The sequence below is a fragment of the Xanthomonas hortorum pv. cynarae genome (assembly GCF_002939985.1).
Taxonomy (GTDB): Bacteria; Pseudomonadota; Gammaproteobacteria; order Xanthomonadales; family Xanthomonadaceae; genus Xanthomonas; species Xanthomonas hortorum_D.
On the sequence record NZ_MDFM01000001.1, the window covers coordinates 220893 to 277887 of the forward strand.

The window sequence follows — 56995 nt, forward strand, 5'->3', positions numbered from 1 at the left end:
AGCGTGGCGGCATTGACGGTCTACGACATGTGCAAGGCGTTGTCGCATGCAATGAGCATCGGCCCAACCAGGCTGGTGTCCAAACGCGGCGGCAAGCGCGATATCGGAGCAACGCGATGAGCGCGACAGTGACGGTGCTGTATTTCGCCAGCTTGCGTGAAGCGGCGGGCGTTGCAAGCGAGCAGGTGCACTCGGATGCGCAGGATTTGCGCGCGTTCTATGCCGAACTCGATACGCGCCATGGCCTGCGCTGGACGCCGACGCAGCTGCGCGTCGCGGTGGATGGCGCGTTCGCACGCTGGGAGGACGAGGTGCGCGACGGCAGTGAAATCGTGTTTATTCCGCCAGTGTCGGGAGGTTGAGTGTGAGCGAGCAGACAACCGCCATCTTTGCGCTTTCTGACGTGCCGTTATCGATCAACAGCTTGCGTGCCGCGCTGGAGCATCCGCATGCCGGCGCATTTGCCAGTTTCGAGGGCTGGGTGCGCAACCATAACGAAGGCCGCGGCGTGGCCGGGCTGCGCTATGAAGCCTATGCCGCACTCGCGCAGGCCGAAGGCCAACGCGTGCTCGACAAAGCGATGAGCCGCTTTGCCATCGTCAACGCGCATTGCGTGCACCGCGTGGGCGAGCTGCGTATCGGCGATATGGCGGTGTGGGTGGGCGTCAGCGCAGCGCATCGCGGGGCCGCATTCGATGCCTGCCGCTTCATCATCGACGAGGTCAAGGCACGCGTGCCGATCTGGAAGCACGAGCATTACCTTGAGGGCGATGCAGGTTGGCTGCATCCGGAAGCGCAGACGCAATGACAGCGTTGCTGCCGCTTTGCGAATACGCACACAACCACCGCCACATGGGCAGCCTGTTCTCTGATTAGGGTGGTGTCCCCGCCGGTTGACCTCGGCGCCCGCGTCAATCGATACCGTTGCTGCCTTCCGGCCCTGGCGGGATTTTCGATCTAGCGTCGCGAGGGACCGACGGGGCCACCATAAGACGTGGGCCACTGGCGTGGCCCTGGATCCAGGCAATCGCGTTGCAGGATCATAAAACTGGCGGAGAGAGGGGGATTCGAACCCCCGAAGCGCGGTTTAGACGCTTACACACTTTCCAGGCGTGCTCCTTCAACCACTCGGACACCTCTCCGTACCTGCCGCCCGACTGGGTCGGCGGCAGGAGCGGGATTCTAGCCGTCGCGGGCGCGGTTAACAAGGCGAACGATCTCCGCGGTCGGCAGCATGCCGCCTTTGCAGCTCCTCAGGTTAAGCAAACACGCTTGCCGGGTGACCTCGGTCAGCGGGGACGGCGGGGTACCACTGCTGAACGATCAATCTGGCGCGCCATGGCACAATATCGGTTCAGAGGAAGCTGGTTGCCCGATGTCTTATCTTGTTCTCGCCCGCAAGTGGCGCCCGAAGCGTTTTGCCGAACTCGTTGGCCAGGAACATGTGGTCCGCGCGCTCAGTAACGCGCTCGACAGTGGGCGCGTGCACCACGCGTTTCTGTTCACCGGCACTCGCGGCGTGGGCAAGACCACCATCGCGCGCATCTTCGCCAAGTCGCTCAATTGCGAGACCGGCACCAGTGCCGATCCGTGTGGCACGTGCCCGGCCTGCCTGGATATCGATGCCGGCCGCTATATCGACCTGCTGGAAATCGACGCCGCCTCTAACACCGGTGTGGACGATGTGCGCGAGGTGATCGAGAACGCGCAGTACATGCCCTCGCGCGGCAAGTTCAAGGTCTATCTGATCGACGAAGTGCACATGCTCTCCAAGGCGGCGTTCAACGCGCTGCTCAAAACCCTGGAAGAGCCGCCGGAGCACGTGAAGTTTCTGCTGGCCACCACCGACCCGCAGAAGTTGCCGGTGACGGTGCTGTCGCGCTGCCTGCAGTTCAATCTCAAGCGGCTGGACGAGGATCAGATCCAGGGCCAGATGACCCGGATTCTGGCCGCCGAGCAGATCGAATCGGATCCATCGGCGATCGTGCAGCTGTCCAAGGCCGCCGACGGCTCGCTGCGCGATGGCCTGTCGCTGCTCGATCAGGCCATCGCCTATGCCGGCGGCGCGCTGCGCGAGGACGTGGTGCGCACCATGCTTGGCACGGTCGACCGCACCCAGGTTGGCGCGATGCTGCAGTCGCTGGCCGATGGCGATGGTGCGCGCCTGTTGCAGGTGGTTGCGGCATTGGCTGAATTTTCGCCCGACTGGAGCGGCGTGCTGGAGGCCTTGGCCGAGGCCTTGCACCGGATCCAGGTGCAGCAGTTGGTGCCGTCGGTGGCGTTTGTCGGCGATGGCATCGACCCAACCGCGTATGCCGCGCAGCTGCGGCCGGAAGTGGTGCAGCTGTGGTACCAGATGGCGCTCAACGGGCGTCGCGATCTGTATCTGGCGCCGAGCCCGCGCGCCGGTTTCGAGATGGCGGTGTTGCGCATGCTCGCCTTCCGTCCTGCGGCGGCGGTGCCGGCTGGTGGCGCTGACGATGGACGCGGCGCTGGCGCCGGTAGCGGTGCGCATTCGGCAGCAGCTGACGGTCAGATTGCTGCACCGGTCGCGGCGGTGCCTGCTGCAGTCGCGAAGCAGGCAGCGGCCAAGCATGCCGAGGTGATTGAAGCGACGCCGGCTCCCGTTGCGGCGGACGTGACGCGTCCGGCGCCAACGGCTCCCGCAGTCGCAGTGGTCGCTACAGCGCCTGCACCGGTTGTCGTCCTGACTGCTCCAGCGGCCTCTTCCGATGCTTCGCCGTCAGCCACCCCCGCGCGCAACGACGACACGCCGCCCTGGGCGATGGACGATGCGCCCGTGCGTGCGACATCCGCGCCCGTCTCCGCGTCGCCCGCTGTGTACGCGCCGGAAGCCGCAATGGCAGCCCCGGCAGCAGTTGTGGCGCCACAACCTGTCGCGGTTGCGCCCGAAGCTGCAGTTGCGCCTCCGGTAGCTACTGTGGCACCGGCGCTCGCCGCGGATGCAGCGCCGGCTGTGGCGACCCCCTCCGCAACTGCTGTATCCGCAGCATCGCCAACATCCGATCCGTCCGTCCTGCTCGACGACGGCCAGATTGCCGACGCCGAGCAATGGCTGGAGCTGGTCACCCGCAGCGGCTTGAACGGCCCCTCGCGCCAGCTCGCGGCCAATGCCGCCTTCGTCAGTCATCGCGAGGGCGTGCTGCGTCTGGCGCTGGCGCCGGGCTTTGAATATCTGAACTCCGAACGCTCTATCGCCAACCTTGCGCAAGCGCTCGCGCCCGAGTTGGGAAACACGCCGCGCATCGTCATCGAAACCGGCAGCGCCGATGTCGAGACCCTGCACGAGCGGGCCAATCGCCAGAAAGGCGAGCGCCAGAGCGCGGCCGAAACCGCCTTCATGAACGACCCGAATGTGCAGCAGCTGATTCAGCAGCAAGGCGCGCGGGTGGTCCCCGATTCCATCCGCCCTTACGACGAGTAACGACACATGCGTGGGAACATTGCCCAATTGATGCAGCAGGCGCAGAAGATGCAGGAAAACCTGCAGCGCGCCCAGGAAGAACTGGCCAAGCTGGAAGTCACCGGCACTGCCGGCGGCGGCATGGTCAGCGTGACGCTGACCGGTGCCAAGGAGTGTCGCAAGGTGCGTATCGATCCGAGCATCCTCTCCGACCAGGAGATGGCCGAGGATCTGATCGCCGCCGCCTTCAACGATGCCTCCAACAAGATCGACGCCGAATCCAAGGACCGGATGGGCTCGGCCACCGCCGGCATGCAGTTGCCGCCGGGCATGAAGCTGCCGTTCTAAGGATCAGGGATTGGGCATTCGGGATTGGAGATTGGCAAAAGCGAGATTGCTTTTGCCTTTGCGCATCCCGAATCCCCACTCCCGAATCCCGGCCACCCAATGTCCTCATCCCTTCTCGAACAACTGATCGAGGCCTTCCGGGTGTTGCCGGGTGTTGGCCAGAAATCGGCGCAGCGCATGGCCTACCACGTGCTCGAGCGCGAGCGCGAGGGTGGGCGTCGCTTGGCCACGACGTTGGCCAATGCGGTGGAGAAGGTCGGGCATTGCGCGCAGTGCCGCGACTTCACCGAGTCGGAGATCTGCGCGATCTGTGCCAGCGCCAGTCGCGACCGACAACAGCTGTGCGTGGTCGAATCGCCGGCCGACCGCCTGGCGATCGAGCACGCCACCGGGTATCGCGGGCTGTACTTCATTCTGCAGGGGCGCTTGTCGCCGCTGGATGGCATCGGCCCGCGCGAGCTGGGGCTGGACCGGCTCGGCGAGCGTCTGGCCGCCGGTGAAGTCACCGAAATGATCATCGCCACCAATGCCACGGTCGAAGGCGAGGCGACCGCGCATTACCTGGCGCAACTGGCGCGGCAGCATGCGGTGCGCCCGAGCCGACTCGCGCAAGGCATGCCGCTGGGCGGCGAGCTGGAATACGTGGATCGCGGCACCCTGTCGCACGCCTTCGGCACCCGCAGCGAGGTGCTTTGAGAGCTGGGATTGGGGAGTCGGGATTGGGGATTCGCAAAAGCAAAACACCACAAGCGCGCGGTAAGCTCTTGCCAATCCCAAATGACCAATCCCCAATCTCCTTCCATGACCGACACCATCTTCGGCAAGATCATTCGTCGCGAAATCCCGGCCAACATCGTCTACGAAGACGACGAGGTGCTGGGCTTTCAGGACATCGCACCGCAAGCGCCGGTGCATGTGCTTTTCATTCCCAAGCAGCACGCCATTCCAACCCTGGACGATGTACCGCCAGAGCAGGCGTTGCTGGTCGGCAAGCTCGCACTTGCTGCGGCGTCGTACGCGCGCGAACAGGGACTGGCGCAGGATGGCTATCGCATCGTGATGAACTGCCGTGAGCATGCAGGCCAGACGGTGTTCCATATCCATCTGCATCTGCTGGCCGGCGCGCCGTTGGGGCGTTTCGGTACGCCTTGATGCGTTGTTCGATCAAGCGCCGCCTGAGCGCATAACGCGTCTGATGCGAGTCGCCAAATCGCACAAACAAAAACGCCGCTCCCTGCGAGCGGCGTTCTTGTGTGACAACTATTTTAGCGATCAATTACCACCAACCGCGGCCACCCCAGCCCCAGCCGCCGCCCCAGCGCGGGCCCCACGGATCGCCCCACGGGCCATACGGGTACGCCGGCACCACGTCGACTTCGCGCAAGACGGGCCACAGGTAGACCACGTCGGCATTCACCTTGGGCAGCTTGTAGTCGTACTCGCCGATCTTGGTGGTTTCATAGCCTTCGATCTTGCCGATGAAGGTCACTTCGCGGCCCGGCTCGAACACGGCCGGATCGTAGAAGCCCGAACGGCAGGCCAGGAAGCGGCCATCGCTGGCATCCACGGCGTTGCGGTCCGGGCGCCCGCTGGCATTGAGCGGGCGCGAGATCAGCTCGAAGCAGGTCTGGCCCTGGCTCGGTGTGGTCTGGATGATCTTGCCGCCCCAACGCACGGACGTACCGACCTGGGCGCTCGCAGTGGAATCGCTCGGGCTGACCGTAGGAAACTGGCCCTGCAGCGGCTTGGGCGCAGTCGCGCAGGCTGCGAGCCCGAGCACAGCGACAATGGGAAGAAGAAAGCGGGTACTCATGAGGAAGCTCCGGTTCGCGGGCGATGCTGCAGCAGATCTTTAAGGAGTGAGGCGCTGTCCGAATCAGCGCCAGCGTATCGCGCGGCAGCGAAACGTTGGCTGAGCGGCAACAATGCCGTATTCGGATGTGAACGGGCGACACGTTGCGCCCAGGCGATGGCCGGTTCGTAGGGTTCGCGTGCGAGGCCAAGCTTGGTATAGCGGCGGCCGAGCCGATGCCAGGCACGCAGCAGCGGGTCGCGCTCACGCTCGCCGCGCGCCAGCAACCAGCCCATCCAGGCCAGTGCGCTGACGGCGAAGATGCCGAAGATGGCGGCCAACTGGGAGGTATCCAGGCGATCGATGCCAAACGGCTGCAACAGGCGTTGCTGGCGGTCGGCATCGAAGGACAGCACCAGGTCGTTCCAGCCGCGGCGCAGCAGATCGCTGACCTGGGCAAGGCTTTCCCAGGCACCGAGCTGGGCGAAGTTGTTGCCTGCACCGGTTTGTACGCGATCTTCGAGCGTGTCGTAGATGCGTTCCGGCGCCACTGCGGCGGTGGGGTCCACGCGAACCCAGCCGCGCCCCGTCAGCCAGACTTCGGTCCAGGCATGCGCATCCATGCGCCGCACCACCCAGTAATTGCCGAAGCCGTTGTAGGTGCCGCCGGCATAGCCGGTGACCACCCGCGCCGGAATGCCGGCCGCGCGCATCAGCACCACGAATGATGAGCTGAAGTGCTCGCAGAAACCGGCTTTCTGCTGAAACAGGAACTCGTCGACGCTGTTGCGCCCGAGCAGCGGCGTATCCAGCGTGTAGGCGAATTCGCGGGTGATCCACTGCAGCGCGCGCTGCACCACGGCATCGTCGTTGCTGCCGGCTTCCGCGCGCCATTGCCTTGCCAGTGTGAGCGTGCGTGGATTGAAACCGGGTGGCAGGGCGAGGGCGCGCTTGCGCAGCTGGTCGGGCAGGTCGGTGTCGAAGCGTGCCGGTGGCGCCGATTGCAGCTCCCAACGCGTCAACGCGCTCAGTGGCCGCTGCGCAAACAGTTCGTAGTCGGGCGACAGCTCGGCATTGGCCACCGCTTGCGTGGGCAGGTCCAGCGACACCAGTTGGCGACGGTCGGTGGGCTCGTAGTCCAGGCGGTAGCGGTAGGTCTGCGGCCCGGCAGTGACCGATGCGGGTTGGCCGCGACCGGTCCAGCGCGCGCGCTGCCAGGTGCGGCCGTCGAAGTCCCACATCACCGGCCCGCGCCAATAGCGTTGCTCTGGCGGCGGTGCCTTGCCGGTGAACTGCACGCGCAAGGCTGGGCTGTCGTCGGCCATCAGGTCGATCCATTCGCCCGGCGACATGTTGTCCGACAGGCCGGGTCGCGACAGCGCGCGCTCGGGCACGCCCCACAGCGGCGAACTCAGCCGCGGCAGCAACCAGAACGTGGCCAGCGCCAGCGGCACCCCGATGGCGACCAGCTTGCCGATGCTGCGCAATTGCAGGCGCAGGGCCGGCGTGCCGGTGCGGTGCTCCTCGTCGGCCAGCCGCTGCATGCTCAAGAGCGCGCTGACCACCGCGAGCAGCGCCAGGCCCATCGTCGCCGGCCCCTGGTCGAGCAGAAACGCGGCAAACGGGGCGAACAACGCAAAACCCAGCAAGCTGCGGGCATCGCGCAAGGTGCGCAGTTCGGAGGCCTTGATCGCCAGCATCGACGCCAGCACCGCGCAGCCGGTGTCGCGGCCGAAGCGCATGCCGATCTGCCAATACACCGCCGCCAGCATCGCGACCACCAGCAACAGCCGCACCGGTGCCATCAAGGTGCCGCGCCAGCTCAGTACGACGACCAGCACGGCGGCCACGGCAATGGTGCCGGCGAGCAACCCCGGTAGCTGCAACAGCAACGGCGCCAGTGCCAGCCAACTGGTGGCCAGCACCCAGCCGCGGCTGGGCTGGGTGATCGGGAGGGACGGCTCAGTCATGAGGAAGCAAGGCCAGGGCGCGCAGGCACAGGTGATGGTGCGAAGGCCCTTGTGCAGGCCCCAGCGGCGGCTGGCCCGGCAGCAGCAACCGGTAGCGTCGCCCGTCGCGCTCGGCCAGGTTGATCCAGCGGGCAAGCCGCGCAATGCGGCGTTCGTAGGGCAGCGCGTTGAGCGTGCGCCAGTCCAGCGTGACTTCGATGCCCAGGGGTTGCTCGTATTCGCGCACCAGCAGGCTGTCGCGGCGCGCGGAGTGCTTCCAGGAGATCGTGCGTGGCGCATCGCCTGCGCGATAGGGGCGCAGCTGGTGCAACTCCTCGCCTTGCGCGTGGAGGCGGGTCTGGTTGGGCGAACCGGCGCCTTCGGGCAATGACGGCCCCTGGTCTTCGGGCTTGGGATAGGCCAGTAACGGGGTTTCCGGCCACACCCACGACCAGGCGCGCACCAGCCCCAGCGGCTGGGTGCTGGACAGGCGGATGCGTTCGATGTCCTGCCAGCCGCGGCGTTCGGTGGGCACCAGTAAGTCGACATCGGCCATGTCGTGCTCGATCAACGAGCAAAAGCCGCTGCTTTCCAGATGGTCCAGACGCAATCCGCGACGCACGCGGGTATCGCGACGCGCCAGTGATACGCGCATGCGTAATGGCTCGCCTGCGATCACCGGCTCGGCCGACACCGCCTCGATGCGCAGCGCCGACAATTGCAGGTGCGCCATGATGCTGCTGGCAATCCCGGCGGTGGCCAGCAGCAAGGCCAGCAGCAGGGCGGGGTTGTTGTTGTAGTTCAACGCACCCAGCAGCATTGCCAGCAGCAAGGCGGTGACGAACAGCCCGAAACGTGTGGGCAGCACGTAGATGCGCCGCCGATCCAGCACGATCGGCAAGGCCTCCGCGCCCCGCGGACGCGCCAGCAGGCTGAGGCGGCGGCCGATGCCGCGCAAGTGCGCACGCACGTTGGTCAGTCCACCGGCACGCTGTGCAGCAGCGCCTTGGCCAGTGCCGGCCCGGACGACGATTCGGCCTCCGGCACCAGCCGATGCCCGGCCACGGCCACGAACAGCGCCTGCACATCTTCCGGCAGCACATGCTCGCGCCCTAGCAGCAGCGCGTAGGCCTTGGCCGCGCGCAGCAGCGCGATACCGGCACGCGGCGACAGACCGACGCGCACGCCGGCATGCTGGCGGCTGCGCAGCAGCAAGGCCTGCACATAGCCGATCAGCGCATCGCTGGTATGGATCTGGCTGACCACCGCGCGCAGCGCGACCACGTCGCTATCGCTGAGTTGCGGCACCGCCTGGGCGATCAATTCACGCCGGTCCACGCCCGACAGCAGCGCGCGTTCGGCATCGGCGCTGGGATAGCCCAGGCTGAGCCTTAGCAGGAAACGGTCCAGTTGCGAATCCGGCAGCGGGAAGGTGCCGGACAGATCGACCGGGTTCTGCGTGGCGATCACGAAGAAGGGTTCGGGCAACGCATGCGTGACGCCGTCAAGCGTGACCTGCTGTTCGGCCATGGCTTCGAGCAGCGAGCTTTGCGTGCGTGGCGGCGCGCGATTGATTTCGTCGGCCAGCAGCACGTTGGTGAACACCGGGCCGGGATGGAACTGGAACTGGCGCGAGGCGGCGTCGTACACCGACACGCCCAGCACGTCTGCCGGCAGCAGGTCGGAGGTGAACTGCACGCGCTGGAAGCCCAGCCCCAGGCTGGAGGCCATCGCGTGGGCGAGGGTGGTCTTGCCCAGGCCGGGCAGATCCTCGATCAGCAAATGCCCGCCGGACAGCAGCGCCACGAATGCCAAACGCACTTCCTGCGCCTTGCCCAGCAATAGCGAATTGACCTGGTCTTGTGCGCGCCGCAGCGATTGGCGCAGCGCATCGGTTAGCATTTCCGTGGAACGCAGCGGTGTCGACATCACAATTCCGTAGGTGGAAGAAGAGTGCACAGGGCAATGCAAGGGGACCAACGCGCACATCGCACTTTCGTGATCCTGTGGACACTGGCGACAGCCGTCAAGCTGTTGATTGCCGCGCGGCTGCCGCTGTTCGTGGACGAGGCGTTCTATTGGCAGGAAGGCCAGCATCTGGCTGCCGCATATTCGGATCTGCCCGGCATGACGGCCTGGCTGGCGCGGCTGGGTGCGGAAGTCGGCGGACATCATCTGCTGGCCTTGCGTCTGCCGTTTCTGGCCATCGCCGCGCTGCTGCCGTGGCTGATCGCGCATATCGCCACGCGCTGGTTCGGCTCCACGCTGGGCTGGCAGGCCGGCAGCCTGACCTTGCTGATGCCACTCTCGGCCACGCTCGGCATCCTGGCGGTGCCGGACGTGCCGATGGCGCTGGCGGCGGTGCTGTGCATGGATGCCGGCGCGCGGCTGCTGCGCGAAGTCGATGCGACCAGCGCGCTCGAGCTCGCCATCGGTTTGGTGATCGGTGCGCTCAGCCACTACCGCTTTATCGGCGTGATCGGGGTGGGCTGCATCGCGTTGCTGTGCATTCCGCAGGGGCGCGCGGTCATGCGCGACCCACGTATCTGGATGGCGCTGACCGTGGGCGCGATGAGCTGGCTGCCGCTGTTGTTCTGGAATACCGACCATGACGAGGCCGGGCTGCGCTTCCAGTTGGTCGACCGGCATCCATGGCGCTTCCAGATCACCGGGCTGTGGTTCTTGCTCATACAGGCGGTGCTGGTGACCCCGCTGCTGGCCTGGGCGATGGTCAAGGTCGGGCTGGCTGGCACGCGTGCCGGCGGCGGCTCGCGGGCGCAATGGCGGTATTTCGGCTTGCTGGGCGGCATTTCGACTGTGGCGATCTTCGTGCTCGGTTTCTTCAGCGACGCCGAGCGGATCAGCTTCCATTGGCCGCTGCCGGGCTATCTGGCCTTGCTGGTGGCGGTGCCGGTGATCCTGATGCGCTGGCCGCATGCGCTGCGTCGCGCCGCATGGGTGATCGCCTTGCTCGGCACGTTGGGCGCATACGGCTATTACCTGGCGGTGTCGGTGCCGTCGATTCGCGCGCATGCGGCTGGTGAAAAATACTATCCACGCAATTTCGCGGGATGGAACCATCTGGCGGGCGCGGTTAAGGTCAAACTTGCGCAGATGCCGCCTGGCACGCGGGTGCTGGCGGAAAACTTCAAGGTCGGCGCCGAGCTCGGTTTCCAGTTGCACGATGCCAACGTGGAAGTGCTGCGCGCGGACTTGAACGACAAGCACGGACGCAGCGCGCAATTGCTACAGTGGGGATTGCTCAGTGACGGCACGCGTGCCGGACCGCGGCTGCTGGTGCTCTCGCCCAGCGATCAGCGCTATCGCGACCTGCTGAAGCGTTACCACGCCATCTGCGACATGGTCGGGCCGTTGCCGCCGCCCACGGTGGTGTCTACCGACCATGGCTATCAACGCTTTCTGTTGTTCGCACTGCCCGCACAACGTCAGCCCGGCCCGTGCATCGCTCCGGCGATGGCCTGGATCGATACGCCGTTGCCCGATGTAAGCGTGTCCGGGCAGGTGCAAGTGCGCGGCTGGGCATTCAAGGATGGCGTCGGCCTGTCGGATGTAGAACTGCTGCTCGACGGCCGCCCGGCCGCGCAGGCCGACTACGGCACGCCGCTCGACGTGCGCCCGTACTGGAAGATCTCCACCGACCCGCAACACCCCAACGTCGGCTTCACCGCCACGCTCGATACCCACGCGGTGCCGCCCGGCACGCATTGGCTGGGGCTGCGCCTGCACGGCCACGATGGCAGCGTCGAGGATTGGTGGGAGCAGCCGCTCACTGTAACGAATGATGCTGGGTTGTAACGTTCGAGCGCCGAGTAGAGCAGTCTGTTCGAGTCACAACACTGCTCAAGCAGCTTTCTGCGTGGTCCAACGGCCGGTCATAGTCGACAAGGAAAAAAGGAAAAGCAATTGCAGCGCAAATATAAGGATTTACCCGGCGATTCCGGCGACCGCCGTCGGGCAGACAGGGCTTGGAGCAAGCTGCCGGAGGTGCTGCTGGTTGGTGCCAAGTGGTCCTATCTTGCAATCGGTATGTTGGCGATGGTTACGCTGTCGCCCAAGGTGCTCTATGCCGATCCATGGCGATTCGCGAAAAATCTCCTGGGCCAGCCTTGGCCGCGGAATGTACTTGCGGTGGATAACGGACATCGTGAGGTCCTGCCCAATCTGCTGCGTCTGGCAGAGCTCAGATGGTTCGATGGCAATCAATGGCTGCAGATCTGGGTAGGTATTGCGCTGGCATTGCTGACAGTGTGGATGTTGCTGCGTCTGGTGCGTACCGAGCGTCTGAGTTCTTTGGCGCAGGCTGCCGCTGGGCTGGTTTGTGCGACGAGTATTTTCTGGCTGGGAAACGAGCGGGCATTGGTGCATGCAAACGAGTCGGTGCATGTCTATCTGATCACCGCGTTTCTGGTCGCCGGTTGTTGGTTGCTTGGTCATGGCAGCGGTTGGTGGCGCGCCGTACTGGCGGCACTCTGCGGGTTCGCAGCGACCTTCTGTTTTGGTGCGGGCATAGCTACGTTCGTTGCTTTGCTGGTGATGTTGTTGCTGCGTAGGGCGTCATGGGCCCAATGGTGCATTGTGCTATCGGGCTTTTCTGTATCTCTACTGCTGGTCCTGGGCTTTGGTGATGCGCACACACAGGGCGCGCGCATCATCGCGCCACTTTCGCAGTTGGATATTGTGCTGCGTTGGCTATCTGCGCCGTTTATTTATGCCTGCCTTCCACTGGTTGACGTAAACGTTGCAGCAAAATTGCCAGTGGAATCCTTGCGGGCAGTTGCAGTTGCAATTTCCAATGCATACACCGCGCTATTCGGCCCGGTCATGATCTCGGCCTGGCCGCACAGATTGATAGGGGGATTGGGTGTGGGTGGTTTGATGGGCATTACCTACTCACTCTGGCGTCGGCGGGCGGAATCGGTTGCAGAGCTGACAGCGATCTCGATTGCCTGGTTTGCGCTCGCCATCGGAGCGGCAATCGCTTTGGCGCGCGCCATCTATTTCCAGTCTTTTCCCGAGCAATTGCTGGCTGGGCGCTATCTGCCTTGGTCGGTCCTGTTCTGGAGCGGTCTGTTGTTGCGGTCGTTCGTTCGGTATGGACATTTTCACCCGCGCCGTGTCGCAGTGGCGGGCTTGGTGCTGGCATGTTGCTTGGTGCCAAGCACGCTATGGATGGCGCTCCTTGCGCAGCGCATGCAGACCGCGGCCAACATGACGGCAACCGCGGCAGCGGCAGGAGTGATTGATGCGGATGCCGTCTACGGAGAGACCGTTCTCACGGAAGTTGCCGATGCACTGCCTTTACTGAGGGCAGAAGATACGTCCATCTTTGCATGGCCGGAAACACGTTATCTGGATGGCACGCAGGTCGCTGCCGATCCAGTTGCGATCGCAGATGTTGCTGCAACGCCGGTCCGTAATCTTCTGAATGATGCGCCAGCGATTCGATTTGATTTCAAGGCAGAGACGTCGGCGTCGCGTCTGGTCCTGATGTGCGACAAAACCCCTCTGGGAGTGGCGACGCGCGTGGGACGCGGGCCGCAGTGGGTTGGTTGGTCGGCACGAACTGCTGCTCCATCCTGTCTTCGGGCTCTTCAGGTGAGAGGCAGTGCCTGGTTTTAGGTTTGCCTTCGCGCCTGGCATGTCTCGCGGTTGAGTTAGTTTTTAGCACTCACTGGATGGCAGAGGAGGTCTTGTCGCCTCCCTGCGATCGTTGCCGGTCACTCAAGGCAGTTCAAACCCCGCCTGCCGCAACAGCCGCGCCAGCGCGATCAGCGGCAGGCCGACCAGTGCGGTGGGGTCTTCCGAGCGGATGGCGTCGAACAGACTGATGCCCAGGCCTTCGCACTTGAAGCTGCCGGCGCAATCCAGCGCTGGCTCGGCGGCGAGGTAGCGCTCGATCTCGGCGGGCGCCAACGGGCGTAGCTGTACTTCGGTCAGGTCCAGCGCGTGCAGGCTGCGCACGGGGCCGACCAGGCTCACGGCGGTGTGGAAGCGCACCACGCGGCCGGACATTGCAGTCAGCTGCGCGCGCGCCTGGTCCAGCGTTCCCGGCTTGCCCAGGGCCTGGCCGTCCAGGTCGGCCACCTGATCCGAGCCGATCACCCAGGCATCCGGGGCGTGCGCCGCTACCGCTGCCGCTTTCTCGGCGGCAAGACGGCTGGCCAGAGCGCCGGGGGTTTCTCCGGGCTGCGCCTGCTCGTCCACCTCCGGGCGGGCGGTGTTGAAATCCAGTTGCAGGCGGCCGAGCAGCTCACGCCGGTAGACGGAAGTTGAGGCAAGGATCAGGCGTGGCATCATGGCGTGCTGTGAGGGGACGGGCAGGGGAGTCTGCCAGCCACCGCGCAGCATGTGTGAATGGGCGCATTTGACACGGAACCTGCGGGTCTTTAACATTCTGCGGCTTATGTCCGCGAACGTACCCGAAATGCTGGATGCTTGGCGGATGGTCGCAGCGCGCAGGCGCTTCGATGGCCGCATCCCGCTCTCTGCGATGACCCGTCTGCAAGGAAGCCTTGTCGATACCGAGGGCGAATGTGTCTATTCGCTTGAATTCGACCAGGACAATCTGTTGAAGGTCGCTTATGTCGAACTCAGTATCGATGTCGAGCTGCCGCTGGCGTGCCAGCGCACCCTGCAACGGTTTCTGTATCCGGTGCAAATCAGACAGCGTCTTGGTTTGATCCGTGACGAGGCCGACGAAGCTGCATTGCCGGCCGAATACGAAGCGCTGCTGGTGCCTGAAGATGGCATGCTGCGGGCGGTGGATCTGGTCGAGGACGAGCTGGTGTTGTCGGTACCGGTGGTGCCAATGGCCCCGGGAAGCGAAGCCGTCGAGGCCGAGTGGGTGCCGACCCAGGAAGAGCAAGACAAGGCCAGTCCGTTCGCGGCACTGGCAGCGTTGAAGAAACAGTAACCGCCGCTGTTAAGGGCGGAAAGACAGGTCGACGCGGGCGTAGAGCGTCCTGTTCGACTCGACAGACAAGTTATCGAACTTAAGTTGGAGCAATCCCATGGCTGTGCAGAAATCCCGAGTTACCCCGTCCCGTCGCGGCCAGCGTCGTTCGCACGATGCCCTGACCGCCAAGCAGCTGTCGACCGATCCGACCAGCGGCGAGATCCATCTGCGCCACCACATCACCGCTGACGGTTACTACCGCGGCAAGAAGGTGATTGCGACCAAGTCGTCGGCCGTCCAAGAAGATTGATCCGTGGCGCCCGCCGCACTCAGCGGCCGGGCGACCCTCGATTCTTCCGGAGCCGTCGGTCACCGCGGCTCTTGCACTAGGAAACAGCATGAGCAAGCGGATCTATTCCAGAATCGCGGGCACGGGTAGCTATTTGCCCGAAAAGGTGTTGACCAACGACGATATGTCCAAGATCGTCGACACCAGCGATGAATGGATCTTCTCGCGCACTGGTATCCGTGAGCGTCATATCGTTGCCGACGACCAGACCACCAGCGATCTGGCGTATTTCGCCTCGCTGAAGGCGATGGAAGCGGCCGGCGTCAGCGCCGACGAGATCGACCTGATCGTGGTTGGCACCACCACTCCCGACCTGATCTTCCCGTCCACTGCCTGCCTGTTGCAGGCGCGGCTGGGCAATGTCGGTTGCGGCGCGTTCGACGTCAACGCGGCCTGTTCGGGTTTCGTCTATGCGCTCAGCGTCGGCGACAAGTTCATCCGCAGCGGCGCCGCCAAGACCGTGCTGGTGGTCGGTGCAGAAACGCTTACCCGTATCGTCGACTGGACTGATCGCACCACCTGCGTGCTGTTCGGCGATGGTGCTGGCGCGGTGGTGCTCAAGGCCGACGAAGAAACCGGCATCCTCAGCACCCATCTGCACGCCGATGGCAGCAAGAAAGAGCTGTTGTGGGATCCGGTCGGCGTGTCGGTCGGTTTCGGCGAAGGCAAGAACGGCGGCGGCGTGTTGCTGATGAAGGGCAGCGAGGTCTTCAAGTACGCGGTCAAGGCACTGGACTCGGTGGTCGACGAGACGCTGGCGGCCAATGGCCTGGGCAAGGGCGACCTGGATTGGCTGATCCCGCACCAGGCCAACATGCGCATCATCGAAGCCACCGCCAAGCGCTTGGAGCTGCCGATGGATCAGGTGGTGGTCACCGTGGATCGCCACGGCAACACCTCCTCGGCCTCGGTGCCGTTGGCGCTGGACGAAGCAGTTCGCTCCGGCCGCGTGCAGCGTGGTCAATTGCTGCTGCTGGAAGCGTTCGGTGGTGGATTTACCTGGGGCTCGGCGCTGCTGCGCTACTGAGCCACCACAGGCATCGCCGCGTCCGCCGGCGATGCCTGACAGCGTCAGGGACGGACCCGTTATGGCAGAACCCATCGTCATCGCCGGACAGCGCTTCTGGCTGAAGCAATACCGTCGCGGCAACCGCGCGGTCTCGCTCGGAGCACTCAATTTTGTCGCCCGCCGCTGGGGCCTGGACGCCTTGCGTCCGCCGCCGCACCGTGGCGGCGATGCCGCACGCGATCTGGAAGCGCGCCGGCTCGGCGAACTGCAGGCGCAAGCGGTCAATGTGCCGCGTGTGGTCGGTTGCGGGCAGGCGGCCCTGGTGCTCAGCGACAACGGCCGCTCCTTTGCCAGCTGCCTGCGCGAGGCCGATGCGCCCGAACGCGACCACCTGATTGCGCTGGCGGTGGCCGCCATTGCCGACGCCCATCGCGATGGTGCGTATTTCGGCCAACCGCTTCCGCGCAACATGACCTTCGACGGGCAGGCGGTCGGCTTCATCGATTTCGAAGAGGACCCGCTGGAAGTGATGGACCTGGCGCAGGCCCAGGCGCGCGACTGGCTGGTGTTTGGCTACGGCGTAGCCAAGTACTACCGCGGCCGCCGCGAGGTACTGCAGCGGCTGATGACGGGCGCTTTCGATGCGGCCGGCCCGGCCGTGGCGGCGCATGCGCATGTGGTGACCGGACGATTGCAGCGGTTTGCGCAGCTCAGCGGTCGCCTGGGGCGCTCTGCCGGGGCATTGGCGCGCGCCATCCTGGCCATCCACGCGGCGACCTCCCTGGCCGTGGTGCTGGTGCTGGTGATGTGCGTGGACTGGCTCGCCGATGGCGAAATGGACCTGCTCAACGCCTTGCTGTAAGTGTGCCGGCGGTCGCGCTGGCCGGGTCTTGCATACGCGGCAGTACAGACGCCAGGGCGATTTCGCACGTATTATCCCGGCTCGATTTTTGTAGGCAGCAACGCGTGACCGAATCCACTCTCGCCTTCGTGTTCCCCGGCCAGGGCTCGCAGTCCTTAGGGATGCTGGCCGACCTGTCCGAGCTGCATCCGCAGATTCGCGAAACCTTCGCCGAAGCCTCCGAAGGCGCTGGCGTCGACCTGTGGGCGCTGTCGCAGGGCGGCCCGGAAGAGATGCTCAACCGCACCGAATACACCCAGCCGGCCTTGCTGGCCGCGGGCGTGGCGGTGTGGCGGTTGTGGAACGCGCAGCGCGGGCAACGCCCCGCGGTGTTGGCTGGCCACAGCCTGGGTGAATACACCGCATTGGTCGCGGCCGGTGCCTTGTCGCTGCACGACGGTGCGCACTTGGTACGGCTGCGCGGCCAGTTCATGCAGGCCGCCGCGCCGGCCGGTGTCGGGGCGATGGCCGCAGTGCTGGGCGCCGAAGATGCGCTGGTGCTGGAGGTCTGTGCCGAGGCGGCGGGCAGCCAGGTGGTGGTGCCGGCCAACTTCAATTCGCCGGGTCAGATCGTCATCGGTGGCGATGCGGCCGCAGTGGATCGCGCGCTGGCCTTGCTGGCCGAGCGCGGCGTACGCAAGGCGGTCAAGCTGGCGGTGAGCGTGCCTTCGCACACCCCGTTGATGCGCGATGCGGCCAACCAGCTCAGCGAGGCGATGGCCGGCCTGAGCTGGCATGCCCCGCAGATTGCGGTGGTGCAGAACGTGGATGCACGCGTGCACGACGGCAGCGAGGCGATTCGCAGGGCCTTGGCCGAGCAGCTGTATCTGCCGGTGCAGTGGACCGGCTGCGTGCAGGCGCTGGCTGCGCAGGGCGTCACCCGGATCGCCGAATGCGGCCCGGGCAAGGTGCTGAGCGGGCTGATCAAGCGTATCGACAAGAGCCTGGATGCGCGTCCTCTGGCCACGCCTGCCGATTACGCTGGCGCGCTTGAGGCGTGGACGCACTGATCCTCCGACGCATACGCCGGTGTCATGCCGGCCTCCCTCAGCGTTCGCAATCACGGTTGCGACGTCCCCATTCGAGGAAAAGAATTCATGAGCAAGCCACTGCAGGGTGAGATCGCCCTGGTCACCGGCGCCAGTCGCGGGATCGGCGCGGCCATTGCCGACACGCTGGCCGCCCAGGGCGCCACCGTCATCGGCACTGCCACTTCGGCGTCCGGCGCTGCGGCGATCGGCGCGCGTCTGGCTGACCACGGCGGTCATGGCCGCGAACTCGATGTCACCGACGCAGCTGCGGTCGATGGCCTGATCGATGCGATCGGCAAGGAGTTCGGGGCGATCTCGATTCTGGTCAACAATGCCGGGATCACCCGCGACAACCTGTTGATGCGGATGAAGGAAGACGACTGGCAGGCGATCATCGATACCAATCTGACCAGCGTGTTCCGCACCTCTAAGGCGGTGATGCGCGGCATGATGAAGGCGCGCAAGGGTCGCATCGTCAACATCGCCTCGGTGGTGGGTGTGACCGGCAATCCCGGGCAGACCAACTATGCCGCCGCCAAGGCCGGCATCATCGCGTTCTCCAAGTCGCTGGCCAAGGAAATCGGCTCGCGCGGGGTCACCGTGAATGTGGTGGCGCCCGGCTTCATCGATACCGACATGACCAAGGCGCTGCCGGACGAGGCCAAGACCGCCTTGCTGCAGCAGATCGCGCTTGGCCACCTGGGACAGCCGGAGGACATCGCCAACGCGGTGGCATTCCTGGCCGGCCCGAGTGCCCGTTACATCACCGGTGAGACCCTGCACGTCAACGGCGGCATGTACATGCCGTGAGCGTGCGGCGCCGGGAGGCGCTAAGTGGCTGATCGGCCGAGAGTTGTGATGCAATGCAACGCTCGGTCGCTTCCACTACACTATCCAACGCGGCCATCGCAGCGGCGATGGCTTTTTTTTCGTACCACCACTACTCCATCCGGAGCGATATCCCAAATGAGCACCATCGAAGAACGCGTCAAGAAAATCGTCGTCGAACAACTCGGCGTCAAGGAAGAGGAAGTCACCACCAGCGCATCGTTCGTCGATGACCTGGGTGCCGACTCGCTGGACACCGTCGAGCTGGTGATGGCGCTGGAAGAAGAGTTCGAGTGCGAGATCCCGGACGAAGAGGCTGAAAAGATCACCTCGGTCCAGCAGGCGATCGACTACGTGAAGGCTCACGTCAAGAGCTGATGCGTTGTTCCTGACGGCGGCAGCGTGCGTCATGCCGCTGCTGCGTCAGACATTCCATGGGGCCGCTGATGTGGCCCTGTGTTTTTCAGCGTTAATCGCAAACCGCAAGCACCGTCTGTTGCGTGGTGAGGAGATCTGCAATGAGTCGTCGTGTTGTCGTTACCGGCATGGGCATGGTGTCGCCGCTGGGCAATGATCTGGCCACCAGCTGGGATGGAATCATCCACGGGCGCTCAGGCATTGGCCCGATCACGCAGATCGATGCCTCGCAGTTCACCACCAAGATCGCGGGTGAGATCAAGAATTTCGACCCCACGCTTTTTGTGTCCGCCAAGGACGTCAAGAAGATGGATTCGTTCATCCACTACGGCGTCGGCGCCTCGTTCATGGCGCTGGACGATTCCGGGCTGGAGATCGACGAAAGCAATGCCGAACGCGTGGGCGCCATCCTCGGCTCCGGCATCGGCGGGCTGCTCGGTATCGAAGAGCAGACCATCAAATTCCATGAAGGCGGCGCGCGCAAGATTTCGCCGTTCTATGTGCCCAGCACCATCATCAACATGCTACCCGGGCAGGTGAGCCTGATCAAAGGCCTGAAGGGCCCCACGTTCTCGGCTGTTTCTGCCTGCGCCACCTCCAATCACTCGATCGGCACCGCGATGCGGATGATCCAGTACGGCGATGCCGATGTAATGCTGGCCGGCGGCGCCGAGCGCGGGTCTTCGCCGAGCTCGGTGGGCGGTTTCTGCGCAATGAAGGCGATGTCCACCCGCAACGACGACCCGACCGCCGCCTCGCGTCCGTGGGACAAACAGCGCGATGGCTTCGTGCTCGGCGATGGCGCCGGCGTGCTGGTGCTGGAAGAGTACGAGCACGCCAAGGCGCGTGGTGCGCGTATCTATGCCGAGCTGGTCGGCTTCGGCGCCAGCTCCGATGCGTTCCACATGACTGCCCCCAGCGAAGATGGCGAAGGCGCGGCGCGCAGCATGGTTGCGGCGATGCGCGATGCCAAGCTCAATCCCGAGCAGATCGGTTACCTCAACGCGCACGGCACCTCCACGCCGTTGGGCGATCTGGCCGAGACGCTGGCGATGAAGCGCGCATTGGGCGACCACGCCTACAAGACCATGGTCAGTTCGACCAAGTCGATGACCGGTCATCTGCTCGGCGCGGCCGGCGGCGTGGAAGCGATCTTCTCGGTGATGGCGCTGCACACCGGCATCATCCCGCCGACGATCAACCTGGAAGAAGCCAGCGAAGGCTGCGACCTGGATTACGTGCCGAACGTGGCGCGCGAAGTGCAGGTGGACGCGGTGATGTCCAACGGCTTCGGCTTCGGCGGCACCAACGGTACGCTGGTGTTCAAGCGCCTCTGAGTTGGCGCGCCGTTCTTTTTACGGAGCACGGCGCGCAAGCTAGTTTTAGCCGCCGCGCGCGATGCGTCCGCGCGGCCTGATTTCTGATTCACAGCCCGACTCCATGTCGCTCGCCCTCTGCAGTTGCAGCAGGGCGGCGCGCTCTAGCACCCTACGCCAAACCAGGCCGATGACGCTCACCAGATCCCTGCATGCGGACATCGACCTGCTGGCGCTGCATCGGCTGGCGCCGCAGCGCTATCCGGTCTTGCTCGAATCCACCGCCTTCGGTACCGAGCACGGTCGCTGGGATGTCTTGCTGCTTGCAGAAGGCGCAAGCCTGCGGCTCGACGCCGATGGGCACGCGCGCGATGGCGACGGACGCGTGCTGGAAGGCGGCTTTCTGGCTGCGCTGGATGCGGTGTGGCAGGCCGAGCGCGTGCCGCACGATGCGACAAGCCCGTGGCCGTTTCGCGGCGGCTGGGCGGTGTTGCTGGATTACGAACTGGCCGCGCAGGTCGAGCCGATTCTGCAGTTGCCTACCCGCGCCGACGGCTTGCCGAGCGCGCTGGCCTTGCGTGCGCCTGCAGCGGTGTTGCGCGATCGGGTAAATGGCCTGTGCGTCGCACTGGCCGAGCCGGGCCGCGAGGATCTGCTGACGCGCATCGTTGAGGACATCGCCGCCTGCGCCGTGCTGCCGCCGTTGCCGGACTGGGTCGCTCCGGTGGCTGTCGAGGAAGACGCGCCCGAACGCTTCACCGGTGCAGTGGAACGCGTGCTCGCCTATCTGCGCGCTGGCGACGTGTTTCAGGCCAATATCTCGCGCGCCTGGCATGCGGTATTCGCTGCTGCGGTCGATCCGTCAGCGCTGCATGCGCGTCTGCGCGCGGCCAACCCCGCACCGTTTGCCGGCCTATTTGTGGCGGCGGGACGCGCGGTGGTGAGTTCCTCGCCGGAGCGACTGGTGTCGGTGCAGGGCGATGTGGTGCAGACGCGCCCGATCGCCGGCACCCGCGCGCGCTTTGCCGGCGACGACGATGCCGCACGCATCCGCGAGCTGGTCGGCCATCCGAAGGAACGTGCCGAGCACGTCATGCTGATCGACCTGGAGCGTAACGACCTGGGCCGCATCTGTGCGCCAGGAACGGTGGAAGTGGATGAGCTGATGGGCGTGGAAAGCTACGCGCACGTGCACCATATCGTCAGCAATGTGCGCGGCCGCCTGCGCGCCGAGGTCACGCCCGGCGAGGTCATTGCGGCGGTGTTTCCTGGCGGCACCATCACCGGCTGCCCGAAGGTGCGCTGCATGCAGATCATCGCCGAGCTCGAACGCACCGCACGTGGCGCCTATACGGGTGCGTTCGGCTGGCTCAATCGCGATGGCGACATGGATCTGAACATCCTGATCCGCACCGCGGAAGTGGCCGGGAGCCAGGTGCATTTCCGCACTGGGGCCGGGATCGTGGTGGACTCGGATCCGCAGCGCGAGCTGGACGAAACCCGCGCCAAGGCGCGCGGCCTGCTGCGTGCATTCGACCAGACATGAGCGCTTCAACGGGACATCACCGGCGCGCGGTATCCTGCGCGGCGCTGGGGCAATGACGAGGTAAGTGTGGCGGTGACTGGCAAACGTGGATGTCTGGCCGTGCTGGGCACGGCACTGTTGCTCGCGGCGCTGCTGGCGATTGCGGCTGTGGTGGCGTGGCGGCATTACCTGCACTTCGCCGATACACCGGTGAGCGCGAGCGCGCCCAGTGTGGTGATTGCGCCCGGCGATTCGCTCAAGGTGACGTTGCGCAAGTTGCGCGATGCCGGCGTGGCGCAGGGCACGGATCTGGAATGGCAGCTGCTCGCGCGCCAGGTCGATGCGGCCGGCAAGCTCAAGGTGGGCGAATACGCGCTGGCGCCGGCTCTCTCGCCGCGCGCGCTGCTTGAACGCATGCGCCAGGGCCGGGTGATCCAATACCGCTTCACGATCGTGGAGGGCTGGAATTTCCGCCAGCTACGCGCGGCACTGGCGACCGCCACGCCGTTGCAGCAATCCATCGGCGCGCTGGACGATGCGGCTGTGATGGCGCGGTTGGGCTTTGCCAATCAGCATCCGGAAGGCCACTTCCTGCCGGAAACCTATCTCTACCAGCGCAGCGACAGCGATCTGGACGTGCTCAAGCGCGCGCACGTGGCCATGGACAAGGCGTTGGCGCAGGCCTGGGAGCAGCGCGCTCCCAACTTGCCGCTGACTTCGCCGGAGCAGGCGCTGATCCTGGCCTCCATCATCGAAAAGGAGACCGCGCTGGGCAGCGAGCGACCGCTGATTGCCGGGGTGTTCCTGCGCCGCCTGCAGCTGGGCATGAAGCTGCAGACCGACCCGACCGTGATCTACGGCATCGGCAGCAGCTACGACGGCAATATCCGCCGTCGCGATCTGACCACCGACACGCCATACAACACCTACACCCGCACCGGTCTGACCCCGACCCCGATCGCCATGCCGGGCCGTGAAGCCTTGCTGGCGGCGGTGCGTCCGGCGCCCGGCCAGGCGCTGTACTTCGTCGCAGTCGGCGATGGCACCGGCGCGCATGCGTTCTCGGCCACACTGGCCGAGCACAATGCGGCGGTGGCACGTTACCTGCAACGCCGTCGCCTGCCGCAACCGGAGTCCACTCCATGACCACTGCGTTCTCACCCTGGCAGCAGCGCGCCTACGATCAAACGCTGGCTGCGCTGGACGCCGGCCGTCTCGGACACGGTTTGCTGATCTGCGGGCCCGATGGCCTGGGCAAGCGTGCGGTCGCGCTGGCACTGGCCGAGCACGTGCTGGCCAGCTCGCCGGACCCGGCGCTGGCGCAGCGCAGCCGGCAGCTGATCGCGGCCGGGACCCACCCGGACCTGCAGCTGATCTCGTTCATTCCCAACCGCACCGGCGACAAGCTGCGCACCGAGATCGTCATCGAGCAGGTGCGCGAGATTTCGCAGAAGCTCTCGCTGACCCCGCAGTACGGCATCGCGCAGGTGGTGATCGTCGACCCGGCCGATGCGATCAATCGCGCTGCCTGCAACGCCTTGCTCAAGACACTGGAGGAACCCTCGCCGGGCCGCTACCTGTGGCTGATCAGCGCGCAGCCGGCGCGCTTGCCGGCGACCATCCGCAGCCGCTGCCAGCGCCTGGAATTCAAGCTGCCGCCCGCGCATGAGGCGCTGGCCTGGTTGCTGTCTCAAGGCGTTGGTGATCGGGCTGCACAGGAAGCGCTGGAGGCCGCACGCGGCCATCCGGGGCTCGCGGCGCAGTGGTTGCGCGAAGATGGCCTGGCGGTACGTCGCACGGTGGCGCAGGATCTGGAGCAGATCGCCGCCGGGCGCACCAGCGCAGTGGATGTTGCGCAACGCTGGACCAACGACGGCCAGGCCGACCAGCGTCTGCGCCACGCCGCCGACCTGGCGCTGGCACAGGCATCGGCCGGCTTGACCGATCCATCGCGGTTGCACAAGCTGGCGACCTGGTTCGACGCCGCCAATCGCACACGCGATCTGCTGCGCACCACCGTCCGCGCCGATCTGGCGGTGACGGAATTGTTGCTGTCCTGGCGCGAGGGAGAGCGTCCGGTACGTTCTAGGGGAACTCGATGAGTGCAATGAATGCACGCCAAGGCATTTTGTCGCTGGCGTTGAAAGACAAGCCGGCGCTTTACAGCGCGTACATGCCGTTCGTCAAAGGCGGCGGCATCTTCGTGCCCACACCCAAGCGCTACATGCTCGGCGACGAGGTGTTCCTGCTGCTGACGCTGCCGGACTCCAGCGAGCGCCTGCCGGTCGCCGGCAAGGTGATCTGGACCACGCCTGCCGGCGCGCAGGGCAACCGCGCTGCCGGCATCGGCGTGCAGTTCCCGGATGGCCCGGAAGGCGAGGCGGTGCGCAACAAGATCGAGACGCTGCTGGCGGGGTTGACGACTTCGGACAAGCCGACGCATACGATGTGAGGCAATGCGTGCGATGCGGTGCATGCTCGCGCGGGTGATTGTGGTCATGTTTGGAGTACATGGTCACGGTACGTATCGGGCGTTCGAACGGTGAGAGATCGATCACCCCCAACGTCGCCGCCAGGTCGTCGGCACGCCGCGCCTACTCATCAGGATGGGGCGTTTTCGACAGCATCGCTGCGGTCGTAGATGAACCTGTTGACGACCGCCGCAGCTGCCCTATAATGTGCGGCTCGCGTCACCGGGCGGTTAGCTCAGCGGTAGAGCATTGCCTTCACACGGCAAGGGTCACAAGTTCGAACCTTGTACCGCCCACCATCGAAATCCAGTAGCAGATAAGGGTTTCAGCGCGAGAAGAAAAGAGCCGGCCAAGTGCCGGCTTTTTGTTGTCCTGCAACTGTCCTGCAAGGCGTTGGGCATGTGTTTCAGTTGAAGCATTTATGCCGCCTGACAGAGGTGCCGTCGAATCGGTGTGGCTGTCCAATGCTGAGTTTGGCGGGTGTCGCCGGCAGCGCGGATGGGTAGGAGGGATTACGCGTAGTGGTAGCGCGCCTGAGCAATCAGCAGGATGCCGTTCTCGGCCTTGTAGACAATCCGGTGTTCGTCGTTGATGCGGCGTGACCAGTAGCCCGCCAGCGCATGGCGCAACGGTTCGGGTTTGCCGATGCCCTGGAAAGGATCGCGCTGAATGGCCTTGATCAACTCGTTGATGCGTTTGAGCATCTTCTTGTCGGTCTGTTGCCAGTAGAGGTAGTCCTCCCAGGTATTGTCAGCAAACTGCAGAATCACTCAGCCAGTTCCCGTTCCTTGCCGCGACCGGCCTCAAGCTGGGCAATGGATTCCAGCAGCCGTTGCGCACTCTTCGGGCTGCGCAACAGGTAGGCGGTCTCTTCCATGGCCTTGTAATCTTCCAGCGACACCATGACCACGGCGCGCTCACCGCTGCGCGTGATGATCACCGGCTCGTGGTCATTGACGACACGGTCCATGGTGTCGGCCAGAGAGGCACGCGCGGCGCTGTAGGTGATGGTGTCCATGCGATGATCCAGATATGTACGGGAAATTGTACGTGTGTGTCTGGGAGAGTCAACTGTCCAGTCTGCTGGCCTCCGGACTGGTTCAACGTCCCTGACCGTCATGCTGTTCCGGTTGTGCCTGCTTCTTGCGGGCCCGCGAATGAATCGCCATCCTGCAACACCCCCGCGTTGAAAAAGGAGTGGCGATGAAGACGCTGCTTGGAAGTGCTCTGGTTGCGATGGTGTTGCTGGCCGGCTGTGCCCGCGATGTGGGCGAGCAGTACGTGGGCAAGTGGGTCAACGTGAAGTCGCAGAAGAACGTGCTGAGCATCGAGCACAATGGCGAGAGCTTCATCATTCGCGACACCACTCCGGAGTTGTTGGGCAGCGGCGTCAAGACAAAGAATCATCCGGCAATCTTGAACAAGGGTGTGCTGCAGGTGTCCAGCGCGGATGGCACCGTCAATTACGCGATCGATCAGGCGACCGGCCATTTGAGCACGGGCGATAGCGAGTACACGCGGGTCAAGTGATCGCTACGCGCTCGTTCAATGGGCGTGCGCTGGAGTGGGCGGCGATGCGTGTGCGGCGGGATCGCATCACCAACGTAGCAGCGACCATGTCGTGTGGATTGCGTCGCTGGTTTGTGACTGCTGACCGCGAGTCTTGCGTTCTCAACGACGCGCTGCCAAGCCCCGTGCTTGTGTCCTAAGCAGGCGATACCAGAGCCTGCAGCTGCGTCTTAAACACCCAAAGCCAAGTGTGCGTTTGCATCCTAAGCACGCGATGCCAACGCGTGCGCCTGCATCCAGCGCCACAAGGTGGTGCGCGAGACGCCGAGTGCTTGTGCGGCGAGGGCGCGATTGCCGTTTGCTCGCTCGAGCGCTGCACTGACTGCTGTTGCAGTGAGTTGCATGCGTGAGGTTGCAAGATCGGTGTGTCCGGGCGCCGTTGTGCTGCCGCCAAGGTGTATGTCGAATAGCTCTGGCGCCCAGCTTTCCAATTGATCCAGGCTCAGGTTGTCGTGTGGCTGTGCCTTCCAGTGGATACACAGGCGTTCGACCAGATTACGTAGTTCGCGCACGTTGCCTGGCCATGCGTGCTGTTGCAGCCGCTGCAATGCTGTCGGTGTCAGTGGCGAAGGGATACTGCCAAGTTGCTGGAAGTAATGCGTCAGCAACAAGGCGATTTCGTTTGGTCGGTTGCGCAGCGGCGGCAGTGCGATGCGCAGCGCTGCCAGCCGATAGAAAAGATCGCGGCGGAAGCGTCCTTGTTCGACCAGTGTCTGCAGCGGTTGCAGGCTGGCGGCGACGACGCGCACGTCGACAGCGACCGGCAGCGTGGCGCCGACACGTAGCACTTCGCGCTCCTCCAGTACGCGCAATAAGCGTGTCTGCAGCGGCATCGGCAGTTCGCCAATTTCGTCGAGGAATAGCGTGCCGTCTTGCGCTGCTTCGATCAGGCCGATATGGCCGCCGCGGCGGGCGCCGGTGAATGCGCCGTCGCTATAGCCGAATAATTCAGCTTCCAGCAGCGATTCGCTGATGGCCCCGCAGTTGATCGCAACGAAGCGGCCGCGCCGACGGCTGCCGGAATGCAGTTGGCGCGCGACCAATTCCTTGCCGGTGCCTGTCTCGCCGCTGATCAACACAGTGCCGGCATGTGGTGCGTACAGCTGCACCAACGCGCGCACGTGCGCCATTGCGTTGTCTTCGCCAAGCAAGGCATCGGTGCGGCGAGCGCGACGTGTGCCGGTGCGGCCGGTAGGGCGATCGTTGCTGGGCGCGGTGCCCAAGGCGATGGCCTGCTCGAGCGCCAGGCGTACCGAATCTGCGGAATACAGCAGCACGCCGGGCAAGCCGGCCTGTTCGGCGAAATCGATCGCCATGCCGGTGCCGACGATGACCTGGATGCCGCTTGCACGCAGGTCGGCGATGCAGTCGCGCGCGTCTTCGGCGGTAACGAAGCGGCGGTGTTCTATGTCGAGGTCGAAGCTTTGCTGGAAGGCGCGGAACGAGGGCACATCGGTGGCGTGGGTGACCACGCCGATGCGCGGCGCGATACGCCGTGCGCGCGCCAGCGCTTCCATCAGATCGAACCCGGTGGCCTGGATCGGCGCCAGCGGCAGCGCAAGCCGGCTGCGCAGATAGGCGGCGTTGGAGCCGCCGGCGACCAGCACATCGCAGCGCTCGCGGCGCAGACGCTGGCCAATGACCTCCACTGCTTCGGCAAAGCCAAGATTGATCTGCTCGATGCGCGCGCGCTGGTCGAACTCGGGGATGACATCGGCCAGCAGGCCGGTCAGACGCGAGACGCTGACGGTCCAGATCACAGGTGATGAGACGTCCGAAGGCTCGGGGATGGAGGGCATACGCATGATGCAGTCGCGTTTCAATGACGTTCCATGGTGCTCCACGTGTTACGAATTCGCAACAAAATGAAATAGGCTACGCAGTCAAATCAACGGGTTACAGTTGGCACGTCACTTGCGCCCACTACCGCATCCCAACCCAGGAATCGCCATGACGTCTTCGCCCACCGCTTCCGCCGGCACGCGCTTCCGCGCCGCACTGGCTGCCGAATCGCCGCTGCAGGTGATCGGCGCGATCAACGCCAATCATGCGCTGCTGGCCCAGCGCGCCGGCTACCAGGCGATCTATCTGTCGGGCGGCGGTGTGGCGGCCGGCTCGCTGGGCTTGCCGGACCTGGGCATCAACACGCTGGAAGACGTGCTGATCGACGTGCGCCGCATCACCGATGTCTGCGAACTGCCGCTGCTGGTGGACGTGGACACCGGCTTCGGGCCGAGTGCGTTCAACATCGAGCGCACCATCAAATCGCTGATCAAGGCGGGCGCGGCCGGTTGCCATATCGAAGATCAGGTGGGCGCCAAGCGTTGCGGACATCGGCCGGGCAAGGAGATCGTCAGCCAGGGCGAGATGGTGGATCGGGTCAAGGCGGCCGCCGATGCCAAGACCGATGCGGCGTTCTTTTTGATTGCACGCACCGATGCGATCCAGATGGAAGGCGTGGATGCGGCGATCGAACGCGCCATTGCCTGCGTGGAAGCCGGTGCCGACGGCATCTTTGCCGAAGCCGCGTACGACCTGGACACCTACAAGCGCTTCGTCGATGCGGTGCGCGTGCCGGTGCTGGCCAACATCACCGAATTCGGCAAGACGCCGCTGTTTACCCGCGACCAACTTGCGCAGGCCGGCGTGGCGATCCAGCTGTTTCCGTTGTCTGCATTCCGTGCGGCCAACAAGGCGGCCGAGGCGGTCTATACGGCGATTCGTCGCGACGGGCATCAACAGGCCGTGCTTGAAAGCATGCAGACACGTGAAGAGCTGTACGAACGCATCGGCTACCACGGCTACGAGCAGCGTCTGGATGCGCTGTTTGCGCGCAAAGGCGCATGATCGCGCTCTGCTGCGCGCACGTTTCGCCACCTCATCCGTGACACCGCAACACGACATAGTTTGGGAGCTCATCGCATGAACGACACCGTCAATCCCGGTTTCAAGCCGAAAAAATCCGTCGCATTGTCCGGTACTCCTGCTGGCAACACCGCGTTGTGTACGGTGGGCCGCAGCGGCAACGATCTGCATTACCGCGGGTACGACATTCTGGATCTGGCCACCACCAGCGAGTTCGAGGAAATCGCCTATCTGCTGGTGCATGGCAAATTGCCTAATAACGGCGAATTGCGCGGCTACAAGGCCAAGCTGCGCTCGCTGCGTGGCGTGCCGGCTGCGGTGAAAGCGGCGCTGGAACAATTGCCGCCATCGGCACACCCGATGGATGTGATGCGCACCGGTGTCTCGGTACTGGGTTGCCTGCAGCCGGAGAAAGACGACCACAATCATCCGGGTGCGCGCGATATCGCCGACAAGCTGATGGCTTCGCTGGGCTCGATGTTGCTCTACTGGTATCACTACAGCCACAACGGCAGGCGCATCGAGGTGGAAACCGACGATGATTCGATCGGTGGGCACTTCCTGCACTTGCTGCATGGTTTCGCGCCGAAGGAGACGTGGGTGCGTGCGATGCACACCAGCCTGATTCTGTACGCCGAGCATGAATTCAATGCCTCCACGTTCGCGTGCCGTGTGATTGCCGGTACCGGTAGCGATATGTACAGCGCCATCGCCGGCGGCATCGGTGCGTTGCGCGGGCCAAAGCATGGCGGTGCCAACGAAGTGGCGTTCGACATACAGAAGCGTTACGACACCCCCGACGAAGCCGAGGCCGACATCAAGGCGCGCGTGGAGCGCAAGGAAGTGGTGATTGGCTTCGGGCATCCGGTCTACACCGTGTCCGACCCGCGCAACAATGTGATCAAGGAGGTGGCGCGGGAGCTCTCCGATGCGCAGGGCAGTCGCAAGATGTACGACATCGCCGAGCGCCTGGAGACGGTGATGTGGGACATCAAGAAGATGTTCCCGAATCTGGATTGGTTCAGCGCGGTGAGCTACCACATGATGGGCGTGCCGACCGCGATGTTTACGCCGTTGTTCGTGCTGGCGCGCACTGCCGGTTGGAGCGCACACATCATCGAGCAACGCGTGGACGGCAAGATCATTCGCCCCTCGGCCAATTACACCGGGCCGGAAGACCAGGTGTTCGTGCCGCTGGATCAGCGCCCCTGAGAAGGCGCTCGCCGTTGGAGTGGTCCACCTCGATCGCCTTCGTTCAATGAAGGCGATCGAGCTCTCGCAATCGTGATGAGAGATGGCAAAACCCCAAAGGCGTCTGAGACTCTAATACGACTCCCGACTCCCGACTCCCGACTCCCGACTCCCGACTCCCGACTCCCGAATCCCGAATCCCGAATCCCGAATTGCCCCCGCCCGCTTCGATATCGCCAGCCATGAACAGCCATTACCGCAAGCCCCTGCCGGGCACCTCGTTGGACTACTTCGATGCACGCGCCGCCGTGGATGCGCTGCAACCAGGCGCGTACGCAACGCTGCCGTACACCGCGCGCGTGCACGCCGAAAACCTGGTGCGGCGTGCCGAGCCGCAGATGCTGGAGGCGTATCTGCGCCAGCTGATCGAGCGCAAGCGCGACCTGGATTTCCCGTGGTTTCCGGCGCGCGTGGTGTGCCACGACATTCTGGGGCAGACCGCGTTGGTCGACCTGGCCGGCTTGCGCGATGCGATTGCCGAGCAGGGCGGCGACCCGGCGCAGGTCAATCCGGTGGTGCCGGTGCAATTGATCGTCGATCACTCGTTGGCGGTCGAATACGCCGGTTTCGACAAGCAGGCCTTCGCCAAGAATCGCAGTGTGGAAGATCGTCGCAATGCCGATCGCTTCCACTTCATCGAATGGACCAAGCGCGCATTCGAAAACATGGAGGTGATTCCGCCCGGCAACGGGATCATGCATCAGATCAATCTGGAGAAGATGTCGCCGGTGATCTACACACTCGACGGCGTGGCGTTTCCGGATACCTGCGTGGGCACCGATAGCCACACGCCGCATGTGGATGCGCTGGGTGTCATTGCAGTCGGTGTTGGCGGATTGGAAGCGGAAAACGTGATGCTCGGGCGCGCGTCGTGGATGCGCTTGCCCGACATAATCGGTGTTGAGTTGCTGGGCAAGCCAGCGCCCGGTATCACCGCCACCGACATCGTGTTGGCGTTGACCGAGTTTCTGCGTCAGCAACGTGTGGTTGGCGCGTATCTGGAGTTCTATGGCGCCGGTGCCAGCGCGTTGACCATTGGCGACCGCGCCACCATTTCCAACATGACGCCTGAGTTCGGTGCCACCGCAGCGATGTTCTACATCGACCAGCAGACGCTCGACTATCTACGCTTGACCGGGCGAGAAGACACGCAAATTGCCCTTGTCGAAACCTACGCGCGCCAGACCGGCTTGTGGGCGGATGACTTGGGCACGGCGCAGTACGAGCGCGTGCTGCAGTTCGATCTTGCCAGCGTGGTGCGCAACATGGCCGGCCCGTCCAATCCGCATAAGCGGGTGGCGACCAGCGAGCTGGCCGAGCGCGGCATTGCCGGCGCGTGGGAAGACTTGCCGGGCCAGATGCCCGATGGCGCAGTGATCATCGCGGCGATCACCTCGTGCACCAATACCTCCAACCCACGCAACGTTATCGCTGCCGGTTTGCTGGCGCGTAATGCAAATGCACGTGGACTGACGCGCAAACCGTGGGTGAAAAGTTCGCTGGCGCCAGGCTCCAAAGCGGTGCAGTTGTATCTGGAAGACGCCGGCTTGCTCAGCGAGTTGGAACAACTGGGCTTTGGCATCGTGGCGTTCGCGTGTACCACCTGCAATGGCATGAGCGGCGCGCTGGATCCGGTGATCCAGCAGGAAATCATCGACCGCGATCTGTATGCGACTGCAGTGTTGTCGGGCAACCGCAATTTCGACGGGCGCATCCATCCGTATGCCAAGCAGGCGTTTCTGGCATCGCCGCCGTTGGTGATTGCCTATGCCATCGCCGGCACGGTGCGCTTCGATATCGAAAAAGATGTGCTGGGTATCGATGCCGATGGCGTGGGGGTGACGCTCAAGGATCTGTGGCCCAGCGATGCGGAGATCGATGCAGTGGTGGCGCGCAGCGTCAAGCCGGAGCATTTCCGCAGCGTCTACGACCCGATGTTCAAACGCAGCGTGGGGCAGGGCATCCGCGTGAGTCCGTTGTACGACTGGCGGCCGACCAGCACCTACATCCGTCGCCCGCCGTACTGGGAGGGCGCACTGGCCGGTTCGCGCACATTGCATGGCATGCGCCCGTTGGCGGTGCTGGGCGACAACATCACCACCGACCATCTGTCGCCGTCGAATGCGATCCAGGCCGGCAGTGCCGCTGGCGAATACCTTGCGCAGATGGGCGTGCCGGAAGAAGACTTCAACTCCTACGCGACCCATCGCGGCGACCACCTCACCGCGCAGCGCGCCACCTTCGCCAACCCCAAACTGATCAACGAAATGGCGGTGGTCGATGGACAGATCACCGCCGGCTCGTTGGCGCGTCTGGAGCCGGAAGGGCAGGTGCTGCGCATGTGGGAAGCGATCAAAACCTACATGACGCGCAAGCAGCCGCTGATCATCATTGCCGGTGCCGATTACGGGCAAGGGTCCTCGCGCGACTGGGCGGCCAAGGGCGTACGGCTGGCCGGGGTGGAGGTGATCGTGGCCGAAGGCTTCGAGCGGATTCACCGCACCAATCTGATCGGCATGGGTGTGTTGCCGCTGGAGTTCAAGCCCGGCACCGACCGCAAGACGCTGGGCATCGACGGCAGCGAAACCTTCGACGTGATGGGCGAACGCACGCCCGGCGCCACGCTGACGCTGTCGATCCATCGCCGCAACGGCGAGCAGTTGCAGGTGCCGGTGACGTGCCGGCTGGATACTGCCGAAGAGGTGTCGATCTACGAGGCCGGTGGCGTGCTGCAACGGTTTGCGCAGGATTTTCTGAAGAGCCGGGAATCGGGAGCCGGGAATCGAGATGCGTTGAAAGCGACATCGGCATCGCAGGCACACTAGCGTCCATGGCTCCCGGCGTCGTACTGCCGCTCTAATCCCCAATCCCCAATCCCCAATCCCGGCCTTCACCCATGACCCATCTCCCCCAACTCCGCATTCCCGCCACCTATATGCGCGGCGGCACCAGCAAGGGCGTGTTCTTTCGCCTGCAGGATTTGCCTGCCGCCGCGCAGCAGCCCGGTCCGGCGCGCGATGCGTTGTTGTTGCGGGTGGTCGGTAGCCCCGATCCGTATGCCAAGCAGATCGATGGCATGGGTGGGGCGACCTCCAGTACCAGCAAGAGTGTGATTGTCTCTGCAAGCACGCGCGCCGGGCACGATGTGGACTATCTGTTCGGGCAGGTGTCCATCGACAGCGCGTTCGTGGACTGGAGCGGCAACTGCGGCAATCTGTCGGCGGCGGTGGGGCCGTTTGCGATTGCCAATGGCCTGATCGATCCCGCGCAGGTGCCGCGCGATGGTGTGGCGACGGTGCGGATCTGGCAGGCCAATATCGGCAAGACCATCGTGGCGCATGTGCCGATGACCGATGGCCAGGTGCAGGAAACCGGCGACTTCGAACTGGATGGAGTGACCTTTCCGGCAGCCGAGGTGCAGCTGGAGTTTCTCGACCCGGCCGATGCCGCAGAAGGCGAGGGCGGGGCGATGTTCCCCACCGGCAAGCTGGTCGATCAGTTGGAGATTCCGGGCCTGGGCACGATCGCCGCAACGCTGATCAACGCCGGCATTCCGACCATCTTCGTCAACGCGCGCGATCTGGGCTACACCGGCACCGAGTTGCAGGAGGCGATCAATGGCGACCCGCGTGCGCTGACGATGTTAGAGACCTTGCGTGCGTACGGCGCGGTGCGGATGGGGTTGATTGCGAAAGTGGAAGATGCCGCCACGCGGCAACACACGCCGAAGGTGGCGTTTGTCGCGCCGCCGGCCGATTACGTTGCGTCCAGCGGCAAGCCGGTGCACGCGGCCGAACTCGATCTGCTGGTGCGCGCGATGTCGATGGGCAAGTTGCATCACGCGATGATGGGTACTGCGGCGGTGGCCATCGGCACGGCAGCCGCTGTGCCGGGCACGTTGGTCAATCTTGCAGCGGGCGGCGCGACGCGCTCGGCGGTGCGCTTCGGGCATCCGTCCGGCACGTTGCGCGTTGGCGCGGAAGCGCAGTTGGTGGATGGCCAGTGGCAGGTGACCAAGGCGCTGATGAGCCGCAGTGCGCGGGTGCTGATGGAAGGTTGGGTGCGGGTGCCAGGTGATGTTGTGCAGGCCCAGTGATCGGCGCCGAGCGTCATGGAATGCCGCCGCCACCGCTGGCGATGTCAACGCCTTTCCCCATGATTGGAACAGCAGGCTCAAGCCTCCTTTCTAGGCGACCCATTACCAGGCGCCGGGCCTGAGACCCAGTACGCACCAACGCACAAATTGCACGGCCGCGTTGCATTAATTCGAACACCTTTTCGAATTCCGAAAACTTTTTCGCACGCGCTCTGCCAAATTTGTGTAAATCGTGTTAATTCTGTTGCAACGCGGCATGCAGATCAGGCCGTTCCGCCACCAGAATCCGGAGTCTTTCCCATGTCCGCCAGCCGGTCGCTCAAGATCAGCGCGCTCGCCGTTGCCGTCGCTTCCCTTCTTCCGTTCCATGCTGCTGCCCAGCAGGCGCCCAGCGACGACGGTGTCGTGCGTCTGGACGCGGTCAAGGTCACGGTCGAACGCCGTTCGGAAGACTCCAAGGATGTGCCGGTGTCGGCATCAGTGCTGCGTCCGGAATTTCTGGATGCCATCTCCACCAGCGGCTCGGATATCCGCGTGCTCGCCGGCAAGGCGCCCAGCCTCAATATCGAATCGTCCAACGGCCGTGTGTTCCCGCGCGTGTACATCCGCGGCTACGGCAACACCGACTTCAACACCTACGCCTCGCAGCCGGTGTCGCTGATCTATGACGACGTGGTGCAGGAAAACGCGTTCCTGAAGGGCTTCCCGATCTTCGATCTGGAAGGCCTGGAAGTGCTGCGCGGCCCGCAGGGCACGCTGTTCGGCCGCAATACGCCGGCCGGCGTGGTCAAGTTCAACTCGGTCAAGCCGACCATCGGCGCCAACGACGGCTACGCCAGCCTGTCGTATGGCACCTACGGCACCATGACGCTGGAAAGCGGCCTGAGCATCGCGATGGGCGAGCATTGGGCGGCGCGTCTGTCCACGCTGGGCCAGCGCCGCGACGATTGGGTGGAAAACAGCGACGGCCGCGATCTGGAAGGCTATACCGACTCGGCCGTGCGCCTGCAGCTGCTGTATCAGGCCAGCGACGATTTCAGCGCGCTGTTCAACGCGCATGCGCGTCACCTGGACGGCACCGCGCGCCTGTTCCGCGCCAACATCATCCAGCCCGGCACCAACCAGTTGGTGGACGGCTTCGACGAAGAAAAATCCTTCATCGACGGCGCCAACAACCAGGAGCTGCAAACCTACGGCGGCAGCGCCAATCTGACCTGGGATCTGGGCGACATCGCGCTGCACTCGATCACCGCCTACGAAGGCATCGGCAAGTACTACAGCCGCGGCGATATCGACGGCGGCTTCGGCGCGGTGTTCGCACCGCCGTCCGGCCCGGGCGTGATTCCGTTCCCGGTGGAGACCGCCGGCGGCATCAAGAGCCTGGACCAGTACAGCCAGGAACTGCGCGCCGAATCGCAGTACGAAGGCCCGCTCAACTGGCAGGCCGGCCTGTACTACTTCCACGACGATGTGGAAGGCGAAAACTATACCTACAACACCTTCAGCGGCGGCGATCTGGCCAGCTACCAGCTGACCCGCCAGCGCAATACCTCGTGGGCGGCATTCGGCTCGTTGAACTACGCGGCGACCGATCGCCTGAACCTGCGCGCCGGCATCCGCTACACCTACGACAAGAAGACCTTCGACGTGCTGGCGTTGGACCGCGTCACCCTGGTCGAACCGTCCAGCGGCGAGACCGACAACTCCAAGGTCACCGGCGATCTGGCGGCAACCTTCTCCATCAACGACGACGTCAACGTGTACGCACGTGCGGCACGCGGTTTCCGCGGCGCCAGCTTCGGCGTGCCCTCTGGCACCGCGCCGCTGACCGTGGCCGAGCCGGAGACGGTGGATTCGTTCGAGATCGGCATCAAGTCGGATCTGTTCGACAACCGCGCACGTCTGAGCTTCGACATCTACGATTTCCGCGTCAAGAACCAGCAGCTCACCGCAGTGGGCGGCGTCTCCAACGACGTGCGTCTGCTCAACGCCGACAAGACCAAGGCGCGCGGTGCCGAGTTCGACTTCGAAGCGCTGATCACCCAGAACCTGCGCGTCACTGCCGGCGGCGCCTACAACTGGACCCGCATCGACGACCCGAGCCTGTCGGTGGGCGTGTGCCGCACCTGCACCGTGACCGACCCGCTCAATGCGGCCGGCAACGCGCTGATCGATGGTAATGATCTGCCGCAGGCATCCAAGTGGATGGCCAACGCCACGCTGCGTTACGGCATCCCGATGGGCAACGACGGCGAGCTGTTCTTCTACACCGACTGGTCCTACCGCAGCGAAGTGAACTTCTTCCTGTACGACTCCAAGGAGTTCACCGGCCAGCCGCTGGTCGAAGGCGGCGCTAAGATCGGCTACAACTGGGGCGCGGGTGCGTACGAGTTGTCGGTGTTCTGCCGCAACTGCACCAACCAGATCCGCGTGACCGGTGCGATCGACTTCAACAACCTCACCGGCTTCATCAACGACCCGCGCATCGTCGGTGCGCAGTTCCGCGCCAATTTCTGATCGGCGTTGTGGTGTAGCACTATTGAACCGCCGGCGATGATGCCGGCGGTTTTTTTATGGCGGCAGGAGGAGATGCATGCAGCGGATATGGCGTAACGCATGGTGGATGGTGGGGCTATGGTGTGCGTCGGCAGTGGCGTGGGCGCAGATGCCTGCCGCGGGTGCAGCGCAAGCGGTGCCAACGGCTACGTCCACCGAGTTGCTGGTGGTCTCCACCGATATCGGCGACGACATCGACGATGCGTTTGCGTTGGGGTTGCTGCTGCGTAGCCCGCAGTTGCGCGTGCTGGGCATCGCATCGGCCTGGGGCGATACCACGTTGCGTGCGCAGTTGTTGCAGCGCCTGTTGCAGCAGGCCGGGCGGAGCGAGGTTCCGTTGGCGGTGGGCGCACGCACCACCAGCACGATCGCTTTCAGCCAGGCGCGTTGGGCGGCCAAGGGACAGTTGCCAGGCAAGCTGCCGGATGCGGCGGCGATGATCCTGCAGCAGGCGCGCCAGCATCCCGGTCAGGTGACCTTGCTGGTGTTGGGGCCGATGACCGACGCCGCATTGGCGCAGCAGCGCGACCCGGCCGGCTTTGCCAAGCTCAAGCGCATCGTGGCGATGGGCGGCTCGGTACGCGTTGGCTATGGCAAGTCGGCGTATCGCCCGGCCAGTGCGCCGGCACCGGAGTACAACATCCTCTCCGATGTCGCCGCCGCCCAGCGCGTGTTCTCGGCAGGCGTGCCGATTGTGTTGCTGCCCTTGGACGCCACCCAGATCACGCTGGAAGAACCCGAGCGCATCGCCTTGTTTGCACATGGCGATGGGCTCACCGATGCGCTCACTCAGCTGTACTACCAGTGGCGCAATACCGACCAGCCCTGGGCCAGCGCCACGCCCACCTTGTTCGACGCGGTGCCGGTGGCCTGGCTGCTGCGCCCCGAACTGTGCCCGACCACGCCGCTGCATCTGGACGTCGATGCGCAGGGGTATACCCGCGAAGGCGCCGGCACGCCGAACGTGCAGGCTTGCCTGCGTGCGGACAAGGCGGCATTGATCGACATGTACATGCGTACGTTGTTGCAGTTGCCCTAAGAGCGGCGAACAGAACTACTGCGAAGCTGCCAGGGGCGCGGCCGGTGCCCGGAATCGGCATGTACCACTCGTACACTGCGGTTCTGAGCGCGCCATCCACGCCCGCCTGACAACTGCTCGCTACCTTTTGTTAGCCGCTCTTTTTAGATGCAGTCAAACGCCTGGTCAGTCGAGGGCGCGGTGCCCTCACCGCTCGCGGGACACGCCGCAAGTACGTCCATGTAGGCTCGGTGGCGGCATCCATGCCGCCACGCGGTCCCGCAATCGGCGAGGACACCGCACCAGAAAGTTGCAGGTTGCTTTGTTGAAAAAACAGGCACACCAACCATCTCGACTGGTCCTTGCCCGCCCACCGTCGCGGGACCTTACGCNAGCTGATCGGATGCACAGTTATCCAGACAACGCGTGTCATGCCTTGCTTGCAAACATGCACACCGACCATCTCCACTGGTCCTTGCCCGCTCACCGTCGCGGGACCTTACGCGGCATGGATGCCGCGTAAGAGCCTACATGGACGTACTTGCGGCGTGTCCCGCGACGGTGGGCGGGCAAGGGCCCTGCAGCCAAGTCGCAGCTCAGCGGCCCTCTAACAGATGGCGTGAAGTGGTTTAGCTGGTCGCTGTAAGAGCGCTGACTAAACCACTACGCTCATCGCCAGTCGTGCGCACCTGTGCCATCGCGACGCTAGCCTTGCAGCGCACGATCACCGCCTATCGGTAAGTGCCAAAGTCGTCGCACCACCGCCATCGGCGATATGCGCGGCATCGCTATACTTGCGTCCTCAGTCATGGGGTAGCACGAATGGACAGCCAGCAATCAGGGATGAAGTGGTCGGGCACGCGGCGCATATTGCTGTGGGTGGTGTTGCTGACCGTGGCGATCGGCGGGGTGGCGTGCAAGCGCAACGAAAGCGGCCAGTTGCCCACCGCCAGCGGCGAGGCGATCAAGGCCGACAAGCAGGCGATTACCGGCTTTGCGCTGGCACGTGCCTATCCCGACCAGACCAGCGACGGCTTGTCGCTGGCGCTGGAATTCTCGCGGCCGCTGGTCGGCACGCAGGATTTCGATGCGCTGGTGCGCTTCGAGGAAAAGGTCGGCACCGGCGACAGCAGCTGGTCGCTGTCCGATGACGGCAAGACGCTGCGCTACCCGTACGTGGAAGCGGCCAAGGACTACACCGTGCTGGTCGATGCCAACCTGCTGGCCGCCGATGGCAGCCGCCTGGGCAAGCCGCTCAAGCAAAAGGTCTATACCGGGCAGCTCAAGCCTGTGGCCGGGTTCGCTTCGCAAGGTAGCGTACTGCCTGCGCGCGAGAGCCGTGGCCTGCCGGTGGTGTCGGTCAACGTGCCTGAGGTGGACGTTGAATTTTTGCGCGTGCGCGAGAAATCGCTGCCGGCCTTCTTTCAGCAGTTTCAGCGCGGCGGTCGTCGCGGCAGCTGGGAGCTGGAAAGTGAGTACAGCGACAAGGAACCGCTGTCCAAGCTGGCCGACCCGGTCTACGTCAATCGTTTCATTCTTGGCGGTAAGCAGAACGAGCGCGTGCTGACCTACCTGCCCACGCAGGACATCAAGGAACTGCAGGAGCCGGGCCTGTACTTCGCGGTGATGAAGCGCGCCGGTAGTTTCGATAATGGTTTCGATACCGCGTTCTTCACCGTCAGCGACATCGGCCTGCACACGCGTGCGTACAAGGACAAGCTCTTCGTGCACACCGCCTCGCTGCAGAGCGGTGAGCCGATCAAGAATGTGGAAGTGCGCATCCTCGATGCCAAGGGCGAGCTGTTCCTCAAGGGCGCCACCGACGGTAACGGCAATGCGTTGCTCAACTACACGCTCGATGCAGGTCACGTGCTGACGGCGCGCAGCAAGACCGATATCTCGGTGCTGCCGTTCAACCAGCCGGCGCTGGATCTGAGCGAATTTGCGGTGGCCGGGCGCCAGAGTGCCTGGTTCGATGTGTTCGCCTGGGCCGGCCGGGATCTGTATCGCCCCGGCGAGACCATGCGCGTGTCGGCGATCCTGCGCGATAACGACGGCAAGCCGACCAAGCCGCAGCCAGTGTTCCTGCGCCTCAAGCAGCCGGACGGCAAGACCTTCCGCGAGACCAGACTGCAGCCCGGCGAGCAGGGCTATTTCGAGTTCACCCAGCAGATTCCGGCCGATGCGCCGACCGGGCGCTGGCAGGTGGAATTCCGCACCGATCCGGCCAGCAAGGACGCCGTGCAGGGCATGACCGTGCGCGTGGAAGAGTTCTTGCCCGAGCGAATGAAGCTGGATCTGGATGCCGCGCAAAAGACCTTGAGTGCCGGCCAGCCGTTCAAGCTGGTCGCCAATGCGGCGTACCTGTATGGCGCGCCGGCCGATGGCAACCGCTTCACCGCCAAGCTCGCGGTCAGCGTCGAGCAGCATCCGCTGGAGTCCTTGCCGGGCTGGTTCTTTGGCGACCCCACGCTGGAGCTGCCGCGCGAAGCCAAGGACGTGATCGATACCGAGTTCGGCAGCGACGGCGTATTGCGCGAAGACATCGCGCTGCCCGCCGAAGCCAAGCCGGTGAGCACGATTGCGGCGGTGGTGTCCGGCAGCGTGTACGAAACCGGCGGGCGCACCGTCACCCGCACCGTCAAGCGCGTGCTGTGGCCGGCCAAGGCGCTGGTCGGCGTGCGCCCCTTGTTCGACGACAAAGACGGCGCCGATGCCAATGGCACTGCGCGCTTTGAAATCACCCGCGTGGATGCCGATGGCAAGCCGCAACCGGCCAAGGGCCTGAAAGCCACGCTGGTGCGCGAGCTGCGTGATTACCACTGGAACTACACCGACGACCATTGGGATTACGACTTCACCCGCCGCTTCGAGAACAAGGACACGCGCACGCTCGACATCGGCAGCGGCAATGCCAAGCTTGATGTGCCGGTGGAGTGGGGCGAGTACCGCCTGGACGTGTTCGACTCGGCCACCGGGCTGACCACGCGCTACCCGTTCCGCGCCGGCTGGAGCTGGAACGACGAAAACCGCGGCCTGGACGCGCGCCCGGACAAGGTCAAGCTGGCGCTGGACAAGACCGGCTACCGCGCTGGCGACACGCTCACCGTCACGCTGACCCCGCCGCATGCCGGTAAGGGCGTGTTGTTGGTGGAAAGCGACAAGCTGCTGTACGTGCAGGACATCGACGTCAAGCCGGGCAGCAGCTTCGAAATCCCGGTGACGGAAGGCTGGGAGCGCCACGATGTCTACGTCACCGCGTTGGTATTCCGCGGTGGCAGTGCGCCGAGCAAGATCACCCCGGCGCGTGCGCTGGGCGTTGCATTTGTGCCGATGGATCGCAAGACGCGACGTGTGGCGGTGGGCTTGGCTGCGCCCAAGCAGATGCGCCCCGAGCAGGCGTTGCCGGTGACGGTGAGCGTGCCGGAGTTGGCCGGCAAGGCCGCGCACGTGACCATCTCGGCGGTGGACGTGGGCATCCTCAACATCACCCGCTTCCCGGTGCCCGATGCCAACGCGCAGTTCTTCGCGCAGCGCCGGTTGGGTACCGATTCCTACGATATCTATGGGCGGGTGATCGAAAGTTTCGAAGGCGCCAGCGGCAAGCTCAAGTTCGGCGGCGACATGGCCCTGGAAGCGTTGCCGCAGGCCAAACGCCCGACCGCGCGCGTGCAGACCGTGGACCTGTTTTCAGGCTCGGTGAAACTCGATGCCAAGGGCAATGCGCGCGTGCAGCTGCCGGTGCCGGATTTCAACGGCACCTTGCGGGTCTCGGCGTTGGTGTATTCGGACACGCGGTTCGGTAATCACGATATGGAAACCGTGGTGCGCGCGCCGATCCTGGCCGAGGCCAGCATGCCGCGCGTCATGGCGCCGGGCGACCGCAGTACGGTGACGCTGGATGTGCAGAACTTCACCGGCAAACCGGGCGAGTTCAATGTGCGCGTCGAGGGTATCGGCCCACTGGCCATTGCCGAGGCGTCGCGCAGCGTCAAGCTCGGTGTGGATGCCAAGCAGACGCTGAGCTTCCCGTTGAGCGCCACCGAAGGCTATAGCGTGGCCAAGGTGCGCGTGCGTGTGGACGGCAATGGCTTCAAGGCCGACCGCAGCTACGACCTGCCGGTGCGTGCGGGTTGGCCGCAGGTGTTGCGTGCGCAGACGCGCGTGCTCGATCCGCTGGCGCCGATCACCCTGGACAGCGGCTTTGCCGATGGCCTGATGGCCGGCTCGGTGACCGCACGGATGGTGGTCAGCCCGTTGCCGCCGATTCCGTTCGCCAGCGCCTTGCAAGGGGCGTTGGAGTATCCGTACGGCTGCGCCGAGCAGACCACCAGCAAGGGCTATGCGGCGCTGCTGCTCGACGATGCCACTGCCAAGGCGCTGGGCACCAAGGGGCTGGATGCGGCCACGCGCCGCGAGCGCATGGAAGGTGCGTTCGGTCGCCTGGCCTCGATGCAGATCGCCAGCGGGCATTTTTCGATGTGGGGCGACGACGGTTACGTCAATCCGGGCCTGACGCCTTACATCGCCGAGTTCCTGCTCGACGCCAAGGACGCTGGTTTTGCCGTGCCCGACAACGTGCTGCAGAAAGCGCTTAATCGGCTCAGCGAAGACCTGCTGTCCGGTGGCAACGAGTTCTACGGGCAGGATCGTCGCGACAACCTGAAGTTCGCCAATCAGGCCTGGTCGGGGTACGTGTTGGCACGCGTCAATCGCGCTCCGCTGGGCACGCTGCGCGCGCTGTACGACAACCAGCGCGACAAGGCACTGACCGGTTTGTCGCTGGTGCATCTGGGTGCGGCATTGTCGCTGCAGGGCGATACCAAGCGCGGCGAGGCGGCGATCAAGGCAGGGTTCGCCAAGGACAGCAGCGAGCGTCCGCTGTACTTCGCCGATTACGGCAGTGCGATCCGCGACGATGCGTTGATGATGGCGCTGCTGCACGAGCGTGGCTTGTCCAAGCCCGAGTACGACACCCGTGCGGTTGCGCTAGGCCGCGCGCTGGATGCACGTCGCGCCACCGGCTGGCTGTGGCTGAGCACGCAGGAGCAGGTGGCGCTTGCGCGCTTGGGCAAGGCCTTGATGGTCGTGCAGGGCAAGCAGGTCTCCGGCACGCTGACCGTGGGAGGCGAGGCGCAGGAGATTGCGCCGGCGCGCCTGTTCGGGCGCAGTTTCGACAGCGCCGCCTTGGCGCGCGGCGTGCAGTTCGCACCGCAGGGCGAGGCCCCGATGTACGCCAGCCTGGAAGTGGCCGGCATCCCGCGCAGCGCGCCGGAGCCGGACACGCGCAACCTCAGCGTGGAGCGCAGCTGGTACACCACCGACGGCAAACCGTGGACGCCGCGCCCGCTGAAAGAAGGCGAAGCGTTGATCGTGCGGGTGGTCATCACCGCCAACAGCAGCATGCCGGACGCGTTGCTCACCGACCTGTTGCCGGCCGGCCTGGAGATCGAGAACTTCAATCTGGGCGATGCCAAACAGTGGGCCGATGTAGTGGTGGACGGCATCGGCATCAGCGAGCGTTCCAGCGCCGCCGACGTCAAGCACGAAGAGTTCCGCGACGACCGCTATGTGGCCGCGCTGGCGCTGTCCTCGGGCAGCAAGGCGCAGGTGTATTACCTGGTGCGTGCAGTCACGCCGGGCACGTACACGGTGCCGCCGTCGTTGGTGGAAGACATGTATCGCCCGGAGCTGCGCGGTGTGGGGCGCAGTACGCCGGCAACGATGACGGTGGTGCAGCCGTAAGGCCGCGCTATCCCTGACAGGTCGCCGAAACCATCCCTTTTCCCCTCGGGAGAAGGTGCCCCGTAAGGGGCGGATGAGGGTACGTGCGAAGCCTCATGTCATTCATTACCGAGTGGCTTCGCCCCGCACCCTCACCCCAACCCCTCTCCCGCAGGGAGAGGGGCTTTATTCCCTTCTCCCCACGGGAGAAGATGCCTCGTAGGGGCGGATGAGGGTACGAACGAAGCCTCGTGTGATTCATTACCGAGTGGCTTCGCCCCCCAACCCATCTCCCGACAGGGGAGCGGCTTGCTTCGCATGCCGAGACATCATTGCGCAGTGTCTTTTCAGTGCGATGCAGGCGACACGCAAGGGTCATTTTTACTGGCTACGGTGGCGTGCTTTCTTACAGGCGCGGCGTCCTTGCTGCGCGACTTCCGGGATTCCATGCAGCGCTCCGATTCGTACCGTTTGCACTTGTCCGTTCTCGCCGTGGCCATTGCGGCATGTTCGCCAGCCTTGCATGCACGTGCCAATGGGCGGGCATCTATCCCCGCCGACGCCGCAGCTCAGACGACCTCTGCGGTTATGGCCACAACCGCCAGCGCATCAGCGAGTACAGCTACAGCGGTAACTACAGGGACAGCTACAGCTACAGCTACAGCTACAGGGACAGCTACAGCTACAGCTACAGCTACTAATGACGAAGTAACCAAGTCCGATGCTGACGTTGCGACTGCAAAACAACATTCTTCATCGTCACTAGATGCATCTGCAGATTCCATAGATCCCGCATCACCCGCATCACCCGCATCACCCGCATCGCCACAAGACGAAACAACCAACAACGACACACCGTCCACCACCAAATCCGGCGTGCAAACGCTCGACGCCATGCAGGTCACCGGCGTGCGTCGTGCCAATGCCGCCGCAGTGGAAAGCAAGCGCGCAGCGACCAATATCACCGACGTCATCAGCGCCACCGATGTACGAGCCTTGCCCGACAGCACCATCGTCGAAGCGCTGCGCCGCGTGCCTGGCTTATCCGTGTTGCCAGCTACCGACAACGAGCACCCGCGCGACGAAGCGGCCACGCCGGTCTTGCGCGGCCTGGGCCCGTCGTACAACAACGTCACCATCGATGGCTTGACCATCGCCTCGCCCGGCACGCCGAACGGCACGCTCGGCTCGATCACCCGTGGCGTGCGGTTGGATTTGTTGCCGGCCTCGATGGTCAGCGAGTTGCAGGTGGTCAAGACCTTTACGCCCGATCTGGATCCCAACGCCACGGGTGGGGCGATCAACCTCAAGACGCGCAGCGCGTTCGAAAACGGTGGCAAGCCGTTCTTCAGTGCCGAGGCGGCGCTCGGCCACGCCAACGATGTCGGCAAGCCGCGCGATCAGGACGACCCCGGCTATCGCTTGAATGCCACCGGCAGCCGCACCTTCGGTAGCGAGCAGCAATACGGCTTCACGCTGTCGGCCAACTACCAGACGCTGAGCAGCTACACCGAAACCCATATGACCACCGACACGGTGCACTACGGGTTCTACGACAACAACGGCGTGCTGCAGACCGGTGCCAACCTGGGCAATGGCTGGGCGGTGCCGCAACAGGACAAGTATTGGTACGTGCAGAATCAGCGCGACCGTTATGGCGTCACCGGCAAGTTCGAGGTGCATCCTAGCGCTGCGCTGGAAGCCTATGCGATGGCCGGCTATTACTATTTCAAGGACAACATGGAGCGCAACGAGGTCCTTATCGACCCGCGCAACCGTGGCCAGGTGTTCAATCAGACCGCCACGTCCGGCAGCTATCCCGGTGGCGATATCGAGGTGGGCTATTCGAATCAGATCGTCACCACGCGCACCAAGGTGGCGCAGTTGGGCACGATCTGGCGGCCCACCGATCGGCAGCAGTTTTCTGCACGCGGTGCGTGGTCGGATGCGACCTATGACGAGCCGATCCGCATGATCAAGTACGCCACCGGCATCACCCGCGCCGCGCCCGTGCCGGTGGGCCAGACCGGCAGTGGCGTGACCATCAATGCCACGCCCAACTACGCGTTCAATTACGACACCTCCGGCTTCGATCAGCGCTTCGGCGTTTCGCCGCAGGCCTACAACAACCTGGACAACTACAGCCTGTCGTACTGGCGCCCGGACTATAAACGCACCGCGGCCGATCGCATCCTCACCGGCCGGCTCGATTACGGCTTCAATCAGGGCGAAAGCGATCAAGGCATCGGCTTTGCGGCAGGCGTGTCGTACACCACCGACAAGCCGTCTTACGACATCTTCCGCGTCGAGTATCAGCCCAACACCAGCGCGCCGGCCTTCGGCCTGGCCGATGTGGCGGGCACCGGCAGGGCGCCGATGCGCTATGCCGGCCTGAACCTGATCACCATCGATCCAGACAAGGCCAATCGCGTGCTCGCTGCAACGCCGCTGAGCGCGTTCAACAGCACCGATCAGCAGGCTTTCAGCAATCAGGACAACTTCACCCACACCGAAAAAACCTTCGGCAGCTACGGCCTGGTCAGCTATCGCAGCGAGCGTTTCAACGTGCAGGGCGGCCTGCACTTCGATAGCACCAAGCTCAACACGGTCGGCCGCCAGCGGCAGCTGGACACCGCCACCAATCGCTACGTGTATGTCGATAACCCGACCAATGCGGACTACGACTATCTGCTGCCCTCGGCGATCATGACCTACCACCTGACCGATGCCTTGGACCTGCGCGCCGGTGCCAGCCGCACGCTGGGCCGCCCACCGTACGATGCGTATGCAGCGCGCACCTCGATCGGCTTCGTCAACACCGCCGACGCCGGCAATCCGAATGCACAAGGCGTCACCGTCACCATCGGCAACCCGGACATCAAGCCGCGCGTGTCCAATAACCTGGATCTGTCGCTGGAATGGCGTTTGCCCGGCGATTTCGACGCGTTTGCCTCCACCGCCGTGTTCGACAAGCGCATCCAGGACGAGATCTTTACGCTCTCGCGCACCGACAGCTTCACCTTCGACGGCACCACCTACGCCAATGCGCTGATCAGTACGCCGGCCAATGCTGCAAAGGCGCGTATCCGCGGGGTGGAGTTCAACGGCATCGTCAATACCCTGGCGCCGATCGCGCCATGGCTGAGCGGTGTCGGCTTCAGTGCGAACTTCGCCGTGCTCGATGGCAGCCTGGATGTGCCCTATAGCGTCGGCAGCGGCAGTAACGTGGCCCAGCGTGAGCGCAAGCTCGACAACCTGGTCGGCCAGCCGGACTACACCGCCAATGCCACGCTGTTCTACAACACCGGCGGGCTGGAGCTGCGCGCAGCCTACAACCGTCAGGGCAAGGCCTTGCGCGCGATCGTCAGCAATATCGATTGGCAGGACTTGTACTGGTCGCCGCGCTCGCAACTCGACTTCACTGCAACCTACGCGATCAGCAAGCAACTCAGCCTGATCGGTCAGGTCAGCAACCTCACCCACAGCCGCATCACCAGCGTGACCGGTCCCGGACAGAATCTGCTCAAGGACAGTTACTCGGTGCCCACCACCTATTGGTTCGGTCTGCGCTTTACGCCGACGTTTTAAGCACGGCGAATGGCGCGTCGTCAGCGGTCGTCAGGTGCGTGCGGGCAGCTCGGAAAAAAGTGGAGTGTGCAGGTGAGTGGATGCCGCACCGAGCATCGTGCATCGGCCGCGCTCGCTCGACGCACGCGCAGTCGTTCTGTTTATTCTTTCAAGCGGAGTCGTTCGATGACCTTACGTTCTGTTGCCGCCCTCGCAGCGATGCTGTGCGTGGCGCTCGCCACCACTGCAAGCGCAGCGCCCACCGGTGTGGCCACGATCCAGGCCCGGCTGACCAATCCAAACGGCGGCATCGTGGTGGTGGCCCATCGCGGTTGCCACGCGCCAGCACCGGAGCACGGCTTCAAAGACACCGCACCAGAAAACTCGCTGGCCGCGCTGGAGCGCTGCATCGCCATCGGTGCCGACGTCATGGAGACCGATGTGCGGCGTGCCGCCGACGGCACCCTGGTGATGCTGCACGACGCCACCGTGGACCGCACCACCGATGGCACCGGCAAGCTCTCCGAGCTGACCTTGGCCGACTTGCAAAAGCTGCGCCTGCGCAGCGACGAAGGCGGCACGCAGGCACCGCTGACCGACCAACGCATGGTCACGCTCGATCAGATGCTGGCCAGGTCCAAGGGCCACATCCTGCTCAATCTGGACGTCAAGGATGCGATCTACGTGCAGGTGGTCGACGCGGTCGTACGCGCCGGGATGCAGCATCAAGTGATCGTCAAGGCCGAGGCCGGCATCGCCACTGCGCCGCTGGCTGCGATGCTGCCGTTCGACAAGGTGTACTTCTTCCCGATCCTGATCAACGCGCATGGCAATGCCGACCTGGCCGCGATCGCCACCGCGCAGACACGCAACGCGCGTCCGGCCGCGTTCGAGTTGCCCAAGATGTCGGCAGCGCAGTTACCGGCATTGGTCGCCGTGAGCAAGGCGCACAACGTACGGCTGATGGTCAACTCGCTCTGGGAAGGCTTTATCGCCGGTTACGGTGGCGACGCCGATGCCGAGCGCGACCCGGACAAGGTCTGGGGCCGCCTGTACCGCGATGGCGTATCGATCATCCAGACCGATGCGCCGGAAGCGCTGCTGCGTTATCGCGCGAGCCTGGAGAAGCGTTGAGCGCCGCGTTACCTCGCTGCACGCAGTAGGCGCGCGACGGATGCGCACTGTCGCCGCACAGCATGACCCATGGCACTGCGGGGACCCTGCCGCCGCCGCTATAGTCATGCGCTGTTTGCACGCAAGGATGTATGCATGCCGCTCGATCCAACCCAGCGCAAATTCGGTCCGCATGTTGTCTGGTTGGTGGTGCTGCTGATCGCGCTGCAGGTGCGCGACGTGGCCAAGGCGGTTGGTTTGCCTATCCCGAAAATTCCGGTGCCCTACGGCGGCGGGATTGCCGACAATCTGCTCAGCGTGGTGGTTGTGCTGGTCGCAGCGGCCTTGCTGCGTCCTGGTACGCCAGGCGAGATCGCAGCGCGTCTGGGGCTGCGTTGGAACGGGCTACGCGGCCCGGCGCTGACGCTGTTGGCCACACTGCCGTGCTGGCTTGGGCTGTGGACGCAATCCACCTCGGTCGGCACCGGCGATCTGCTTGGTTTGCTGTGGCTGGCGCTGCTGTTTCCGCTGGCCGAAGAAATCGTCTTTCGTGGTTTCGGCTTTGTCTTTGCCTGCCGCGCGCTGGCCTGGCGTCCGGCGATCGCCGCGCTGGTGCAGGCGGTTGTGTTCGGCGGCGTGCATTGGCTGGGGGCAGGCGGCGGAGGCGGCGATGCCTTATTGATCTTCGCCATCACCGGCATCGGCGCGCTGCTGTTTGCCATTGTGGACGCGCAGGACGGTTACACGATCTGGAGCGGCTGGGTGCTGCATGTCTCGCTCAATGCGGCCTGGACGGTCTTTGCGGTGTCCGATTCGGCCGCCAGTGGCTGGCTTGGCATGGCATTGCGGCTATCTGCCGTATTCCTGGCGATGGGATTGCTGCGGCTGTTTGTAACGCCGCCTCGCTCGCTGCGTGCGGACGTTGCAAGCTAGCGCGTTCGTCATTACGTCATTCAATAGTGCGCAGGTGAGCTGATCACCCGATGCGCGGCGCGCAAGAGTGGCCGAAATGTGTTTTGCCCTGCATGCTTCGCAAGATGGATGAGCAGCAGCAAGCGCAGGCAAGGACCGAGAGGACGCAGGAACGCGTCGCTGCCACCGATGATGTGGCTCAACGCGGCCACCGCCGCTGGTTGACGTGGCTGCGCTGGAGCGCAGTGGCACTGTTGTCTGCCGTGCTGCTGCTGGACCTGGCCTTCCCGCTGCCGCTACCCAGATCCCGCGACACCTCCACGCTGGTGGTCGCACGCGATGGCACGCCATTGCGCGCGTTCGCCGATCGCAATGGGGTGTGGCGCTATCCGGCCACGCCGCAGAGCGTGTCGCCGCTGTATCTGCAGGCGCTGCTGAATTACGAAGACCGCTGGTTCTGGCGCCACCCCGGGGTCAATCCGTGGGGCCTGCTGCGTGCGGGCGGGCAATGGATCGGGCAGGGGCGCATCGTCTCCGGCGGTTCGACGCTGACCATGCAGGTGGCGCGCATCCTGGATCCGCACACGCGCACGCCATGGGGCAAGGCAAAGCAGTTGTTGCGCGCGCTGCAACTGGAAGCGCACTTGAGCAAGCGCGAGATTCTCACGTTGTATCTGGAGCGTGCGCCCTACGGTGGCACCATTGAAGGTGTGGAAGCGGCCAGCTGGGCGTATCTGGGCAAACCGGCCAAGGCCTTGTCGCAGGCCGAGGCGGCATTGCTGGCGGTTCTGCCGCAATCGCCAAGCCGCCTGCGCCCGGATCGCCATCCGGAAGCTGCGCAACGCGCGCGTGACAAGGTGCTCGATCGCATGGTGGAACTGGGCGTGTGGTCGCGCGCGCAGGTGGACGATGCGCGCATCGAGCCGGTGGTGACGCGTTCGCTCAAACCGCCCTTGCATGCGGCCTTGCTGGCGCAGCGCTTGCACAGCGCGCAACCGCGTGCGGCGCGCATCGTCACCACGCTGGATGTGGAACTGCAGCGCACCTTGGAAGAACGCGTCGCGACGTATTTTTCGCAACTGCCCGAGCGCACCTCGGCCGCCTTGTTGGTGGTGGACAACGCAACCATGGAAGCGCGTGCGTATGTGGGCTCGGCCAGCTTCGGCGATCGCAAGCGGCTCGGGCATGTGGACATGGTGCAGGCCTGGCGCTCGCCCGGTTCCACCCTCAAGCCATTTTTGTACGGCATGGCGCTGGACGATGGGTTGATCCATTCGGAAAGCCTGCTGGTGGATGCGCCGCAGAGTTTCGGCAATTATCGTCCCGGTAATTTCGATGCGGCCTTCAACGGGCCGGTAAGCGCAGCCACCGCGTTGCGTCTGTCGTTGAACGTACCGGCGGTGGATCTGCTCGATCGTATCGGCCCGGCGCGGTTTGCTGCGCGGCTGTCCAATGCCGGGATCGGTTTGCGGTTTGCACATGGCAGCACGCCGTCGCTTGCATTGATACTGGGCGGCACCGGCGCGCAGTTGCAGGAACTGGTGGGCGCATTTGCCGCGCTCAATCGCGGCGGGATTGCCGGGCACGTGCGCTACACGCCAGAAGATGTGCGCATCGAGCGCCGGCTGATGTCGCCGGGTGCGGCCTGGATCGTGCGCGAGATTTTGCAAAGCAATCCGCGCCCCGGGTATGGCAGCGGCACTTTCGACATCGCCGCACGCCCGGGCGTGGCGTGGAAGACCGGCACCAGTTACGGCTACCGCGATGCGTGGGCGATTGGCGGTACGCGCCGTTACACGGTCGGGGTGTGGGTGGGGCGACCGGATGGCACGCCGCTGCCGGGCCAGTACGGTGCAGTCACCGCGTTGCCGCTGATGTTCGAAGTCATCGATGCGTTGCCGCGCAGTGCCGGCGATAGCGCGCCGGTGCCGATGCCGGCCAATGTGCAGGCCTTGGAGATCTGCTGGCCGCTCGGCGGCGCGGCCGAGCGCATACCACCGGCGCAATGCGCGCGACGTGCCGAAGCGTACGCGCTCGACGGCGCAGTACCGCCCACCTTCGCCGAACGCGATGCGCGGTTATGGCAGAGCGGGCAGCTGCACTTCGATGTGGATGCGCGTAGCGGTCAGCGGCTGTCACAAGAGTGCAGCCAGGCGCATCAGCGTGCGCCACGCACGTTGGCGCGTTGGCCGGCACTGGTCTCGCCCTGGCTCAGCGCAGCCGAACGCGGTGCCGCGCAATTGCCGCCGCTCGCGCCGGACTGTCTGCCCGATGGGCGCATGACCGGTGGCGGCGTGCTGCGCATCGACGGCCTGAGCGATCGCGCCACGCTGGCACGCGCCAACGCCACCGCGCGCCCGGTGCGCTTGCAATTACGCGCACTGGGCAGCGACGCGCGCATCGATTGGTTGCTGGACGGTCGCTGGATCGCACAGACCAATGGCCGGCAGGGATTTCAACGCGAATTCGCCGAGGTCGGCACGCATACGCTCACCGCAATGGCCAGCGACGGTGCCTGGACGCAGCTGCGCTTTCGCGTATTGCGCTGACTGGGCATTTGCTGCGCCCGGCCAGCGTGCACAAACCCGTAGGAGCGCACCTGGGCGCGATGGGGCGTTACCGGGAATGCCCCATCGCGCCCGGGTGCGTTCCTACGGCCGCAGGCAACCACACACACCCTCCAATGGCACAGAAAAAAGACAGGGCGCTTGAGGCGCCCTGTCTGTTTCATCATCGAGTCGATTTCAACTTTCAACTTCACTGTGAATGTCGATGCCGATCATCGATCGCAACGCATCGCTCCGTCGCTGCAATGCAGTCACTCAGCTCACTCGCCGATCCAGCCTTCCAGCATGTCGGCAAACTCGTCGGCATGCTCTTCTTCCTGAGCCAGGATGCTCTCGAGGATGCGCTTGGTGGTGGTGTCCTTGTCGCCGATGAAATCGATCATCTCGCGGTAGCTGTCGATGGCGATGCGTTCGGCGATCAGGTTCTCGCGCACCATGTCGCGCAGGTCGGTGCCTTCCTTGTATTCGGCGTGCGAGCGCTTGGTCAGCGTGTCCGGGTTGAGGTCCGGTTCGCCGCCCAGTTGCACGATGCGCTCGGCGAGTTTGTGCGCGTGCGCTTGTTCCTGCTGCGCGTGTTCCAGGAACTCGCCCTTGACCGCGTCGGCAAGCATGCCCTTGGCCATGAAGTAGTGACGGTAGTAGCGCAGCGTGCACACGTATTCGGTGGCCAGTGCGGTGTTGAGCAGGTCGATCACCGCCTCGCGGTCGGCGTGGTAGCTCTCGGTGACGGCGCCGTCTTCGATGCTCTGGCGTGCGCGGGTGCGCAAGGTGGCGGTGTCGGTGATACCGGCAGGGAGTTGCTTGGCTGGCTGGGTAGACATGGCTGGCCGTTTTCCTTCTGAGTGGGCGGGGGAATCAATGCATCAATCGGGCATGTGCTGCAGCACGTAATCGGCTGCAGACACCTTGAATTCGCCGGGTTCTTCGACGAACAGGGCTTTCACCACCGCATCGTCGGCATACAAAGCGTAGCGACGCGAGCGCAGGCCCATGCCCGAGCCGCTGGCATCCACTTCCAGGCCCAGTGCGCGGGCCAGGTCGGCATTGCCATCGGGCAGCATGTGCAGGCCATCGGGGATCAGCTGGCTGCGGCCCCAGGCCTGCATCACGAACGGGTCGTTGACGGCGGTGCACAGCACTTCGATGCCGCGTTTGCGGAACTGCTCGAAGTGCTCCACATAGCCCGGCAGGTGCTTGGCCGAACAAGTCGGGGTGAACGCGCCCGGCACCGCGAACAGCAGCACCTTGCGGTCTGCGAACAAGGTATGGGTGTCGACTGCTTCGATCCCCTCACGCAAGCGCTTGAGCACGATTTCGGGAATGCGGTCACCAACGTGGATGGTCATGCGATGTGCTCCTGTGGCTGAACGAATTCTAGAAAGGGACAAGGGAAAAGCGCGTCAACACGCTTGAAATCCGCAACGCGACGCCTATCTGACGCACATGGCCGGCGCAACGGCACGCCGCGGTCGCCGGCCCTTCACCCAACCTAATGGAGGCTCGCAATGAACATCGTTCGTTATCCACAGTGGCCCACCCACGCCCTGCAAAACGAAATCAAGCATGTGTTCGACCGCTTCTTCGAGCACAACGGCGACACCGACGAATCGGCGGTGGTGACCGCCCAGTGGGTGCCGCGCGTGGACATCAAGGAAGAGCCCAACCACTTCGTGTTGTACGCCGATCTGCCCGGCATCGACCCGAGCCAGATCGAGGTGCAGATGGACAAGGGCATCCTGTCGATCAAGGGCGAGCGCAACAGCGAGTCCAGCACCGAGACCGAGCGTTTCTCGCGCATCGAGCGCCGCTACGGCAGCTTCCACCGCCGCTTCGCGCTGCCCGACAGTGCCGACCCGGACGGCATCACCGCGGCCGGACACAACGGCGTGCTGGAAATCCGCATTCCCAAGCGCCCGGCAGCCACCCCGCGCCGTATCCAGGTCGGCAACGGCCAGGACGCCAACGGCGGCATGGTGCAGTAAGGCGACGAACCTGGAGCGAAGTCATCGGCTTCGCTCCCCGGCGGCAACCGCACCGTAGAATAGGTGCGGTTGCCCGCCCGGCTGCGATATGACTGGCTCGTGGCCTTGGCTGCGGGCCGTTTTTTTCCAGAGGTGATTAGATGGAATTCAAGGATTACTACGCAACGCTGGGCGTCGAGCCGAGCGCGGGCGATGCAGAGATCAAGACGGCCTACCGTCGACTCGCACGCAAGTACCACCCCGACGTCAGCAAGGAAGCCGGCGCGGAAGACAAGTTCAAGGCAATCAACGAAGCCTACGAGGCGCTGCGCGACCCGCAAAAGCGCAAGGCCTACGACCAGCTCAAGGCGCAGGGCTTCCGCCCGGGCGACGAGTTCCAGGCCCCGCCCAACTACAACGGCGGGCAGGGCTACGAGTACGAGGAAGTATTCGGCAACGGCGGCGCCGGTGGCGGCTTCAGCGATTTCTTCGAAAGCCTGTTCGCCGGCCAGCGCGGCGGCCGTCCGCGTGGTCCGGGTGCCGGGCCCGGTGCAGGCCCCGGCCCGCAAACGCGTGGCGACACCCGCGCCAAGCTGGCGGTGCCACTGGAAGCGGTGTATGCGGGCGATAGCGTGCGCATCACCATCAACGGCAAGCAGCTGGACGTGCGCGTGCCCAAGGGCGTCCAGCCAGGCCAGGTGATCCGCCTGAGCGGGCAGGGCAATGGTGGCGGCAATCTGCTGCTGGAGATCGAATATGCCGCGCACCCGCAGTTCGAGGTGGACGGGCGCAACATCCTGTACACCTTGCAGGTCACGCCCTGGCAGGCCGCGCTGGGCACCACCATCAGCGTGCCGACCCTGGGCGGGTCGGTGGAGTTGAAGGTGCCGGCCGAGTCGGACGCCGGTCGCAAGTTGCGCCTGCGCGGCCGCGGCTTGCCGGGCACCACCCCGGGCGACCAGATCGTTGAGCTGGAAATTCTTGCACCGGCGCCCACCGACGATGCGCAGAAGAAGGCGTACCGCAATCTGGCCAAGGCGTTCGGCGAGACGGTGTGAGCTGGACCAAACAGCGCAAGCGAGATGAAGCCCCTCCCCACCCCGCGCTACGCGCCACCTTCTCCCGGCGGGAGAAGGGATCAAAGCCCCTCTCCCGCCGGGGCGATAAGGCGCTGCTTGCGCGCCACTGGCGCGCGTGCCTTGGAGCGCGCGCGCCGCTAGCGCGGGCCGGGGCGCGGAGCGGGGGTTGGGGTGAGGGTACGGTAAGAAAGCGAAGCATCAACCAACGACCATCTGCGATGTTGTTGAATCCAACTGCGCCCTATCTGACGTAGTACGCCAGCAGCGGCCCGCGACGAAAAACAACGTGCCGCCAAATCGCACATCGCAACAGCCTCACCAAGCGTCCAGCGCCCGGCCTGGCCCCAGCTACCGTAAGCGCGGCCGGCGCACTACACTCGCCGCGCACACTAGGGGAAACACATGGCTCGCATTCTGATCGTCGACGACTCGCCGTCGCAGCTGCTGGGGATTCAGCGCATCGTCGAGAAGCTGGGGCACGAAACCATCACCGCAACCGATGGCGCTGCCGGCGTGGAAGCGGCCAAGTCCTCGCTGCCGGATCTGGTGCTGATGGATGTGGTGATGCCCAACCTCAATGGATTTCAGGCCACGCGCACGCTCAAGCGCGAACCCACCACCCAGCACATTCCGGTGATTCTGGTGACCACCAAGGACCAGGACACCGACCGCATGTGGGGCATGCGCCAAGGCGCGCGTGCTTACATCACCAAGCCGTTCTCCGAAGACGAACTGCTGGAAGTGATGGAGCGTGTGTTCAACCAGAAAGACGAACCGCCGACTGCGTGAGTGCGTTGGCGCGATGCGAGCGAAGTTGGCGTCTTCGTTGCGCAGGACCACAAGCTAACGTGTCATTGCGGTAACCACGCGCCACCTCGCGTTGATGCCAAAGCCAGCTGTGCTGCTGGTGCCGTTCGGACATCGTGGCGGCACGAAAGCTTGATCACCCTCTGCCAACTCCGGCGCGCTCGCTCCGATGCTTGACCCCAAATCGCGCCGCCACTGTGCCCCGAGCCGCCCGCCACCCCCGCCACCGGCTTAATTCACCCCACCGGCTAAACCGCCGATGCACCAAATGGGGCCTTTCAAAACGGTGGGTCTGCCCCATCTAGTAGAATCATCGAATCACACAACACGGCGGCACTGCGGGACTGGCCCGCGCAGCCCCTCGATCATGGAGCGTGCATGGCCTGGAACACACCCGGCAACAAGGGCGGAGACGGCCCGGATCCCAACCGTCGCAGGTCCTGGGGCCCGCGCGGTGGTGGCAACGGTGGTGGTTGGGGCAATCTGCCCGCCCCGTTGAAAGAGTTGTTCGATGGCGGCGTGGGGCGCTGGATTCTGGTCGCGGTGGTGCTGATGGTGCTGTTTTCCAGCTTCCAGCTCATCGGCGAGCAGCAGCGTGGCGTGGTGCTGCGCTTCGGCCAGTTCTCGCGCATCCTCCAGCCCGGCCCCAACTTCAAGCTGCCGTGGCCGGTCGAGTCGGTGCGCAAGGTCAACGCCACCGAGATCAAGACCTTCAGCAATCAGGTGCCGGTGCTGACCCGCGACGAGAACATCGTCAACGTCTCGCTCAACGTGCAGTACCAGATCAGCGACCCGCGCAAGTATCTGTTCGGTTCGCGCAATGCCGATCTGGTGCTGGAGCAGGCGGCGCAAAGTGCGGTGCGTGAGCAGGTCGGTCGTTCCGACCTCAATACCGTGCTCAACAATCGCGGCCCGCTGGCCATTGCGTCCAAGGATCGTCTGCAGGCTGCGCTCGACGCCTACAACACGGGTCTGTCGGTGACTGGCGTGACCCTGCCGGATGCGCGCCCGCCGGAAGAAGTGAAGCCGGCCTTCGACGAGGTCAACGGGGCCCAGCAGGTGCGCGAGCGCCTGATCAACGAAGCCCAGGCCTACGCCGCCAAGGTGGTGCCCGAAGCACGCGGCCAGGGTGCACGCACCCGCACCGGCGCCGAAGGCTACAAGCAGGCCACCGTCTCCAAGGCCGAGGGCGACGCCGATCGCTTCACCTTGTTGCAGGAGCAGTATGCCAACGCCCCCGAGGTCACGCGCAAGCGCCTGTGGCTGGAAACCGTGCAGAAGGTGCTGTCGGAGAACCGCAAGGTGATCGGCAGCGATGGCCGTCAGGTCATCTACGTGCCGCTGCCGGCCGATGCCAACAAGCCCGCCAACAACAGTGGCACTGCGGGCAGCGGCAGCATGCCGTCGATGGTGCCGCAGGATGTGCTGTTGAACCCGCCGCAAAGCAGCGGCAGCAGCGAGGGCATCCGCAATCCGGAGCGCGGCCCGCGCCCGACCGGCCGTGAGGGAACCGAACAATGAAAAATTCGCTAGTCATCGGCCTGATCGTCGCCGTGCTGCTGGTCCTGATGGGCTCGGTATTCGTGGTACGCGAAGACCAGACCGCCATGGTGCTCAACCTGGGCCGCGTGGTG

49 protein-coding genes, 2 tRNA genes and 2 other RNA genes (2 of these 53 only partly in view) are annotated in these 56995 nt (G+C 64.5%); 41 read left to right on the forward strand and 12 right to left on the reverse strand.

Annotated features, from left to right (window positions below):
- The 3 genes in view from moaC to XcyCFBP4188_RS01160 are tightly spaced (each overlapping or abutting the next) and all read left to right on the forward strand, a layout consistent with a single transcriptional unit that may run on beyond the window.
- A protein-coding gene (gene moaC, locus XcyCFBP4188_RS01150; protein ID WP_006448431.1) for a cyclic pyranopterin monophosphate synthase MoaC crosses the window boundary here: on the forward strand, nt 1-120 show its final stretch. It extends 378 nt beyond the left edge of the window; the window shows 120 of its 498 coding nt (coding positions 379-498); its start codon lies beyond the left edge, outside the window; its stop codon occupies nt 118-120.
- A complete protein-coding gene (locus tag XcyCFBP4188_RS01155; RefSeq protein WP_006448430.1) occupies nt 117-362 on the forward strand; it encodes a MoaD/ThiS family protein in 246 nt (81 codons plus the stop codon). The genes moaC and XcyCFBP4188_RS01155 overlap by 4 nt, the downstream gene beginning before the upstream one ends.
- Complete coding sequence (locus tag XcyCFBP4188_RS01160; RefSeq protein WP_006448429.1) at nt 359-808, forward strand: molybdenum cofactor biosynthesis protein MoaE; 450 nt, start codon at nt 359-361, stop codon at nt 806-808. The genes XcyCFBP4188_RS01155 and XcyCFBP4188_RS01160 overlap by 4 nt, the downstream gene beginning before the upstream one ends.
- 75 nt (nt 809-883) lie before the next feature.
- Here the strand turns inward: XcyCFBP4188_RS01160 and ffs are convergent.
- Both ffs and XcyCFBP4188_RS01170 read right to left on the reverse strand, forming a co-directional pair.
- Nucleotides 884-980, reverse strand: an RNA gene (gene ffs / locus XcyCFBP4188_RS01165) — signal recognition particle sRNA small type.
- Between the two features lie 69 nt (nt 981-1049).
- Nucleotides 1050-1142, reverse strand: a tRNA-Ser gene (locus XcyCFBP4188_RS01170).
- 233 nt (nt 1143-1375) lie between these two features.
- Here XcyCFBP4188_RS01170 and dnaX point away from each other — a divergent pair.
- The 4 genes from dnaX to XcyCFBP4188_RS01190 all read left to right on the forward strand — a co-directional run bounded on the left by dnaX (nt 1376) and on the right by XcyCFBP4188_RS01190 (nt 4924).
- Nucleotides 1376-3445 carry a DNA polymerase III subunit gamma/tau gene (gene dnaX, locus XcyCFBP4188_RS01175; RefSeq protein ID WP_104591495.1) on the forward strand — a complete coding sequence of 690 codons (2070 nt, stop codon included), beginning with the start codon at nt 1376-1378 and terminating at the stop codon, nt 3443-3445.
- A gap of 6 nt (nt 3446-3451) precedes the next feature.
- Nucleotides 3452-3772, forward strand: a complete 321-nt coding sequence (locus tag XcyCFBP4188_RS01180) for a YbaB/EbfC family nucleoid-associated protein (RefSeq protein ID WP_005913896.1) — start codon at nt 3452-3454, stop codon at nt 3770-3772.
- Between the two features lie 99 nt (nt 3773-3871).
- Nucleotides 3872-4468: a recombination mediator RecR gene (gene recR / locus XcyCFBP4188_RS01185; protein WP_006448426.1), complete on the forward strand. Its 597-nt coding sequence runs from the start codon at nt 3872-3874 to the stop codon at nt 4466-4468.
- Between the two features lie 105 nt (nt 4469-4573).
- A complete protein-coding gene (locus XcyCFBP4188_RS01190; protein ID WP_006448425.1) occupies nt 4574-4924 on the forward strand; it encodes a histidine triad nucleotide-binding protein in 351 nt (116 codons plus the stop codon).
- Nucleotides 4925-5048: 124 nt separating this feature from the next.
- On the opposite strand, the gene XcyCFBP4188_RS01195 is transcribed toward XcyCFBP4188_RS01190, so the two are convergent.
- Genes XcyCFBP4188_RS01195 through XcyCFBP4188_RS01210 form a run of 4 tightly spaced genes read right to left on the reverse strand, consistent with a single transcriptional unit; the run spans nt 5049 to nt 9442 of the window.
- A complete protein-coding gene (locus XcyCFBP4188_RS01195) occupies nt 5049-5585 on the reverse strand; it encodes a Slp family lipoprotein (RefSeq protein WP_006448424.1) in 537 nt (178 codons plus the stop codon).
- Nucleotides 5582-7534 (reverse strand): transglutaminase TgpA family protein, encoded by a 1953-nt coding sequence (locus tag XcyCFBP4188_RS01200; protein ID WP_104591496.1) that lies wholly within the window; start codon nt 7532-7534, stop codon nt 5582-5584. Before XcyCFBP4188_RS01200 ends, XcyCFBP4188_RS01195 begins: the two co-directional genes overlap by 4 nt.
- On the reverse strand, nt 7527-8483 hold the full coding sequence (locus XcyCFBP4188_RS01205) for a DUF58 domain-containing protein (RefSeq protein ID WP_104591497.1): 957 nt from the start codon (nt 8481-8483) through the stop codon (nt 7527-7529). The genes XcyCFBP4188_RS01200 and XcyCFBP4188_RS01205 overlap by 8 nt, the downstream gene beginning before the upstream one ends.
- A 5-nt stretch (nt 8484-8488) precedes the next feature.
- Nucleotides 8489-9442 carry an AAA family ATPase gene (locus XcyCFBP4188_RS01210; protein WP_023902896.1) on the reverse strand — a complete coding sequence of 318 codons (954 nt, stop codon included), beginning with the start codon at nt 9440-9442 and terminating at the stop codon, nt 8489-8491.
- A gap of 36 nt (nt 9443-9478) precedes the next feature.
- Between XcyCFBP4188_RS01210 and XcyCFBP4188_RS01215 the strand changes: the two genes are divergently transcribed.
- Complete coding sequence (locus tag XcyCFBP4188_RS01215; RefSeq protein WP_006448420.1) at nt 9479-11329, forward strand: glycosyltransferase family 39 protein; 1851 nt, start codon at nt 9479-9481, stop codon at nt 11327-11329.
- A 108-nt stretch (nt 11330-11437) separates the two neighbouring features.
- On the forward strand, nt 11438-13153 hold the full coding sequence (locus XcyCFBP4188_RS01220; protein ID WP_006448419.1) for a hypothetical protein: 1716 nt from the start codon (nt 11438-11440) through the stop codon (nt 13151-13153).
- 102 nt (nt 13154-13255) lie between these two features.
- Here the strand turns inward: XcyCFBP4188_RS01220 and XcyCFBP4188_RS01225 are convergent, their stop codons facing one another.
- Nucleotides 13256-13831 (reverse strand): Maf family protein, encoded by a 576-nt coding sequence (locus tag XcyCFBP4188_RS01225; RefSeq protein ID WP_043907087.1) that lies wholly within the window; start codon nt 13829-13831, stop codon nt 13256-13258.
- Nucleotides 13832-13937: 106 nt separating this feature from the next.
- Here XcyCFBP4188_RS01225 and XcyCFBP4188_RS01230 point away from each other — a divergent pair, with 106 nt between their 5' ends.
- From XcyCFBP4188_RS01230 to XcyCFBP4188_RS01290, 13 genes are all read left to right on the forward strand, one after another.
- Nucleotides 13938-14447 (forward strand): YceD family protein, encoded by a 510-nt coding sequence (locus XcyCFBP4188_RS01230; protein ID WP_043907086.1) that lies wholly within the window; start codon nt 13938-13940, stop codon nt 14445-14447.
- 97 nt (nt 14448-14544) lie between these two features.
- On the forward strand, nt 14545-14739 hold the full coding sequence (rpmF, locus tag XcyCFBP4188_RS01235; protein ID WP_003483870.1) for a 50S ribosomal protein L32: 195 nt from the start codon (nt 14545-14547) through the stop codon (nt 14737-14739).
- Between the two features lie 88 nt (nt 14740-14827).
- Entirely contained in the window at nt 14828-15805 is a 978-nt protein-coding gene (locus XcyCFBP4188_RS01240; protein ID WP_006448416.1) for a beta-ketoacyl-ACP synthase III, read from the forward strand.
- A 61-nt stretch (nt 15806-15866) separates the two neighbouring features.
- Nucleotides 15867-16649 carry a BUD32 family EKC/KEOPS complex subunit gene (locus XcyCFBP4188_RS01245; RefSeq protein WP_043907085.1) on the forward strand — a complete coding sequence of 261 codons (783 nt, stop codon included), beginning with the start codon at nt 15867-15869 and terminating at the stop codon, nt 16647-16649.
- Nucleotides 16650-16753: 104 nt separating this feature from the next.
- Nucleotides 16754-17698, forward strand: coding sequence for an ACP S-malonyltransferase (fabD, locus tag XcyCFBP4188_RS01250; RefSeq protein ID WP_006448414.1), 945 nt, complete (start codon nt 16754-16756; stop codon nt 17696-17698).
- An 87-nt stretch (nt 17699-17785) separates the two neighbouring features.
- Nucleotides 17786-18529: a 3-oxoacyl-ACP reductase FabG gene (gene fabG / locus XcyCFBP4188_RS01255; protein ID WP_006448413.1), complete on the forward strand. Its 744-nt coding sequence runs from the start codon at nt 17786-17788 to the stop codon at nt 18527-18529.
- A gap of 156 nt (nt 18530-18685) precedes the next feature.
- The gene (acpP, locus tag XcyCFBP4188_RS01260; protein ID WP_002814322.1) at nt 18686-18925 is read left to right on the forward strand and encodes an acyl carrier protein; all 240 of its coding nucleotides are present in this window, start codon (nt 18686-18688) and stop codon (nt 18923-18925) included.
- 140 nt (nt 18926-19065) lie between these two features.
- A complete protein-coding gene (gene fabF / locus XcyCFBP4188_RS01265; protein WP_043907084.1) occupies nt 19066-20301 on the forward strand; it encodes a beta-ketoacyl-ACP synthase II in 1236 nt (411 codons plus the stop codon).
- Nucleotides 20302-20470: 169 nt separating this feature from the next.
- Nucleotides 20471-21826, forward strand: coding sequence for an aminodeoxychorismate synthase component I (locus XcyCFBP4188_RS01270; protein WP_104591498.1), 1356 nt, complete (start codon nt 20471-20473; stop codon nt 21824-21826).
- A gap of 72 nt (nt 21827-21898) precedes the next feature.
- Entirely contained in the window at nt 21899-22951 is a 1053-nt protein-coding gene (gene mltG, locus XcyCFBP4188_RS01275; RefSeq protein WP_233397298.1) for an endolytic transglycosylase MltG, read from the forward strand.
- Nucleotides 22948-23907, forward strand: a complete 960-nt coding sequence (locus XcyCFBP4188_RS01280; RefSeq protein ID WP_006448409.1) for a DNA polymerase III subunit delta' — start codon at nt 22948-22950, stop codon at nt 23905-23907. The genes mltG and XcyCFBP4188_RS01280 overlap by 4 nt, the downstream gene beginning before the upstream one ends.
- On the forward strand, nt 23904-24257 hold the full coding sequence (locus XcyCFBP4188_RS01285; protein ID WP_003483889.1) for a PilZ domain-containing protein: 354 nt from the start codon (nt 23904-23906) through the stop codon (nt 24255-24257). Before XcyCFBP4188_RS01280 ends, XcyCFBP4188_RS01285 begins: the two co-directional genes overlap by 4 nt.
- Before the next feature lie 243 nt (nt 24258-24500).
- Nucleotides 24501-24575, forward strand: a tRNA-Val gene (locus XcyCFBP4188_RS01290).
- Between the two features lie 213 nt (nt 24576-24788).
- On the opposite strand, the gene XcyCFBP4188_RS01295 is transcribed toward XcyCFBP4188_RS01290, so the two are convergent.
- Nucleotides 24789-25046, reverse strand: coding sequence for a Txe/YoeB family addiction module toxin (locus tag XcyCFBP4188_RS01295; RefSeq protein WP_006448405.1), 258 nt, complete (start codon nt 25044-25046; stop codon nt 24789-24791).
- Nucleotides 25043-25294, reverse strand: coding sequence for a type II toxin-antitoxin system Phd/YefM family antitoxin (locus XcyCFBP4188_RS01300; RefSeq protein WP_006448404.1), 252 nt, complete (start codon nt 25292-25294; stop codon nt 25043-25045). The genes XcyCFBP4188_RS01295 and XcyCFBP4188_RS01300 overlap by 4 nt, the downstream gene beginning before the upstream one ends.
- Before the next feature lie 185 nt (nt 25295-25479).
- Between XcyCFBP4188_RS01300 and XcyCFBP4188_RS01305 the strand changes: the two genes are divergently transcribed.
- Nucleotides 25480-25806 carry a hypothetical protein gene (locus XcyCFBP4188_RS01305; protein WP_006448403.1) on the forward strand — a complete coding sequence of 109 codons (327 nt, stop codon included), beginning with the start codon at nt 25480-25482 and terminating at the stop codon, nt 25804-25806.
- A gap of 242 nt (nt 25807-26048) precedes the next feature.
- Here XcyCFBP4188_RS01305 and prpR read toward each other — a convergent pair whose 3' ends face one another.
- Nucleotides 26049-27668, reverse strand: a complete 1620-nt coding sequence (gene prpR / locus XcyCFBP4188_RS01310) for a propionate catabolism operon regulatory protein PrpR (RefSeq protein WP_174705817.1) — start codon at nt 27666-27668, stop codon at nt 26049-26051.
- Nucleotides 27669-27795: 127 nt separating this feature from the next.
- Between prpR and prpB the strand changes: the two genes are divergently transcribed.
- The 13 genes from prpB to pbpC all read left to right on the forward strand — a co-directional run bounded on the left by prpB (nt 27796) and on the right by pbpC (nt 51496).
- Entirely contained in the window at nt 27796-28692 is an 897-nt protein-coding gene (gene prpB / locus XcyCFBP4188_RS01315; protein WP_074056861.1) for a methylisocitrate lyase, read from the forward strand.
- A 75-nt stretch (nt 28693-28767) separates the two neighbouring features.
- Nucleotides 28768-29922 carry a bifunctional 2-methylcitrate synthase/citrate synthase gene (gene prpC, locus XcyCFBP4188_RS01320; RefSeq protein ID WP_104591501.1) on the forward strand — a complete coding sequence of 385 codons (1155 nt, stop codon included), beginning with the start codon at nt 28768-28770 and terminating at the stop codon, nt 29920-29922.
- Between the two features lie 221 nt (nt 29923-30143).
- The gene (gene acnD / locus XcyCFBP4188_RS01330) at nt 30144-32786 is read left to right on the forward strand and encodes a Fe/S-dependent 2-methylisocitrate dehydratase AcnD (RefSeq protein WP_104591502.1); all 2643 of its coding nucleotides are present in this window, start codon (nt 30144-30146) and stop codon (nt 32784-32786) included.
- A gap of 71 nt (nt 32787-32857) precedes the next feature.
- Complete coding sequence (gene prpF / locus XcyCFBP4188_RS01335; protein WP_006450053.1) at nt 32858-34057, forward strand: 2-methylaconitate cis-trans isomerase PrpF; 1200 nt, start codon at nt 32858-32860, stop codon at nt 34055-34057.
- A 300-nt stretch (nt 34058-34357) separates the two neighbouring features.
- The gene (locus XcyCFBP4188_RS01340; protein ID WP_074056865.1) at nt 34358-36574 is read left to right on the forward strand and encodes a TonB-dependent receptor; all 2217 of its coding nucleotides are present in this window, start codon (nt 34358-34360) and stop codon (nt 36572-36574) included.
- A 106-nt stretch (nt 36575-36680) separates the two neighbouring features.
- Nucleotides 36681-37652 carry a nucleoside hydrolase gene (locus XcyCFBP4188_RS01345; RefSeq protein ID WP_006450055.1) on the forward strand — a complete coding sequence of 324 codons (972 nt, stop codon included), beginning with the start codon at nt 36681-36683 and terminating at the stop codon, nt 37650-37652.
- Between the two features lie 59 nt (nt 37653-37711).
- A non-coding RNA gene (locus XcyCFBP4188_RS01350) (sX9 sRNA) lies at nt 37712-37788 on the forward strand.
- Nucleotides 37789-38474: 686 nt separating this feature from the next.
- On the forward strand, nt 38475-43376 hold the full coding sequence (locus XcyCFBP4188_RS01365) for an alpha-2-macroglobulin family protein (RefSeq protein ID WP_174705818.1): 4902 nt from the start codon (nt 38475-38477) through the stop codon (nt 43374-43376).
- 485 nt (nt 43377-43861) lie between these two features.
- On the forward strand, nt 43862-44056 hold the full coding sequence (locus XcyCFBP4188_RS23620; RefSeq protein ID WP_267929398.1) for a hypothetical protein: 195 nt from the start codon (nt 43862-43864) through the stop codon (nt 44054-44056).
- A 193-nt stretch (nt 44057-44249) separates the two neighbouring features.
- Nucleotides 44250-46943: a TonB-dependent receptor gene (locus XcyCFBP4188_RS01370; protein WP_233370821.1), complete on the forward strand. Its 2694-nt coding sequence runs from the start codon at nt 44250-44252 to the stop codon at nt 46941-46943.
- Between the two features lie 165 nt (nt 46944-47108).
- Nucleotides 47109-48056, forward strand: a complete 948-nt coding sequence (locus XcyCFBP4188_RS01375) for a glycerophosphodiester phosphodiesterase family protein (protein ID WP_043910015.1) — start codon at nt 47109-47111, stop codon at nt 48054-48056.
- 69 nt (nt 48057-48125) lie between these two features.
- Nucleotides 48126-48968, forward strand: a complete 843-nt coding sequence (locus tag XcyCFBP4188_RS01380) for a CPBP family glutamic-type intramembrane protease (RefSeq protein WP_043910017.1) — start codon at nt 48126-48128, stop codon at nt 48966-48968.
- Nucleotides 48969-49072: 104 nt separating this feature from the next.
- Entirely contained in the window at nt 49073-51496 is a 2424-nt protein-coding gene (pbpC, locus tag XcyCFBP4188_RS01385) for a penicillin-binding protein 1C (protein ID WP_043910019.1), read from the forward strand.
- A gap of 278 nt (nt 51497-51774) precedes the next feature.
- Here the strand turns inward: pbpC and XcyCFBP4188_RS01390 are convergent, their stop codons facing one another.
- The gene (locus XcyCFBP4188_RS01390; RefSeq protein ID WP_006451904.1) at nt 51775-52335 is read right to left on the reverse strand and encodes a ferritin-like domain-containing protein; all 561 of its coding nucleotides are present in this window, start codon (nt 52333-52335) and stop codon (nt 51775-51777) included.
- A gap of 42 nt (nt 52336-52377) precedes the next feature.
- Complete coding sequence (locus XcyCFBP4188_RS01395; protein ID WP_006451905.1) at nt 52378-52860, reverse strand: peroxiredoxin; 483 nt, start codon at nt 52858-52860, stop codon at nt 52378-52380.
- Between the two features lie 159 nt (nt 52861-53019).
- Here XcyCFBP4188_RS01395 and XcyCFBP4188_RS01400 point away from each other — a divergent pair, with 159 nt between their 5' ends.
- From XcyCFBP4188_RS01400 to hflC, 5 genes are all read left to right on the forward strand, one after another.
- Nucleotides 53020-53496 carry an Hsp20/alpha crystallin family protein gene (locus XcyCFBP4188_RS01400; protein ID WP_006451906.1) on the forward strand — a complete coding sequence of 159 codons (477 nt, stop codon included), beginning with the start codon at nt 53020-53022 and terminating at the stop codon, nt 53494-53496.
- A 140-nt stretch (nt 53497-53636) separates the two neighbouring features.
- Nucleotides 53637-54533 (forward strand): DnaJ C-terminal domain-containing protein, encoded by an 897-nt coding sequence (locus XcyCFBP4188_RS01405; RefSeq protein WP_023902977.1) that lies wholly within the window; start codon nt 53637-53639, stop codon nt 54531-54533.
- Nucleotides 54534-54956: 423 nt separating this feature from the next.
- Complete coding sequence (gene pilH / locus XcyCFBP4188_RS01410; protein ID WP_023902978.1) at nt 54957-55343, forward strand: twitching motility response regulator PilH; 387 nt, start codon at nt 54957-54959, stop codon at nt 55341-55343.
- Nucleotides 55344-55739: 396 nt separating this feature from the next.
- Complete coding sequence (hflK, locus tag XcyCFBP4188_RS01415) at nt 55740-56882, forward strand: FtsH protease activity modulator HflK (protein ID WP_043907771.1); 1143 nt, start codon at nt 55740-55742, stop codon at nt 56880-56882.
- Nucleotides 56879-56995, forward strand: the start of a protein-coding gene (gene hflC / locus XcyCFBP4188_RS01420; protein ID WP_006449475.1) for a protease modulator HflC. The gene runs 747 nt beyond the window's last position; the window shows 117 of its 864 coding nt (coding positions 1-117); it begins with the start codon at nt 56879-56881; its stop codon lies beyond the right edge, outside the window. The genes hflK and hflC overlap by 4 nt, the downstream gene beginning before the upstream one ends.

Excerpts from the sequence above, each read along its gene's own strand:
- XcyCFBP4188_RS01395 (WP_006451905.1), bottom strand. The coding sequence starts at position 52,860 with ATGACCATCCACGTTGGTGACCGCATTCCCGAAATCGTGCTCAAGCGC.
- pbpC (WP_043910019.1), top strand. The coding sequence starts at position 49,073 with ATGGATGAGCAGCAGCAAGCGCAGGCAAGGACCGAGAGGACGCAGGAA.
- XcyCFBP4188_RS01245 (WP_043907085.1), top strand. The coding sequence starts at position 15,867 with ATGGCAGAACCCATCGTCATCGCCGGACAGCGCTTCTGGCTGAAGCAA.
- acpP (WP_002814322.1), top strand. The coding sequence starts at position 18,686 with ATGAGCACCATCGAAGAACGCGTCAAGAAAATCGTCGTCGAACAACTC.
- XcyCFBP4188_RS01380 (WP_043910017.1), top strand. The coding sequence starts at position 48,126 with ATGGCACTGCGGGGACCCTGCCGCCGCCGCTATAGTCATGCGCTGTTT.
- prpF (WP_006450053.1), top strand. The coding sequence starts at position 32,858 with ATGACCCATCTCCCCCAACTCCGCATTCCCGCCACCTATATGCGCGGC.
- XcyCFBP4188_RS01345 (WP_006450055.1), top strand. The coding sequence starts at position 36,681 with ATGGTGGGGCTATGGTGTGCGTCGGCAGTGGCGTGGGCGCAGATGCCT.
- XcyCFBP4188_RS01390 (WP_006451904.1), bottom strand. The coding sequence starts at position 52,335 with ATGTCTACCCAGCCAGCCAAGCAACTCCCTGCCGGTATCACCGACACC.
- prpB (WP_074056861.1), top strand. The coding sequence starts at position 27,796 with ATGACGTCTTCGCCCACCGCTTCCGCCGGCACGCGCTTCCGCGCCGCA.
- XcyCFBP4188_RS01225 (WP_043907087.1), bottom strand. The coding sequence starts at position 13,831 with ATGATGCCACGCCTGATCCTTGCCTCAACTTCCGTCTACCGGCGTGAG.
- XcyCFBP4188_RS01280 (WP_006448409.1), top strand. The coding sequence starts at position 22,948 with ATGACCACTGCGTTCTCACCCTGGCAGCAGCGCGCCTACGATCAAACG.
- fabF (WP_043907084.1), top strand. The coding sequence starts at position 19,066 with ATGAGTCGTCGTGTTGTCGTTACCGGCATGGGCATGGTGTCGCCGCTG.
- pilH (WP_023902978.1), top strand. The coding sequence starts at position 54,957 with ATGGCTCGCATTCTGATCGTCGACGACTCGCCGTCGCAGCTGCTGGGG.
- XcyCFBP4188_RS01300 (WP_006448404.1), bottom strand. The coding sequence starts at position 25,294 with ATGGACACCATCACCTACAGCGCCGCGCGTGCCTCTCTGGCCGACACC.
- XcyCFBP4188_RS01195 (WP_006448424.1), bottom strand. The coding sequence starts at position 5,585 with ATGAGTACCCGCTTTCTTCTTCCCATTGTCGCTGTGCTCGGGCTCGCA.
- XcyCFBP4188_RS23620 (WP_267929398.1), top strand. The coding sequence starts at position 43,862 with ATGTTCGCCAGCCTTGCATGCACGTGCCAATGGGCGGGCATCTATCCC.
- fabG (WP_006448413.1), top strand. The coding sequence starts at position 17,786 with ATGAGCAAGCCACTGCAGGGTGAGATCGCCCTGGTCACCGGCGCCAGT.
- XcyCFBP4188_RS01400 (WP_006451906.1), top strand. The coding sequence starts at position 53,020 with ATGAACATCGTTCGTTATCCACAGTGGCCCACCCACGCCCTGCAAAAC.
- XcyCFBP4188_RS01200 (WP_104591496.1), bottom strand. The coding sequence starts at position 7,534 with ATGACTGAGCCGTCCCTCCCGATCACCCAGCCCAGCCGCGGCTGGGTG.
- XcyCFBP4188_RS01270 (WP_104591498.1), top strand. The coding sequence starts at position 20,471 with ATGACGCTCACCAGATCCCTGCATGCGGACATCGACCTGCTGGCGCTG.
- XcyCFBP4188_RS01285 (WP_003483889.1), top strand. The coding sequence starts at position 23,904 with ATGAGTGCAATGAATGCACGCCAAGGCATTTTGTCGCTGGCGTTGAAA.
- prpC (WP_104591501.1), top strand. The coding sequence starts at position 28,768 with ATGAACGACACCGTCAATCCCGGTTTCAAGCCGAAAAAATCCGTCGCA.
- XcyCFBP4188_RS01370 (WP_233370821.1), top strand. The coding sequence starts at position 44,250 with ATGCAGGTCACCGGCGTGCGTCGTGCCAATGCCGCCGCAGTGGAAAGC.
- dnaX (WP_104591495.1), top strand. The coding sequence starts at position 1,376 with ATGTCTTATCTTGTTCTCGCCCGCAAGTGGCGCCCGAAGCGTTTTGCC.
- XcyCFBP4188_RS01210 (WP_023902896.1), bottom strand. The coding sequence starts at position 9,442 with ATGTCGACACCGCTGCGTTCCACGGAAATGCTAACCGATGCGCTGCGC.
- XcyCFBP4188_RS01340 (WP_074056865.1), top strand. The coding sequence starts at position 34,358 with ATGTCCGCCAGCCGGTCGCTCAAGATCAGCGCGCTCGCCGTTGCCGTC.
- XcyCFBP4188_RS01190 (WP_006448425.1), top strand. The coding sequence starts at position 4,574 with ATGACCGACACCATCTTCGGCAAGATCATTCGTCGCGAAATCCCGGCC.
- XcyCFBP4188_RS01155 (WP_006448430.1), top strand. The coding sequence starts at position 117 with ATGAGCGCGACAGTGACGGTGCTGTATTTCGCCAGCTTGCGTGAAGCG.
- XcyCFBP4188_RS01305 (WP_006448403.1), top strand. The coding sequence starts at position 25,480 with ATGAAGACGCTGCTTGGAAGTGCTCTGGTTGCGATGGTGTTGCTGGCC.
- XcyCFBP4188_RS01215 (WP_006448420.1), top strand. The coding sequence starts at position 9,479 with ATGCAAGGGGACCAACGCGCACATCGCACTTTCGTGATCCTGTGGACA.
- XcyCFBP4188_RS01240 (WP_006448416.1), top strand. The coding sequence starts at position 14,828 with ATGAGCAAGCGGATCTATTCCAGAATCGCGGGCACGGGTAGCTATTTG.
- XcyCFBP4188_RS01405 (WP_023902977.1), top strand. The coding sequence starts at position 53,637 with ATGGAATTCAAGGATTACTACGCAACGCTGGGCGTCGAGCCGAGCGCG.
- XcyCFBP4188_RS01230 (WP_043907086.1), top strand. The coding sequence starts at position 13,938 with ATGTCCGCGAACGTACCCGAAATGCTGGATGCTTGGCGGATGGTCGCA.
- XcyCFBP4188_RS01180 (WP_005913896.1), top strand. The coding sequence starts at position 3,452 with ATGCGTGGGAACATTGCCCAATTGATGCAGCAGGCGCAGAAGATGCAG.
- XcyCFBP4188_RS01365 (WP_174705818.1), top strand. The coding sequence starts at position 38,475 with ATGAAGTGGTCGGGCACGCGGCGCATATTGCTGTGGGTGGTGTTGCTG.
- XcyCFBP4188_RS01375 (WP_043910015.1), top strand. The coding sequence starts at position 47,109 with ATGACCTTACGTTCTGTTGCCGCCCTCGCAGCGATGCTGTGCGTGGCG.
- recR (WP_006448426.1), top strand. The coding sequence starts at position 3,872 with ATGTCCTCATCCCTTCTCGAACAACTGATCGAGGCCTTCCGGGTGTTG.
- acnD (WP_104591502.1), top strand. The coding sequence starts at position 30,144 with ATGAACAGCCATTACCGCAAGCCCCTGCCGGGCACCTCGTTGGACTAC.
- rpmF (WP_003483870.1), top strand. The coding sequence starts at position 14,545 with ATGGCTGTGCAGAAATCCCGAGTTACCCCGTCCCGTCGCGGCCAGCGT.
- hflK (WP_043907771.1), top strand. The coding sequence starts at position 55,740 with ATGGCCTGGAACACACCCGGCAACAAGGGCGGAGACGGCCCGGATCCC.